Raw genomic sequence first — 54,763 nt, 5'->3', positions numbered from 1 at the left:
GCTGTGGAGGGGGACTTGGCGCACCGCATCGAGCACGAGCCGTTCGACGGCGTCGAGAAGCCGCGGCGGCGCTTCGCCGCGGTCCACCGTCCGAAAGAGATCGACGCCCGGATCCCCGTCGTGCACGATGAGGGCGATCCAGTGGTCGGCCCGGACTGCGCCCACCGGCTCAAGGCCGCCCACGGCGACCGCCACGGCCTGCTGCTCACCCGGGGCCGGGCCCCCGCAGGACCGTCACCGAACCCACCGTCATCGACCGAGCCGTCGGCTTCGTGACCGCCGGCCAGGAGAGTGCGATCCGATGGAACTGACAGCGCTGTACGCCCGCTCGGTGGAACTGGCCGCCGAGGTCGTCGACACCGTCACGCCGGAGCACCTGGAGCTGGCGACCCCGTGCGGGGACTGGAACCTGCGCCGGCTGATGGAACACGTGGTCGGGCAGCACCAGGGCTTCGCCGCCGCCGCGCGCGGCGCCGGGCCGGACCTCGCGCTGTGGGCCGACGCCGCGGTCGGCGACGACCCGGCGGGCGCCTTCCGGCGCACGGCGGAGGACCTCAAGGCGGCGTTCGCCGAGGCCGCCGCGGCGGACCGGAAGCTGTGGCTGCCCGAGATCCGCGACGGCGGCCCGTTCCCGCTGGACCTGGCGGTGGGCTTCCAGCTCGTCGACACGCTGGTGCACGGCTGGGACGTCGCGGCCGCCCTCGGCACGCCGTCCGGCCTCGTGGCGGCCGTCGACGCCGACCCGGTGCTGGCCGGGGCGCTGGTGTCGGTGTCCGAGCTGGTCCCGGCCGGGCCGGAGAGCCGCGGGCCGGACCGCGCGTTCCGCGAGCGCCTCCCGCAGGACGGCGCCCGCGGGCCGTTCGAGCGCGCGCTGGCGCTGCTCGGCCGCGACCCGGCCTGGACGCCCTGAGGCCGGCGAGGCCTCGGGAGCGCGCCCGGACGGTCAGCCGCCCGGCCGCTCGGGCCCGCGTGGCTCGTCGGGGAAGCGCGGCCCGCCGATCAGGTACAACAGCGCGGCGGTCGGGAAGCCGAGCCCGGCGGCCAGCAACACGATGAACTGCCAGAACATGTCCCGCTCCTCGTCGATCGGGAGCCGTCGGGGGCGGCGCCGCCGGAACCGTCAGTCCTTGGTGCGGCCCGCCACCCGAAGGTGGACCGCAAACCCGACCGGCCCTGATTGGCCGAATTGTCCACTCGGTATCCGACGGTATGGCCGGATTGCCCCGGCTGCCACCGGACGCCGGCCACCCCGAGCACCCCGGCACGCGCCACACCGGCGCAAGGGTCTGGGCGCGGGCCGGGGGAGGCGGCCACACTGTCGGGATGCAGCTACAGCTCGCAGGGGAAGCACGGCGGCCCGGCCGCGAGAGCGAGGACTTCGCGGCGGCTTCGCCGGAAGCGCTGGTACTGCTGGACGGTGCGAGCTCACCGGCCGGCCTGGAGTCCGGCTGTCGGCACGGGACCGCCTGGTACGTCCGCCGGCTGGGCGTGCACCTGCTCGCCCGGCTCACCGACCGGGTGGACCGCTCGATCGCCGAGTGCCTGGCCGACGCCATCGTCGAGACGGCCGCGCTGCACGGCGGTCGGTGCGACCTGGCCCACCCGAACACGCCCGCCGCGATGGTCGTCGCCGCGCGGCGGCACGGCGAGTCGCTGGAGTACCTGGTGCTCGGCGACTCGCTGCTGGTGCTGGAGTTCAAGGACGGCCCGCCGCGGGTGATCGGGGACAACCAGCGCTTCCCCGGCGGCGAGGGCCTGCGCCGCCAGATCTGGCAGACCGTGCCCGGCTCCACCGAGCGGGCCGCGCTGCACCTGGAGTACGCACTCGCCGTCCGCGCCGCGCGCAACACCGGGAACGGCCCGTGGATCGCCGCAGCCAGCCCGCGCGCGGCCGGGCACGCCGAGACGGGCTTCGTCCGGCTGGAGCGCCTGCGGGCGCTGGCAGCGCTGACCGACGGCGCCTCGCGCTACACCGAGCGCTTCGGTCTGGGCAGCTGGGCGGACGCGCTGCGGCTGCTCGCCGAGTCGGGCCCGGGGGAGCTGATCGCCCAGGTCCGCGAGGTCGAGCGGGCGGACGCCGCGTGCGAGCGGTGGCCGCGCGGCAAGGCGCAGGACGACGCCTCGGCCGTCTACGCGCTGCTGTAGGCGACCGAGGCGTCCGGGTCCGCGGGGCCGGTCAGTCGACCGGGTGGCCGAACGAGCCGGACTGGTAGTCCCGCATGGCCTGCTCCAGTTCGCGGTGGCTGTTCATCACGAACGGCCCGTACCAGGCGACCGGCTCCCGGATCGGCTGCCCGCCCAGGACGATGACGTCCAGGGTGGGGTGCCGGGAGTCCTGCTTGGCGTCGGCGGCGATGGTGATCGTGTCGCCCTCGCCGAACACCGCGGCCTGTCCGCTGCGGATCGGCCGGCGCTCGGCGCCGATCGTGCCGTCGCCGTTCAGGACGTACGCCAGCGCGTTGAAGTCCTGCTTCCACGGCAGGGTGACCTGCGCGCCCGGGGTGACGGTGGCGTGCAGCAGGGTGATCGGGGTGTGGGTGACGCCCGGGCCCCGGTACCCGCCCAGCTCGCCCGCGATCAGCCGCAGGATCGAGCCGCCGTCCGGAGTGGAGAGCAGCTTGACGTGGCCGCCGTGGATGTCCTGGTAGCGCGGGGCGGTCATCTTGTCGGACGCCGGGAGGTTGACCCACAGCTGGATGCCGTGGAACAGGCCGCCGGACAGCACCAGCGACTCCGGCGGGGTCTCGATGTGCAGGATGCCGGAGCCGGCCGTCATCCACTGGGTGTCACCGCCGCCGAGGTGGCCGCCGCCGCCGTGCGAGTCCTTGTGGATGAACTCGCCGTCGATCAGGTAGGTGACCGTCTCGAAGCCGCGGTGCGGGTGCCAGGGCGTGCCCTTGGGCTCGCCCGCGGCGTACTCCACCTCGCCCATCTGGTCCATCATGATGAACGGGTCGAGGTACTTGGTGTTGATCTTGGCGAAGGCGCGGCGCACCGGGAAGCCCTCGCCCTCGAAGCCCTCGGGTGCGGTGACCACGGTGAGGACGGGCCGCGCAGTCGTGGCGGCGGGGTCGGGGGTGGCGACGCGCGGGAGGGTCAGCGGGTTCTCGACGGTCACGGCGGGCATGTCGGCCTCCTTCGGGGGGTTCCTCTGGCCTACGTCCACGAGAGTAGTTCAATTCTCAACAAGTAGCAAGTTGAAAATTGAACTATGAGAGTGCGGAAGGGCTCGTCTCCTCCTCCGGGCGTCTCGCCGCAGTCGCCCCGGCCGTCTGTGGAGCGATGGCTGCCGGCGGTCGCGCAGCGGCCGTCAGCCGTACATGCGGCGCATGGTGAAGTCCACCATCTGCTCCACGGCCTTCGCGTCGAAGACCATCCGGTGCTCGCCCTCCATGTCCAGCGCGAAGCCGTAGCCGGTCGGCAGGAGGTCCAGGACCTCGGCGCCGGTCACGGTGAAGTGCTTGGAGTCCTTGCCGGCGTAGCGGCGCAGCTCCTTGAGCGAGCTGAACATCGGGATCACCGGCGTGGGCGTGTTGTGCAGCGCCAGGAAGCCGGGGCGGTCGCCGCGCGGGCAGTGCACCTTGGAGGTGATGAAGATGGCCTGGAAGTCCTCGACGGCCATCGATCCGGTGGTGAAGGCCCGGACGGCGTCCGCGAGGGACGGCGGGGAGGGTTCCGGGTAGAGCGACTGCTGCGACGCCTGGGACTGCGCGCCGTAGGCGTCGGCGCCGGGCATGCCGTTCATGCCCGGCTGCGGACCCGCCTGCTGCTGGTAGGGGTCGCCCGGGTATGCGTTCTGGTCATATCCGTACACACGGACAGGCTAGCGGGAGCGCACCCGCGCGCGCTGGCGTCGATCCTGACAAGGAGTCGTCGTCCCGCCTTGTGGGACGTGACCACGTTCATAGCGGATTCACCGTCGGGGGCTTGCCCAAGTTACCGCTGGGTAGCATCATGATGCCTACTGGTGGGTACGGGGCGCCGGAACGCGGCGGTCTCCCGGAAGCGACGAACCGGAGAAAACGGCCATGGGTCACTACAAGTCCAACCTGCGGGACGTGGAGTTCAACCTCTTCGAGGTGTTCGGCCGCGACCAGGTGTACGGCACCGGACCGTTCGCCGACATGGACGTCGAGACCGCGAAGAACATCCTGAGCGAGATCTCGCGCCTCGCCGAGAACGACCTCGCCGCGTCCTTCGTCGACGCCGACCGCAACCCGCCGGTCTTCGACCCGGAGACCAACACCGCCCCGATCCCGGCCTCGTTCAAGAAGAGCTACCAGACCTTCATGGACGCCGAGTGGTGGCGCCTGGGCATCCCGGAGTCCATCGGCGGCCAGGTCACCCCGAACTCGCTGATCTGGGCCTTCGCCGAGCAGATCCTGGGCTCGAACCCGGCCATCTGGATGTACTCCTCCGGCCCGGCCTTCGCCGGCGTCATCGCCGAGGAGGGCACCGAGGAGCAGCTGGAGATCGCCAAGCGGATGACCGACCGCCTGTGGGGCTCCACCATGGTCCTCACCGAGCCCGACGCGGGCTCCGACGTGGGTGCCGGCCGCACGAAGGCGATCCAGCAGGAGGACGGCTCCTGGCACATCGAGGGCGTCAAGCGCTTCATCACCTCGGGCGAGCACGACATGTCCGAGAACATCATCCACATGGTGCTGGCCCGCCCCGAGGGCGGTAAGCCGGGCACCAAGGGCCTCGGTCTGTTCATCGTCCCGAAGTTCGACTTCGACTGGGAGACCGGCGAGCTCGGCGAGCGCAACGGCGTCTACGCCACCAACGTCGAGCACAAGATGGGCCTCAAGGCCTCGAACACCTGCGAGATGACCTTCGGTGCCAAGCACCCGGCCAAGGGCTGGCTGCTCGGCGAGAAGGTCGACGGCATCCGCCAGATGTTCAAGATCATCGAGTTCGCCCGCATGATGGTCGGCACGAAGGCCATCGCCACCCTCTCCACCGGCTACCTGAACGCCCTGGAGTACGCCAAGGAGCGCGTGCAGGGCGCCGACATCTCGCAGTTCCTGGACAAGACCGCCCCGCGCGTCACCATCACCCACCACCCGGACGTGCGCCGCTCGCTGCTGACCCAGAAGGCCTACGCCGAGGGCATGCGCGCGCTGGTCCTGTTCACCGCGTCCACCCAGGACGACATGATGGCCGCCAAGCTGCGCGGCGAGCGCGACGAGGCCGCCGAGCGCCTGAACGACCTGCTCCTGCCGATCGTCAAGGGCTACGGCTCGGAGAAGTCCTACGAGCAGCTCGCCCAGTCCCTGCAGACCTTCGGTGGCTCCGGCTACCTGCAGGAGTACCCGATCGAGCAGTACATCCGCGACGCCAAGATCGACACCCTCTACGAGGGCACCACGGCGATCCAGGGCCAGGACTTCTTCTTCCGCAAGATCGTCAAGGACGGCGGCCAGGCCCTCACCGCGCTGTCCGAGCAGATCCAGAAGTTCCTCGCCTCGGCGGAGGGCGGCGACGCCCTGGCCGCCGAGCGCGAGCTGCTCGCCAAGGCCGCCGGCGACCTGGAGGGCATCGTCGGCAAGCTGCTGGCCGACCTCTCCTCGGTCGAGCAGGACGTCAAGAACATGTACAAGGTGGGCCTCAACACCACCCGCCTGCTGATGGTCTCCGGCGACGTCGTGGTCGGCTGGCTGCTGCTGCGCCAGGCCGCGGTGGCCCTGGCCAAGCTGGAGGCCGGCGCTTCGGAGAAGGACGTCCCGTTCTACCAGGGCAAGGTCGCGGCGGCCCGCTTCTTCGCCAAGAACGTCCTGCCGACCGTCGCCCCGCAGCGTCTGATCGCCGAGGGCATCGACAACGAGATCATGGACCTGGCGGAGGAGGCCTTCTAGGCCCTCGCCCTTTCCGGACTGCCTGACGGAACCCTCATGCCGAAGGGCCCGACCCACCCGGTCGGGTCCTTCGGCATTCGCCGCTCACCCGCTCCGCAGGGCCTTCAGCGGGTCCGTGCGGGCCGCCCGGAGCGCGGGCAGGAACGGCACGTGGGCGGCGGGCACCATCGGGCCGTTCACCGTCCTGGCCTTCCCGAGTGCGGCCCGGTCGGAGGCCAACTGCGTCCTGGCGGCGGCTGGTTGCTGGTCGATGTCGGTGCCGGGCCCCGGTGCCGAGGGGGCTGGGGCGTGGCGGGCGCGGCGGTCGGAGCGGGTGCCTGAGTGGCGCCGGCCCGTTGCTGCGCGGTGAGGCCGTCCGCCGTCTGCCGGTCGGTGTCCCGCCTTCGGTGCCGCGTCCATCGCCTTCCGTGCCGCGTCCACCGCCTGCTGGGTGGTGGCGCCGGTGGTCGGCACCGGGTAGCCGAGTCCGCCCTGGAACGCCGTCACGGCCGCCGCCGTCCCCGGGCCGAACGTCCCCTTGTCGTCGTCGCCGACCGGGTGCCCCAACCCCGGCAGCGCGTCCTGGAGTTCGGCGACGTCCGGGCCGGTGGCGCCCGGCTTGACGTCCCGGTACGCGGGCACCGGCCCCGGCGGTGCGAACAGCGGCTGCCCGGACACCTCCGCGAGGAGCCGCCCCGCCGTCGCGGTGTCCCCGGTCCCGACCCCGCGCTTCGACACGAACAGCCGGGTGACCTCCGGCGACTCGGCCGACGGCACCACGTCCTGATGCTCCGGCGGGTACACCACCGCCCGCGCCGTCACCGACCTCGTCAGCACCTGGCTCACCACGGGCGCGGTGAGCAGGCTGTCCGGCGGCGGTGCCGTCCGCTCCGCGCGCTCGGCCGGCGACTTCACGAACGCCGCGGCTCCCAGCCCGCCGACCCCCACCAGCACCCGCTTGCGCCGGGCACCCCGTGACGGCCCGGCCGGCGGATCGGCGGCGTCGTCGTCGGCGCCCCCGGCGGCCATCGTCGGTGTGGTCAACGCACCCCTCGCAACGGTGACTTCACCGCACCGAAGTATCGTCGACCGGACGCCGCCGCGGTCCGGAACCGGCCGCCCGGCCCGTGCGTCGCGCCGCCGCCGGCGACCGCAGTCCCCGGCGGCCGGATGACCGTCCGCGACCAGGGGCGTTCGTTGGGTGAACGGTGGTGGGGGCGACGGCACTTCACGGTTGTGTCTGCGTTTCGCATCCGTTGCGACGTTGCGAGTGCCCTGTCCGTGTACGGGCATATGCTCAGGGTGCGAAGCCGACCCCCATCCGGCTCCGGCCCTCCCTCGACTCAGGAGCAGTATGTCGCCCGCCGCCCGACAGGCGTTCTTCGACCGGACGCACACCGATGATCTGATCGCGTTCCTCGGAACCTCGCCTTCCCCGTACCACGCGGTTGCGAGCGCCGCCGAGCGGCTGGAGAAGGCGGGCTTCCGGCAGGTCGCCGAGACGGACGCGTGGGACGCTGCGGCCGGTGGGCGCTACGTCATCCGCGGCGGCGCGCTCATCGCCTGGTACCTGCCCGAGGGCGCCGGGCCCGAGACGCCGTTCCGCGTGGTCGGGACGCACACCGACTCGCCGAACCTGCGGGTCAAGCCGGTGCCGGACACCGGCTCGGCAGGCTGGCGGCAGGTCGCGGTGGAGATCTACGGCGGCGTCCCGCTGAACACCTGGCTCGACCGGGACCTCGGGCTGTCGGGTCGGCTGGCCCTGAAGGACGGCAGCTGGCGCCTGGTGCAGCTGGACGAGCCGCTGCTGCGCGTGCCGCAGTTGGCGATCCACCTGGACCGCCAGGTCAACGACGGCATGAAGCTCGACAAGCAGCGCCACCTCACCCCGATCTGGGGCCTCGGCCCGGTCGACGAGGGCGGCCTGATCTCCTACGTCGCCCAGCGGGCCGGCCTGGAGCCGGCCGACGTGGTCGGCTGGGACCTCATGACGCACGACGTCCAGCCCGCCTCCTACCTCGGCCGCGACCGCGAGCTGCTGGCCGGCCCGCGCCTGGACAACCTGCTGTCCGTGCACGCGGCCACCGCCGCGCTCGCCGCCGTCGCCACCGCCGAGGGCGCCGCGGACCTGCCGTACATCCCGGTGCTGGCCGCCTTCGACCACGAGGAGACCGGCAGCGAGTCGGACACCGGCGCGCAGAGCCCGCTGCTCGGCAACGTCCTGGACCGCACCGTCTTCGCGCGCGGCGGCTCCCCGGAGGACCGTGCCCGGGCGCTGGCCGGCACGGTCTGCCTCTCCTCGGACATGGGTCACGCGATCCACCCGAACTACACCGAGCGGCACGAGCCGGGCCACCACCCGATGCCGAACGGCGGCCCGATCCTCAAGGTCAACGTCAACAACCGCTACGCGACCGACGGCGTCGGCCGGGCCGTCTTCGCGGCGGCCTGCGAGCGGGCCGGCGTGCCGTGGCAGTCCTTCGTCTCCAACAACGCCATGCCCTGCGGCACGACGATCGGCCCGATCACCGCGGCCCGCCTGGGCATCAGGACGGTCGACTGCGGCATCGCGGCGCTGTCCATGCACTCGGCGCGCGAGCTGTGCGGCGCGGACGATCCGTTCCTGCTGGCCGGCGCGATCAAGGCCTTCCTGGAGGGCTGAGAGGCCCGAACGTGCGAAGGGCCCGGCGGGACTCCGTAGAACCGGAGGAGTCCGCCGGGCCCTTCGCACGTCCTGCGGGCTACTCCAGGCCGGCGAGCACCAGCGGCAGGCGGCGGGCGCCGTCGGCGACCAGCTTCACCGGCACGCCCCAGTCCTGCTGGTGCACGTGGCAGGCCGGGTACTCGATCTCCGGGTCGTCGTCGCAGGAGGCGGCCATCGCCGACACGTGCAGCACGCCCTCGGCGACCTCGCCGGACAGGACCAGCTCGCGCGAGAGGTCGGAGTCCGCGCCCGCGCCGGAGACCAGCAGCTCCGGCGGCGTGGAGCTGACCAGCAGCCGGGTGGACGGGCCGTAGCGCTCGTCCAGCTTCTGGCCGCTCGGCGCGGAGAAGACCACGTCCAGCCGGAACGGGCCCGGCGCGACCTCGGTGGCCGCGCGCTGGGTGCGGTGCGCGACCGACTCGACCCGCACCGCCTCCTCGGGCAGCCGCAGCCTGGTCAGCCGGTGCCGGGCCGACTCGACCACGACGATGTCCTCGTCCACCAGGACGGCCCCGGACGGCTCGCGCAGGTCGGTGGCCAGCGTGCTGACCTCGCCGGTCGCCGGGTCGAAGCGGCGCAGCGCGTGGTTGTAGGTGTCGGCGACGGCCACCGAGCCGTCGGGCAGGACGGTGACGCCCAGCGGGTGCTGGAACAGGGCCTGGTCGGCGGCGCCGTCGCGGTGGCCGAAGTCGAACAGGCCGGTGCCGACGGCCGTGTGGACCTCGTTGGTTCCACGTGAAACCCAGCGCAGGGCGGACGTCTCGGAGTCGGCGACCCAGAGCTTCTCGCCGTCCGCGGAGACCGCGAGGCCGGACGGCTGGGCGAACCAGGCCTCGCCGGCGGGGCCGTCGACCAGGCCCTCGTTGGTCGTGCCGGCCGCGACGGCGACCGTGCCGGCCGCAGGGTCGTACGCCCACAGCTGGTGCACGCCGGCCATGGCGATCCACACCCGGCCGTCGAACCAGGCGACGTCCCACGGCGAGGAGAGGTCCACCTCGCGGGCCGGGCCCTCGGTGGCCGAGCCCTGCCACCACTGGCGGCCGGTGCCGGCCAGCGTGGTGACGTGGCCGTCGGCCAGCCGGACGCCGCGCAGGGCGTGGTTGACGGTGTCGGCGACGACGACGTCGTAGTCGTACGGGTGCCCCTCGGGCAGCAGCACGAGGCCCTGCGGCTCGCTGAACCGCGGGTCGGTGCCGTCCACCAGGCCGCGCTGCCCGTCGCCGATCCGGCGCACCACCGTCTCGCCGTCCTCGGCCAGCTCGACCAGCGAGTGGTGGCCGGAGTCGGCGACCAGGAAGTGGCCGTTGCCCAGGCGCACCGCCTTGCCCGGGAACTTGAGGTCCCCGGCGGTCGGCTCCGGCGCCACGTACGGGCCGTCGCCGCGGCGCAGCGTGCCCTTGGCGGCGTGTTCCTCCTCCAGCTCCTCCACCAGCCGCGCGATCGCGTGCGCGTGGCCCTCGCCGGCGTGCTGGGCGACGACGTACCCCTCGGGGTCGATCACCACGAGCGTCGGCCAGGCGCGCACCGCGTACTGCTTCCAGGTGACGAGCGCCGGGTCGTCCAGGACCGGGTGGTGCACCTCGTACCGGGCGACGGCGTCGACGACGGCCTGGTGGTCGGCCTCGTGCACGAACTTGGGCGAGTGCACGCCGACGATCACCACGGTGTCGCGGTGCTTCTCCTCCAGCTCGCGCAGTTCGTCGAGGACGTGGAGGCAGTTGATGCAGCAGAAGGTCCAGAAGTCCAGAACGGTGATCTTGCCCCGGAAGTCGGCGAGGGTGAGCTCCTTGCCGCCGGTGTTGAGCCAACCGCCTGCGCCGACCAGCTCGGGGGCGCGTACTCGTGCACGAGATGCCATGGCTGTATCCAACCCCATCGGGTGGGGACGGCATTCCGGGGAGGGTGGGGCGCGTGGGGTGGGTGGGGCGCAGGGGTGGCGGTGGGGTCAGGTGGACCGGCCGAGACGCCTCTGCCAGCGGGTTTCGCCGTCCTGCCGTTCGGCGGTCGGGGCGAGGCCGAGGGCGCGGGCCACGGCGGCGGAGGCGTGGTGGTCGGGGTGGATGTGGGCCGTCACGGTGGTGATGCCGGCGGCGGCGAGGTGGGCGAGCAGGGTGCGGGCGGCCTCGGCGGCGAGGCCGTGGCCCTGCCAGGGCGTGCCGACCACCCAGGCGAGCTCGGCGCCGTCCCCGCGGACCGTGGCCTGGACGTAGCCCGCGAGGCGGCCGTCGGGGTGGAGGCGCAGCGCCCAGTTGCCCCAGGTCTCGGCGGGGTCGGGGGAGCCGGCGGCGAGCCGGGCGTAGCGGGTGCGCAGGGCGTCGGCGCCGTCCGGGGTGCCGCCGGTGAAGGCGTGCAGAGCCGGGTCGGCCAGGGCGGCGGCCATCTCCTCGGCGTGTCCGGGCCGCAGGGGGACGAGGTCGAGGCGTTCGCCGTGCAGGGTCGTGGTGGTGTCCGGGTGCATGGGTCCGTTCGGGGCCTTTCAGTGCGGGTGCGGGCTCGTGCCGAGGACGTGGTCCCGTCCCCACGCGCCGAGTGGCGCCAGTGCCGCGTTGAGACGCGTGCCGGCGTCGGTCAGCGTGTACTCGACCCGGGGCGGTACCTCGTCGTGCGCCTCGCGGTGCACGATGCCGTCCGCCTCCAGTTCGCGCAGGTGGGCGGCGAGCACCTTCTCGGTGATGCCCGGCACCAGGCGGCGCAGCTCGCCGAAGCGGCAGCCCGGGCGGGCGTCCAGCGCCCAGAGGATCAGCACCTTCCACTTGCCGCCGATCACGTCCATCGCGGCGTCGATCCCGCAGACGTACGCCCCCGGCCTCGGCACGGTCGCCATCCCCCACCCCTTCCGACCTCGTCGCTCACCCCAGGGTAACCACCCACTTCCATGTGCGTACTTGATCGCCGGCGGTGCCGCGAAGAGGCTGATTCCCATGGGAAACACCGAAGTTGAGAAGACCCCCGTCACCCTGCTCGGGCTCGGCGCCATGGGCACCGCCCTGGCCCGTGCCTGGCTCGCCGCCGGGCACCCGCTGACCGTCTGGAACCGCAGCCCGGCCAGGGCCGGGGCGCTCGCCGCCGAGGGCGCGGTCGTCGCCGCCAGTGCCGCGGAGGCCGTCGCGGCCAACCGGCTGGTCGTGGTGTGCCTGCTCGACGACGCCTCCGTGGCGGAGGCGCTGGCCGACGCGGACCTCGCCGGGAAGGACGTGGTCAACCTGGTCACCGGCACCCCCGCCCAGGCCCGGGTCCGCGCCGGGTGGGCCGGCGGGCGCGGCGCGCGCTACCTGGACGGCGGGATCATGGCCGTCCCGCCGATGATCGGCGTCCCGGCGGCCGGGCCGTACGTGTTCTACAGCGGCTCGTCCGCGCTGTTCGAGGAGCACGCGGAGGTGCTCGCCGTGCCGGCCGGCACGCGGTACGTCGGGGCGGACCCGGGGCACGCGGCGCTGCACGACGTGGCGCTGCTCAGCGCGATGTACGGGATGTTCGCCGGGGTCGCGCACGCGTTCGCGCTGGTCAGGGAGGAGGCCGCGGTCGCGCCCGGCGACCTCGCGCCGCTGCTGGCCGGGTGGCTGACGGCGATGACCGGGTCGATCGCGAGGACGGCGGAGCAGTTGGCGAGCGGCGACTACGCCAAGGACGTGGCGTCGAACCTGGCGATGCAGGTGGCCGGGCGCCGGACGCTGCTGGGCACGGCCGAGGAGCAGGGTGTGAGCGACGAACTCCTGGCGCCGTACTTCCGGTTGATGGAGCGCAGACTCGCGCTCGGCGGCGGTGAGGAGGACCTGGCGGGGGTGGTCGACCTGCTGCGGGCCTGAGGCCCGGCCGGTAACGTACCGGCATGGCTGACCTTGAAGAACGCGCCAACGTCGTCGCGTCCGGTTCCCGGCAGGCCGGGGCGGGGGTGCCGGTCCGCCGGCGCCGCGTTCCGGACCTCGCCGAATGCGTCCGGCTGCTGGGCGACGTCCACGCCACCGACGGCTACCCGTCCGACTGGCCCGACCGCCCCGCCGCCTGGCTCACCCCCGAGGGGCTCCTCGCCGCGTGGGTGGCCGAGGCGGACGGCCGCATCCTCGGGCACGTCGCCCTCTCCCGCAGCGCCCCGGGGGACGCCGCCCCGGTGCTGTGGAGCCGCCGCACCGGGGCCCGGCCCGAGCTCACCGCCGTGGTGAACCGGCTCTACGTCGCCCCCGCCGCGCGCGGGCGGGGCGTCGGGGCGCGCCTGCTGGCGAACGCGCTGACCCACGCGCGGGCGCTCGGCCTGCACCCGGTCCTCGACGTCCTCGCCACCGACGCGGCGGCGGTGGCCTGCTACCGGCGTCTCGGCTGGACCTGGCTGGGCAGCGCCGACCAGCAGTGGGGCGGCGGACGGACCGTCGTCGTGCACTGTTTCGCGGCGCCCCGGGAGCGGTGAGGGCGGCGGGGGAACCGGCGTCACCGGCTCCCCCGCAGAGGCCCGTCAGCCCGCGGAGCGGTCCGCGGCCGGGCGGCGGCGCAGCGCGGGAGTGGTGAGCGCGGGCGGCTGCCAGGCGCCGTCCGCCTGGTAGAGGTTGGTGCCGGGCGGGACGATCGCGTCGATGCGGTCGAGGGTGGCGTCGTCGAGGACGAGGTCGGCGCCCTTGAGCGCGGATTCGAGCTGTTCCATCGTGCGCGGGCCGAGGATGACCGAGGTGACGGCCGGGTGGGCCAGCGGGAAGGCGACGGCCAGCTCGGGGAGCGTGCGGCCGAGGTCCTCGGCGAGCGCGGTGAAGCCCTCGACGGCGTCCAGCTTGGCCTGGGTGAGCGGCAGTTCCGGGTCGAAGCGGCCCGGGTTGATGGCGGCGCGGCCCCGCGAGAGGTCGATCGCCCGGCCCTTGCGGTACCGGCCGGTCAGGAAGCCGCCGGCCAGCGGGCCCCAGGTCAGCGCGCCCATGCCGAGCTGCTGGACGGTGGGCAGCACGTTCGCCTCGATGCCGCGGGCGAGCAGCGAGTACGGCGGCTGCTCGGTGCGGAAGCGCGGCAGGCCGCGGCGTTCGGCGACGTGGTACGCGTCGACGATCTGCTCGGCGGGGAAGGTCGAGCAGCCGAAGGCACGGATCTTGCCGGCCCGGACGAGGTCGTCGAGCGCGGAGAGGGTCTCCTCGACGTCGGTGGTGTGGTCCGGCCGGTGCACCTGGTACAGGTCGATCCGGTCGGTGCGCAGTCGCCGCAGGCTGTCCTCGACCTCCCGGACGATCCAGCGCCGGGAGTTGCCGCCCCGGTTGCGGCCCTCGCCCATCGGGAAGTGCACCTTGGTGGCGAGCACGATGTCGTCCCGGTCGCCGCGGGCGGCCAGCGCCTTGCCGACGATCTCCTCGGACTCGCCGGCCGAGTAGATGTCGGCGGTGTCGACGAAGTTGATGCCGCGGTCGAGCGCGGTGTGGATGATCCGGACGCAGTCGTCGTGGTCGGGGTTGCCGATCGCGCCGAACATCATGGTGCCGAGGCAGTAGGCACTGACTTCGATGCCGGTGCCGCCGAGGACGCGGTAGCGCATGGTGGTTCTCCCCCGAAGGTCTTGGGTGTCCCGTTCGTTGCGTCAGAGGCTAGGAGTTGGAGTGCACTCCAAGGCAAGCGTCCGTTCCCGGCCCGGCGCGCGGGATCCCCCGGCGGGGGGAGCGGATTCGTCGGAGCGGAGGAGGCCGGGGCGGGGCGCGCGGGCGAGCGTGGGGGCATGACGAGGAACGCGTGGGGTGTGGCCGGCTGGGGCGTCGCCTGTGCCGGGTTCGGGACGGGCTGCGCGCTGAGCGGGACGGACCTGCTCGGGGCCGTCTGGCCGGGCTGGGCGGTCGCCGGGGCGGGGGTGCTCGCGGTGCCGGCCGGGGTGGCGGCGGCCCGGGGGCGGCCGGGGCCGGCGCTGCGGGCGGTGCTGTGGGCGCTGGTCGGGGCGGCGGCGGTGGCGGCCTGGGGGCTGCTGATGGACGTGCTGATGCTGCTGACCGGCGCGGCCGTGGACAGCGGACCGGGGGCGGTGCTGCACGTGCTGTCGGCGGTCGGCGTCGTGCTGCTGGCGGGGGCTGCGCGCGTGCGTCCGCCCGCCGGGACCCGGGCGCCGGCCCCGGCTCCGTCCGAGGCCCCGGCGGTCGTCCAACTCGCCGCGTGGGCTGGCACGTTGGCCTTCGTCCCGTACGTCGTGATGAAGCTCAACTGGGCCTTCGGCGGCAGCTTCGCGGGGATCGACGGCGCCCGGATGCGGGTGACCGACGAGCGCAACGGCGCCTCCGGGCTCTGGCTCACCCTGGAGGACTGGGGGATCGACCCCACCGCGCTGATGGCCGCGCTCGGGGTGTTCCTGCTGTGGGGCCTGGTCCGGCCGTGGGGACAGGTCTTCCCGCGGTGGACCCTGGTGCTGAGCGGCCGCCGGGTGCCGCGCTGGCTGCCGCTCGCCCCCGCGCTGATCGGGGCCGGCACGCTGGCGCCGTACGGGCTGATGGGGGTCGGGTACCTCTCGCTGTGCACGGTCGGCGTGACGACGATCCGGACGGGCGACCTGCCGGCGCCGGACGACGCGCTGATGGTGGGCTGGGTCGGGATGAGCGCGTTCGCCGTGTACGGGGTGGCGCTGGCGGTCGCGGTCCGGTCGTACTGGCGGCGCACGGGTGGCTGAGCGCGGGTTCGCGGCTGGGCTTGATTTGCAGGAATGGCAACAAAGCTTGCCGTTCCTGTAGGAGCGGCCGCAGCCTGGCGGTGGAGGTGACCGCGATGAGCGAGAACAGCGTCAGGACGACGACCGTGGATCCCCCCGAGGACGGCTACGACGTGGTCGTGATCGGCGGGGGCGCGGCGGCGGCCTTCGCGCTCGGCCACGAGCTCACCGCGGAGGACGTCGAACGGGTGGTCGCCCGGTTCCGCGTGTCCGGGGAGCACCGCGCGTCCGCCGCCGCCCTGCCCGCCTGAGCGGGAGGCTCCCTCCCGTACGCCGCATCACCGCACTGACGACCACGACGATCGGAGACCCCGGATGTCCGGCCACCACCATCACCACCCCACCGAGGCCCGGGGCCACGAGCACGGCCACGACCACGTCCCCGCCGCCGACTTCGACTGGGACGCACTCGCCGCCCACCTGGAGCGCGAGGCCGAGCTGAAGGCCCCCGCCGTCACCGCCGCCGCCCACTGGCTGCGCGACCTGACCGCCGGCGGCGAGGTCCGGCGGGTGCTCGACGTCGGCAGCGGCCCGGGCGTGCTCGCCGGGCTGCTCGCCGAGGTCTTCCCGGCTGCCGAGGTGGTCGCGGTCGACCAGTCGGCGGCGCTGCTGGAGCGCGCCCGGACCCGCTCCGGCGGCCGCCTGACGATCCAGCAGGCCGATCTGCCCGAGGAGTTCGGCAAGCTCGGCGGGGCCGACCTGATCTGGTCCGCGAACGCGATCCACCACCTCGGCGACCAGCAGACCGCGCTCACCGGCCTGGCCGGCCTCCTGCGCCCCGGCGGGCTGCTGGCCGTCGCCGAGCGAGGACTGCCGCTGCGCTACCTGCCGCGCGACTTCGGCCTCGGCAAGGCCGGTTTCCAGGCCCGCCTGGACGCGGCCCACGAGGCGGGCTTCAGCACGATGCGCGCCGAACTGCCGGACGCCACCGAGGAGATCGAGGACTGGCCGGCCATGCTCGGCCGGGCCGGCCTGACCCCGACCGGCACCAGGACCTTCCTGATCGACCACCCGGCCCCGCTCGCCGCCCCCGCCCGCGAGCACCTGCACGCCCAGCTCGCCCGCCTGCACGACCAGCTCGCCGACCACCTGGACCCGCAGGACGCGGCCACGCTGGCGGCCCTGCTGGAGGAGGACGCCCCGACCGGGATCCTGCACCGGCCGGACGCCTTCTACCTGTCCGCGATGACGGTCCACACCGCCCGCGCGGCCCGGTAGCCGCGGAGCCCCCTGGGGCGCCCCCGGGATGCCGGTGGCACCCCGGGGGCCGATGCGTCCGGGGACCGGTACCGTCGCCCCATGACTGCCGACGAGCACGAGAACGAGCACCGGACCGAGCCCGGCTTCGTCGTCGTGACGACCACCCACGAGACCGAGGACCTGGCCCGGACCCTGGCCTCCGAGGCCGTCCGCGAGCGGCTGGCCGCGTGCGCGCAGGTGTACCCGGTCCGGTCCGTCTACTGGTGGGAGGGCGAGGTCCAGGACGCCGGGGAGTGGCGGATCGACCTCAAGACCAGGGCCGGACTCGCCGACCGGCTGGGCGCGTTCCTCACCGAGCGCCACGCGTACGAGACGCCCGAGGTGATCGCCGTCCCGGTGGTCGCGGGCAGCCCCGGCTACCTCGCGTGGGTCACCGCCGAGACGGCCGCTCCCTGACGCCCAGCGCTCCCGGGGGAATCCGCCCGCGAGCCCCTACTCGCCGCCGAAGCGCGCCGTCCAGGCCGCCAGGTCGTCGTCGGTGATCTTGGCGAACAGCACCGGCGGCACGGTGAACCCCGTCCCGGCCGGTACCAGGTCGAGCGACCGCGCCTCCTCCGGGGCGATCCAGCGCCGGGACGCCGCCGGGGAGTCGTCGGCCAGCGCGAACGCGCCGCGCATCGCCGCCGCGGTGGCCGGGACGAACGGCTCCGACACCACCGCGTACAGGTGGATCAGGTTCATCGCCGTGCGCAGCGTCAGCGCCGCCGCCTCCGGGTCGGTCTTCACCTGGAGCCAGGGCGCCTTCTCGTCCAGGTACGCGTTGCCGGCGCTCCACAGGGCGCGCAGGGCCTGCGCCGCCTTGCGGAAGTTGAGCGCGTCGAGCTGCGCCTCGTACTCGGCGAGCAGGCCGGCGATCTGCGCCCCGAGCCGCTCCTCCGCCTCGCCGGCGGCGTGCCCGCCGGGGACGTCGTCGCCGAAGCGCTTGCGGCTGAAGGTCAGCACCCGGTTGACGAAGTTGCCGAGGGTGTCGGCGAGGTCCTTGTTGACGACGGCGGCGAAGAGGTCCCAGGTGAAGCTGGAGTCGTCCGACTCGGGCGCGTGCGCCATCAGGAAGTAGCGCCAGTAGTCGGCCGGCAGCAGCTCCAGGGCGACGTCGGTGAAGATGCCGCGCCTCTGGCTGGTGGAGAACTTCCCGCCGTAGTAGGTCAGCCAGTTGAAGGCCTTGACCTGGTCGACCTTCTTCCACGGGCGGCGCGAGCCGAGGATCGTCGCGGGGAACATCACCGTGTGGAACGGGACGTTGTCCTTGGCCATGAACTCGGTGTAGCGGACGGTGCCGTCGGCCTCGTACCACCAGGACTTCCAGTCCCGCAGCTGCCCGGCCGGGGCCGCGTCCGCCCACTCCTTGGTGGCGCCGATGTACTCGATCGGGGCGTCGAACCAGACGTAGAACACCTTGCCCTCGGCGGCCAGCTCGGGCCACACGTCGGCCGGCACCGGGACGCCCCACTCCAGGTCACGGGTGATCGAGCGGTCCTGCAGGCCCTCGGTGAGCCACTTGCGGGCGATGGACGAGGCGAGTACCGGCCAGTCGTCGGCGTGGGCCGAGATCCACTCCTCGACCTCCTCCGTCAGCTTCGACTGGAGCAGGAACAGGTGCCTGGTCTCCCGCACCTCCAGGTCGGCGCTGCCGCTGATGGCCGAGCGCGGCTCCAGCAGGTCGGTCGGGTCCAGCACGCGCGTGCAGTTCTCGCACTGGTCGCCGCGCGCCTTGTCGTAGCCGCAGTGCGGGCAGGTGCCGACGATGTAGCGGTCCGGCAGGAAGCGGCCGTCGGCGTTGGAGTACACCTGGCGGATCGCGCGCTCCTCGATGAAGCCGTTGCGCTGGAGCTCGCGGGCGATCTCCTGGGTGATCTCCCGGTTCTGCGGCGAGGAGCTGCGGCCGAAGTGGTCGAAGGAGAGGCCGAAGCCGTCGTAGACCGCGCGCTGCGCGTCGTGCGCCCGGGCACAGAACTCGGCGACCGGCAGCCCGGCCTCCTGCGCGGCGAGTTCGGCGGGCGTGCCGTGCTCGTCCGTCGCGCAGATGTACAGCACCTCGTGGCCACGCTGGCGCAGGTAGCGGGAGTAGACGTCCGCCGGGAGCATCGACCCGACCATGTTGCCCAGGTGCTTGATCCCGTTGATGTACGGAAGGGCGCTGGTGATCAGGTGCCGAGCCATCCTGGGATGCTCCGATTTCTCCCGCACGCGCACCCCGCCCGGGGTGCCGTGCCAGGCGCAGGGTTCCACTGTGGGTGCCAAAGCCTACCGTCGTGGGTGCGGCCGGACCGTGGATTAACGGCGCGCCCCGGCGCTCAGGGTGCGCCCGGCGACTGGAGCCCGCCGAAGTCGCCGTGGCGGTCGAACTCCCCGGCCTTCACCCCGCGCACGAAGGCCGCCCACTTGCGCGGGGTGGTGCGCACGACGACTTCGGCGCTCTCCGACTCGCGGATCTCGACCAGCCCGTCGGCGGTGCGGATCTCGACGCACTCGTTGGCCTCGGCGCTGGCCGAGGACTTCTGCCAGTCGCTCATACGGGCGCTGTCTTCAGTATGGTCCGGATGAACTCCCGCGAGTCGTCGGCTCCGAGGGCGATCGCCTCGGTCTCCGTCCTGATCTCGCGGTAGGTCCGCAGGTCGGCCTCGGTGTGCACGAACTTCGGCCCCTGCGAGAGGTCGATCTGGACGGTGTCCAGCTCGGGAACGGGCCCGCAGGCGAGGTACATGCTCTCCCCGGAACCGGGGAACGTGTCCACGGTGAACGGGATCGCGCGGATCTCCACCCCGGGGCGCTCGGAGTCCTCCAGCAGGCTGCGCAGTTGGTCGCGCAGCACGAACGGACCGCCGAACTGCATGCGCAGCGCGGATTCGTGGATGAAGGCGGTGTACGGCTTCGGCCGTTCGACCAGGACGCGCTGGCGCTGGATCCGGAACGCCGTGCGCACGTCGGTCTCCTGCCGGGGCAGCGGCGGGCGCAGGCGCGCGAACACGGCGTTGGCGTAGGCGGAGGTCTGCAGGAGCCCGGGGATGAAACTGGTGTGCAGGATGGTGAGCGACTCGGCGTGGTGCTCCATCTCCGCGATGTCGATGATCCCGCTCGGGATGCGCCCGCGGTAGCCGTCCCACCAGTACTTGCGGCGGTCCTGGGTCATCGCGAGCAGCGCGTCGAGGTAGCGGCCCTCGGTGAGGCCGCAGGCGCGTGCCCAGGCCCGGAGCCGGTCGGCGCTGATGCCGGACTTCCCGTTCTCCATCTGGGAGATCTTGGGCAGGTCGGTGCCCAGGGTGGCGGCCAGGGTCTTGGGCGTCACGCCGACGCGTTCGCGCATCTTGCGCAGCTCGATGCCAAGGCGTTGCTGGCGCACGGTCGGCGACAAGCGGGGTGGCATGAGTCTCTTCTCCGGGTCGCGGTGTCCGTCGATGCTTCCGGTGAAGTGTGCCGTGCAAACCGGACCCTAGCTACCGAAACGGGGGATACCCCACGATGGAGTGAACGTCCACTCTCTCGGTAGCAAGTCTTGTACTTCGACCCTAGGGTCGAAGCCGAGTCACCCGCCGACCGGTTGTCGCCCACGGCCCATCAAGCGGCCCTGAATTCCGACCTGATGAACGGCCGGCAGGCTCGCCATCCCCGACCGGAGACACCCATGCCGCTTCCGTCGCCCCTCCGTCGTCCCCGACGCGTCCCGGTGAGCCGGTGAACGCTCTGGTCGTCGCCGGCCTGTCCCTCCTGCTGCTCGCCGTGCTGTTCGTCGGCTGGCTGGTCTGGCTGGTCAACCTCCAGCCCAGGGAGCCCCGTTCGGCGAAGCCGGAGTTCGCCGCCCGGAACTCGCGCTCCGTCGACGAGAACTAGGGCGCGTCTTCCGGCTCAGGCCGGCGCCTCCGGGGCACCGCCCGCCCCACCCCACCGGCCGTCGTCGTACCGTCAGACGTCGGCCACGAAGTGGTCGAACTCCCCGGCCTGGACGCCGAGGAGGAAGGCCTCCCACTTCTCCGGTGTGGTGCGGACGACGACGCCGCTCCCGTCCGACTCGCGGATCTCGACGACGCCGTCGACGAACCGCACCTCCAGGCACGTTCCGGACGGGTCGCCGGTGGAAGGCCGCTGCCAGTCGCTCATGGTGGCTCCTCGGTGAAGGCTCGGTTCTCCGCCCCAGCTTGCCACCGCGAGCCGGGGCGGCCGTCAGCCGCGCGGCGGCTCGTCGTGGGGCGGTCAGCCGCGGGCGAGCCGTTCGACCAGCCGGGCCTCGGCGGCGGGCCACTCGTCGGCGAGCATCGAGAAGTAGGCGGTGTCCCGCCAGACGCCGTCGGCGCGCAGGCGGTCGCGCCGGAAGGTGCCCTCGTACTGGGCGCCGAGCCGCAGGATCGCGTTGCGGGAGCGGTCGTTGAGCGCGTCGGTCTTCCACATCACCCGGCCCATGCCCAGCTCGCCGAAGGCGTACCGCAGGAGCAGCAGCTTCGACTCGGAGTTCACGGCCGAGCGCCACACCGAGCGGGCGTACCAGGTGCCGCCGATCTCGACGAGCTCGTGCGTCGCGCTGAAGTCGTAGAAGCCGGTGATGCCGACGGCCCGGCCGCTCGCCAGGTCGACCACGGCGAACTTCACCGCCGCGCCGGCCGCCATCTCCCCGATCCGGTGCTCGATGATCCCGCCCAGCTCCTCCTCGCTCTGCGGCGGGAGGAAGGGGATCCAGCGCCAGACGTCCGGGTCGGGGCCGACGGCGGCCCAGAGCTCGGGGACGTGGTGGCGCCCGAGGGGCTCCAGGCGGACGTGACGGCCGGTCAGGGTGACGGGCTCGGGCAGCTTCGCGGTCATGACCCGAACGTACTGGCGAACTGCACTAGATGCAACGTATTTATGCTCTAGTGCAAAATTGGCGGGCAAACGGAAGGGGCCCTGCGGGATCTCTCCCGCAGGGCCCCTTCGGACCGACGTCCGGACGGCGGTCCGGAACCGGATCAGATGAACGAGTTGATCTGGATCGTCTCGTCACGGCCCGGGCCGACGCCGATGGCGGAGATCGGCGCGCCCGACATCTCCTCCAGCGCCTTCACGTAGGCCTGCGCGTTCTTCGGCAGCTCGGCGAAGGTCTTCGCCTTGCTGATGTCCTCGGTCCAGCCCGGCAGCGTCTCGTAGATCGGCTTGGCGTGGTGGAAGTCCGACTGGTTGTAGGGGAGCTCCTCGACCCGGCGGCCGTCGATCTCGTACGCGACGCAGACCGGGATCTGCTCCCAGCCGGTCAGGACGTCGAGCTTGGTGAGGAAGAAGTCGGTGAGGCCGTTGACCCGGGTCGCGTAGCGCGCGATGACGGCGTCGAACCAGCCGCAGCGGCGGTCACGGCCGGTGGTCACGCCGCGCTCGCCGCCGATGCGGCGCAGCGCCTCGCCGTCCGCGTCGAGCAGCTCGGTCGGGAACGGGCCGGAGCCGACGCGGGTGGTGTAGGCCTTGAGGATGCCGATGACCCGGTCGATCTTGGTGGGGCCGATGCCGGCGCCGGTGCAGGCGCCGCCCGAGGTCGGGTTCGACGAGGTCACGAAGGGGTACGTGCCGTGGTCGACGTCGAGCAGGGTGCCCTGACCGCCCTCCAGCAGGACGACCTTGTTCGCCTTGAGGGCCTCGTCCAGGACGAGGGTGGTGTCGGCGAGGAAGGGCTTGATCTTGTCCGCGTAGCCCAGGTACTCCTCGACGACCAGCTCGGCCGGGACGGCGCGGCGGTTGTAGAGCTTGACCAGGATCTGGTTCTTGTCGTGCAGCGCCGCCTCGATCTTCTGGCGCAGGATCGACTCGTCGAACAGGTCCTGGACCCGGATGCCGACGCGGTTGATCTTGTCCGCGTAGGTCGGGCCGATGCCGCGGCCGGTGGTGCCGATCCGGCGCTTGCCGAGGAAGCGCTCGGTGACCTTGTCCAGGGTGCGGTGGTACGGCGTGATCAGGTGGGCGTTGCCCGAGATCAGCAGCTTGGAGGTGTCGATGCCGCGCTCGTTGAGGCCGGTCAGCTCGGAGAGCAGCACGCCCGGGTCGATCACGACGCCGTTGCCGATCACCGGCGTCACGTTCGGGCTGAGGATGCCGGAGGGGAGCAGGTGCAGGGCATACTTCTGGTCGCCGATGACCACCGTGTGACCGGCGTTGTTGCCGCCCTGGTAGCGGACGACGTAGTCGACGGAGCCGCCGAGGAGGTCGGTCGCCTTCCCCTTGCCCTCGTCCCCCCACTGAGCGCCAACGAGCACGAGTGCCGGCACAGGCGTACACCCCTTCCGGTTGGGGCATCCTGCGTAGGCCGCAGTCTGCCCCGAGATAGACGAAGCCCCTGGCGCAGTAGCGCAAGGGGCTCTTGCACCGAGAGATTACCTGAGGAAGGACCGGTCGTGTCGTCCCTGTCCACGCCTGCAACCGGCGGCTCCGAGCCGCTCCTGCTGCTCCTCGACCCGGTGGCCCGGCAGACCGACGGGGAGTCGGTGCGGATCGCGAAGGACGTGCTCTGCGGAGGTGCGGACGTCAAGGTGGCGTATCCGGAGAGCTCTTCCGAACTCGATCGGGTGCTTTCGCACCGGGGTCGGCGGCGACCGGTGGTGATCGGGTCCGATCTCGCCCTGCAACGGGTGCTCCAGGCCCTGCACCGGCACCGTGAGCTGGGCACGGATCCGGTGGGCATGGTTCCGGTCGGCCGCTCGGAGGAGCTGGCGGCGGCCCGCGCGCTCGGGGTCCCGGGCGAGCCGGTGCCGGCCGCGCGGGCGGTGTTGTCGGGGGCGCCGCGGAAGCTGGACCTGCTGGTCGACGACGGCGGCGGGGTCGCGCTGGGCGGGGTGCGGATCGCGGGTGCGGGAGCCCGGCGGCTGATCGGCCGTCCGGGTGGCTGGCGTTCGCTATGGGCGAAACTGGCTGCGGCCGAGCAGGGGAACGCACTCACCGTCGAGGCCGCCGAGCAGAGCTCCCGGATCCGGGTCGAGGCCGACGGTCGGCTCCTCGCGGACGTCCACCGGCCGGTCCGGCTGGTGCAGGTCTCCCTCCCCTCCGGCGCGTCGGACGGTTCGGGCGTCATGGAGGTCGTCGTCCGCGCGCCCGGTGCCCTGGTGCGCGCCCGCGCCGCGAGCGTCTCGGTGGTCGGCCGCGGCTTCGGCTACGAGGTCGACGGCCGCCCGGTCGGCCCGGTCCGCGCCCGCACCTGGACGGTCCACCCGGGCGCGTGGGGCCTGCTGCTCCCGGCCGCGTGAGGGTGCCCGGTGACGCCCCCGTGAACTCCGGGTGAGCAGGCTCACGTTCGCTGCGGCCCCGAGGGCCGGCGCTTCGCACCCGGAATGCCCCAACAGGCGCGAACCACAAGGCCATCACCCGCCCGCGGGAATTCCCCCGGGCCGAAATGCCCACTCGGTAAGGGGTTTTGTCTACGCGCGTTGCCGAACGATCGCCCAACAATCCCGGCGTCCCGGGTTCCGGAAGCCTGTGCCAACTGCCCTAGACTCGAAGGCGTGCCACGTGGTGACGGAAGACTCAACCACGATCTTCTTCCCGGCGAGAAAGGCCCCCAGGACGCTTGCGGCGTCTTCGGTGTCTGGGCTCCCGGCGAGGAGGTCGCCAAGCTCACGTTCTTCGGCCTTTACGCCCTGCAGCACCGCGGTCAGGAATCCGCGGGCATCGCAGTGAGCAACGGCTCCCAGATTCTCGTCTTCAAGGACATGGGACTCGTCTCCCAGGTCTTCGACGAGGCCTCCCTGGGGTCGTTGCACGGGCATATCGCCGTCGGACACGCCCGCTACTCGACCACCGGTTCCTCGGTCTGGGAGAACGCCCAGCCGACCTTCCGGGCGACCGTTCACGGTTCGCTGGCCCTCGGGCACAACGGAAACCTGGTGAACACCGCCGAACTGGCGGCCATGGTCGCCGAACTGCCGGGCGAGGAGCACGTCTCCCGTTCCGGCCGGACCGCCGCGACCAACGACACCGACCTGGTGACCGCGCTGCTCGCCGGCCACCCGGACCTCTCCATCGAGGAGACGGCCAAGGTCGTGCTGCCCAAGGTCAAGGGCGCGTTCTCGCTCGTTTTCATGGACGAGCACACCCTCTACGCCGCCCGCGACCCGCAGGGCATCCGCCCGCTGGTGCTCGGCCGGCTGGAGCGCGGCTGGGTGGTCGCCTCCGAGACGGCGGCGCTGGACATCTGCGGCGCCTCCTTCATCCGCGAGGTCGAGCCCGGCGAGCTCATCGCCATCGACGAGAACGGCATGCGCAGCTCCCGCTTCGCCGAGGCGAAGCCCAAGGGCTGCGTGTTCGAGTACGTCTACCTGGCCCGCCCGGACACCAGCATCGCCGGCCGCAACGTCCACCTCTCCCGGGTGGAGATGGGCCGTCGGCTGGCGAAGGAGGCCCCGGTCGAGGCCGACCTGGTGATAGCGACGCCCGAGTCCGGCACCCCCGCCGCGATCGGCTACGCCGAAGCCAGCGGCATCCCCTACGGCTCCGGTCTGGTGAAGAACGCCTACGTCGGCCGCACCTTCATCCAGCCCAGCCAGACCATCCGCCAGCTGGGCATCCGGCTCAAGCTGAACCCGCTGCGCGAGGTCATCCAGGGCAAGCGCCTGGTGGTCGTGGACGACTCGATCGTCCGCGGCAACACCCAGCGCGCGCTGGTGAAGATGCTGCGCGAGGCCGGCGCCGCCGAGGTCCACATCCGGATCTCCTCGCCGCCGGTGAAGTGGCCCTGCTTCTTCGGCATCGACTTCGCCACCCGGGCGGAGCTGATCGCCAACGGCATGACCATCGAGGAGATCGGCCGCACGCTCGGCGCGGACTCGCTCTCGTACATCTCGATCGACGGCATGATCGAGGCCACCAAGCAGCCCAAGGACAGGCTCTGCCGGGCCTGCTTCGACGGGGAGTACCCGATGGAGCTGCCCGACCCGGCGCTGCTCGGCAAGCTCCTGCTGGAGGCCGAGATCAAGGGCGGCCAGCAGCCGCCCGCCGTCCGCGGCAAGCCGACCGGCAGCGACCTGGACGGCGTCCAGTCCCTGCTCGGCGGAGCGGGCGCGGCCGACGCGCTGCGCCGCCCGTAGTACCCGCGGTGGGGTCCCGGAACCGGGGCCCCACCGCTGTTCCAACCCCACCTCGACCCGAAAGGGCCGCACCGCAGTGACCTCCCACCCGTCGCCCACCGCCACCCCCAACGGAGACGCCATGCGTCACACCTCTGACGGCGCCACCTACGCCGCCGCCGGCGTCGACATCGAGGCGGGCGACCGCGCCGTCGAGCTCATGAAGCAGTGGGTGAAGAAGGCCAACCGCCCCGAGGTGGTCGGCGGCCTCGGCGGCTTCGCCGGCCTCTTCGACGCGTCCGCCTTCAAGAACTACGAGCGGCCGCTGCTGGCCTCGGCCACCGACGGCGTGGGGACCAAGGTGGCCATCGCCGCCGCCATGGACAAGCACGACACCATCGGCCACGACCTCGTCGGCATGGTCGTCGACGACCTCGTCGTGTGCGGCGCCGAGCCGCTGTTCATGACCGACTACATCTGCGTCGGCAAGGTCGTCCCGGAGCGCGTCGCCGCGATCGTCAAGGGCATCGCCGAGGGCTGCGCGCTGGCCGGCTGCGCCCTGGTCGGCGGCGAGACCGCCGAGCACCCGGGCCTGCTCGGCCCGGACGAGTACGACGTGGCGGGCGCCGGCACCGGCGTCGTCGAGGCGGACGCGCTGCTCGGCGCCGAGCGCGTGCGGGCCGGCGACGTGGTGATCGCGATGGCCGCCTCCGGCCTGCACTCCAACGGCTACTCGCTGGTCCGACACGTCCTGCTGAACCAGGCCGGCTGGCAGCTGGACCGCAAGGTCGAGGAGTTCGGCCGCACCCTCGGCGAGGAGCTGCTGGAGCCGACCCGGATCTACTCGCTGGACTGCCTGGCGCTCACCCGCGCCACCGAGGTCCACGCCTTCTCGCACGTCACCGGCGGCGGCCTGGCGGCCAACCTGGCCCGGGTCATCCCGGCCGGCCTGCACGCCCGCCTGGACCGCGGCACCTGGACCCCGCTGCCGGTCTTCCAGACCGTCGCCGAGGTCGGCAAGGTGAGCACCCTGGAGATCGAGAAGACGCTCAACATGGGCGTCGGCATGGTCGCGGTCGTCCCGCCGCACTCGGTGGACGTCGTGCTGTCGGTCCTGGAGGACCGCGGGGTCGAGGCCTGGCTGCTGGGCGACATCGTCGACCGCACCGACGAGCACGACGGTGGCGCGGCGCTCTACAACGCCTACGAGGGCTTCACGGCGGGCTGAGACGGGCCCACGGCGCCTTCCGGGTGCCAGGCGCGTCAGATGTGACGAGAGGGCCCCTCCGGTGCACCGGAGGGGCCCTCTCGCGTCCCCGGACAGCAGGCGGCCGACGGCCTGTCAGGGGAACGCCGAAGACCGGCCCGGCGCCCTGGGGCGTCCGGACCGGTCCGGCGGTACGGCGGTTACGAGCGGCGGGAGGCCTGCGACGGCCCGGTGCCCGGCTCGGTGTCGTCCTCGTCGTCGAGGTCGGCGTAGCGGGCGGCGTACTCCGCGTACGGGTCGTCGTCCTCTTCCTCCTCGATCGGCTCGGGGTCGATCGAAGCGGTGGACGGCGATACGCCCAGCTCGTTGGACAGACGGTTAGCGTCGAACCCGCCGCTGTTGTACTTCAGCTCGCGGGCGACCTTCGTCTGCTTGGCCTTGGCCCGGCCGCGCCCCATGGGTCGACCCCCTCAACGATGGGGCTCACGGCCCCGAGTCTGACACGTGTTCATGATCAGGACCGGCCTGCCCGAATGGGGAGGACCGTCCCTTGGAGCATTAACGGTACCTGTTTCCGCCGCTGGACGGTACGTCGTCGGTGTGACGTGGCGCGCACCGACTGCACCCGCGACCAGGTCTTCCCAGGTCAAGGGAGGTTTTGCGGCGCTTTGCGCGCTGTCCGGAGGTGTCTGAGGTCCGTCGTTCCGGGATCGATTATCCCCCCAAGGGGGACCTCGGATCACCCGTTCGGGCGCAGAAGTGAGAATCCGGTTCCACATCGTGATGCGCGGGGGACTTGGGCCCCTCCCTGCCCGAGGGCGGGCAGGGAGGGGCAGGACCGTCCCCCGCGCACGGGGTGAGCCGGATCGGCTCCGGACGGGGCCGGATCAGGCGCGGCGGGCGCCCGGGAGCAGGACCGTGCGCAGCGCGCTGATCTCGCGCATCCGCTTCTCGGCCAGGCGGTCGGCGGCGACCGCCGGCGGGACGCCGTCGGCGGCGGCCCGGGTGAAGATCTCCAGAGTGGTGTCGAAGATCTTCGTGGCCTTGTTCTTGGCCCGCTCGAAGTTGAAGCCGTCGATCTCGTCGGCGACCTGGATGACGCCGCCGGAGTTCACCAGGTAGTCCGGGGCGTAGAGGATCCCGCGGTCGGCGAGGTCCTTCTCGACGCCCGCGTGGGACAGCTGGTTGTTGGCCGCGCCGCAGACGATCGAGGTGCCGAACTCGCCGAGCGCGGCGACGACGTCGTCGGTCAGGGCGCCGCCGAGCGCGCAGGGGGCGTAGACGTCCAGCTTCGCCTGGAGCAGGGCGGTGGTGTCGGCGACGACCTCCACCTCCGGGTGGGCGGCGCGGACGCGGTTGACCGCGGCCTCGAAGGGGTCGGTGACGACCACGGTGGCGCCGTCCGCGACGAGGTGGCCGACCAGGTAGTGGCCGACCTTGCCGACGCCCGCGACGCCGACCCGCTTGCCGCGCAGGGTCGGCTGGCCCCAGCGGGCCTGGGCGCTGGCGCGCATGCCCTGGAAGACGCCGAAGGCGGTCAGGATGGAGGAGTCCCCGGCGCCGCCGTGCTCGGGCGAGCGGCCCGTCACGAACCCGGTCTCGCGGGCGATGACGTCCATGTCCTGCACGTAGGTGCCCACGTCGCAGGCGGTGATGTAGCGGCCGCGCAGGGACTCGACGAAGCGGCCGTAGGCCCGGAGCATCGCCTCGTTCTTGTCCTTGTTCGGGTCGCCGATGATGACGGCCTTGCCGCCGCCGAGGTCGAGCCCGGCGAGCGCGTTCTTGTAGGACATCCCGCGGGAGAGGTTCAGCGCGTCCTCCAGGGCCGCCTCCTCGGAGGCGTACGGGAAGAAGCGGGTGCCGCCGAGGGCCGGGCCCAGCGCGGTGGAGTGGATGGCGATGATCGCCTTGAGCCCGGAGCTGCGGTCGTGGCAGAGGACGACCTGCTCGTGGCCGTCGCCGGGGGCGCCGTCCTGCTCGGTACGGAAGATCCTGCTGAGCACGCCGGGTGCGGGGTGCGTGGAGGATGTCTGTACGTCGGTCACTGTGGTGACTCCAGTATCCAAGGCCCGCTGCTGTGGTGCGGGCGCCTAAGGCGAAGCGTAGTCGCGTGCCCGTCGACGATCCGCCGTCTTGTCCGAGCTTGTGCCGGTTGTCCGAGGGGTGAGACGGGAGGGCCCCCGGAGTGCGGGCGCGAACGGTTCGGGGGCGCGCCCTCCCGGCGCCGAGCCCCGCGTGCGACCATGCAGGACGTGACCGTCGTCCGTACTTCCGTACAGCCGCCGTACGCCGCCCACCTGCGGGTCTACGAGCCGCTGGCCGCCTATCCGGAGCCCGAGCGGGCGCGCTGGCAGGCGTACGCGGCGCAGCACGGTCCGGACGCCGCGGAGGCCGCCCGGCCGGTGGCCGAGGCGGTGCTGGCGGAGCAGCGCGAGGCGCTCGCCGGGCTGGTCGGGCGCACGCCCCGGGCGCTGCCCGAGCGGGAGAGCGAGCGGGCCTTCGTGCGGCTGGTGGACGGCGTCCTCTACGTCTGCCCGTGGGCGACCAGGCTGCGCAGCTGGCAGGCGCTGGAGGAACTGCGGGCGGGGGCGCCGGTGGCGCTGCTGGACACCGCGCTGCCGCCGGTGGCGCGGGCCGCCGCGGAGGCGGACCGCGAGCGCTGGCGGGCCGAGCACCCGGACGCCCGGCCGTGGATCCTCACCAGCCGGTGGGAGGTGCCGGTGCGGTGGTTCCTGCCGTTCGGGGAGGAGGACCGCTGCTTCGTTCCGGCGGAAGCGGGGGACAAGGGGGAGGGGAGCGGGGGTCGGGCGCCGGCGCTGTTCTACTTGACGCCGATGTCGCAGGCGCGCCGACGGGTGGCCCGGGCCTACCGGGCGTTGCGCGAGACGGTTCCGGAGGGGGAGCTGGTGCGGGGGGCCGAGCAGGTCGGGCGGTGGCTGGAGGAGTTCCATCCGCGCTCGCTGGTGGAGCTGGACTACGGGGGACTGGTGCATCTGCTGGGAGCGGAGCGGTTGCTGGCGGACCGTTCGGCGGGGGAGCTGGAGGACGGCCTGCGGGCGCTGCGGGCCGGGGACGACGCGGAGGCGCTGCGGGTGTACGGGGAGCTGACGGTGCGCTGGCGGCGCGTCCTGGCGCTGCGGTACGCGAACTAGCGGGCGAACTGACGTCCGAGCGCCCGTGTATGACTGGAAGGGTCCTTCGGCCCGGGCCGCATGACGAAGGTCCCGGTTCGGGTCAATACCTGTCGAACGTGACACTACTCACCGTTGACGCGAACTTACCCCTATGTGCAAAAATGGGACAACCAGCCCAACTCCACGTGAGCGTGCCCACTTTTGGGTGGTTCTGGAGTCGATGCGTGCTTTGCGGGGAAACGGAGGGTCTGGTCCCCTCGTAACCGGACGTCACTGGCGAGTGACTGTCCGTTATGGGGTGGTCCATCGCCATCCGTCGGCCTTGAACCCGTGAGGGGTCAATTTTGGCGGTTTGGTCGATAGGGCTGGACGGATGGTGTAGTTGTAGACACCAGGACAAGCCGTTCGTCCTATAACCGACTCGGCCCGTCTATGCCATTTCGGGCATCGCGGGCCAAGGTGCAGAATTTGAAGGATAGAACCGCCCTGGTTCGGTTCTCCCGAGGAGGCCGCTCATGACCGCTCGTACCCCTGATGCTGAGCCGCTGCTGACGCCGGCAGAGGTTGCCACCATGTTCCGCGTGGACCCGAAGACGGTCACCCGCTGGGCCAAGGCGGGCAAGCTGACGTCGATTCGCACGCTCGGCGGTCACCGCCGTTACCGCGAGGCGGAGGTGCGCGCACTGCTGGCCGGGATTCCCGCCCAGCGCACCGAGGCCTGATAGGCCGAAGGCTCTTTAAAGGGGCCGCTTACCGGACTCCGCCGGGTCCGGTAAGCGGCCCCTTTGCCGTGCCCGGGGCCGGCTGCCGATCTGTCGGAATGTTGAACTCCGGATAACGATTTGATGCTCATGGGGCGGGGGGGATTTACAGTGAATAACTGTACAATTTTACATATTAAATTAGTGGCTTCCGAGCAAGGCCGCGGCGCGCCGGTTGTGGGGAAAACGTAAGTGACGACCGTCACGCGCTCCGTCACTTGTGGTCCAGGCCAAGTGTGGGGTATAGGGCGTGCGCCCAAAACGCGAGAGGCCCGGAACCTGAACGGTTCCGGGCCTCTCGCACTGCGGCGATCCCGACGGGACTTGAACCCGCGACCTCCACCTTGACAGGGTGGCGAGCTAACCAACTGCTCCACGGGACCAGAGTTTTCTGATCTCGTTCACTCGCTTGCCGCGCTGCGAACAAGACAGATCGTAGCCCATGGTGGGCCCCCAGGTCGAACTGGCTCCTGAGGGCCCCACCCCCGGCCACCGGCGGGAACTCAGAGCGCGGCCCGCGCCGCCTCCATCGCCTTCATGATCCGCTTCTCCGACACCGGGGTCGGCGTGCCCAGCGACTGGGCGAAGAAGCTGACCCGCAGCTCCTCGATCATCCAGCGGATCGCCCGCACCTCCGCGGACGGCTGCCGCCCGGCCGGGACGGCCGCCAGCAGCTCCCCGTAGGCCTGCTGCACCTGCTGGACCTTCAGCAGTTGCTGGGCGTCCCGCTGCGGGTGGTTGGGCAGCGCCTCCAGCCGGCGGTCCACCGCCAGCAGGTAGCGCTTGAGGTCCGGCAGGCGCTGCCAGCCGGTGTCCGTCACGAAGCCCGGGTGGACGAGCGAGGCCAGGTGCAGCCGGATGTCGTTCACCGCGTTCAGCAGCACCGGACTGCCGACCGTCCGCAGCCGGGTCGAGGCCTTGTGGAAGGCGATCAGCGCGGTGGCCGTCTTCAGCGTGGTGTCCGCGGACAGGTCGTACAGGTCCGCGCGCACCTTGTCGTGCAGCTTGCCGAAGGCCGCCTCGTCCCAGGCCGGGCCGCCGCCCAGGGTCATCAGGCGGTCCGTCGCACAGGCCACCACGTCCTCGAACAGGGCCGTGATCGAGCCGTGCGGGCTGTGCGAGAGCGCCAGCTTGGCCTGGTTGCCCAGGCGCCCCTGGATCGACTTGGCGGGGGAGCTGGTGGTCAGCATCAGCAGCCGCCTGGTGCCCTCCCACATCGCCCGCTCCTGGGCCTCCGGGGTGTCGAACAGCTTCACGCCGACCGACTGCCCCTCGTCCACCAGCGCCGGGTAGGCGCGCAGCGAGTGGCCGCGCGAGCGCTGCTCGAACGTGCGCTGGAGCACCGGCAGGCCGGCCGGCCAGGCGGTGAGCCCGCCCTGCTCGATGCCCTGGCCGGAGGCCGCCGAGGACAGCGTCTCCTTGAGCTTCGGCTTGAGCCGCAGCCGCAGCTCCTCCAGGTCCTTGGACTCGGCGAGCTTGCGGCGGCCGTCCACGACCCGGAAGGTGACCTTGAGGTGGTCCGGCACCCGGTCGTCGTCCCAGGCCTCCGGCGGGACGGTGACGGCCGTCAGACGCTTGAGCGCGTGCTCCAGGGACGGGAGCAGGGGCTCCTGGCGGTCCTTCACCGCGCGCAGCGCGGCCTTGGCGAAGTCCGGAGCGGGCACGAAGTTGCGCCGGACCGCCTTCGGCAGCGATTTGATCCACGCGGTGACGAGCTCCTCGCGCAGGCCCGGGATCTGCCAGTCGAAGCCCTCCGCGGTGACCTGGTTGAGCACCGGCAGCGGGATGTGGACGGTCACGCCGTCCGCGTCGCTGCCCGGCTCGAACTGGTAGGTCAGCTTGAAGCGGAGCTTGCCCTGCTGCCAGTGGTCCGGGTAGTCGGCCTCGGTGACGCCGTCCGCGGCGTCGTTGATCAGCATCGACTTCTCGAAGTTGAGCAGGTCCGGCTGCTCGTGCCGGGCCTTCTTCCACCACGCGTCGAAGTGCCGGGTGGAGACGACGTCCTCGGGCAGCCGGGCGTCGTAGAAGTCGAAGAGGGTCTGGTCGTCGACCAGGATGTCGCGCCTGCGGGCCCGGTTCTCCAGCTCCTCGACCTCGCCGAGCAGCCTGCGGTTCTCCGCGAAGAACTTGTGGTGGGTCTCCCAGTCGCCCTCCACCAGCGCGTTGCGGATGAACAGCTCGCGGCACAGCTCCGGGTCGACCTTCCCGTAGTTGATCTTGCGCTGGGCGACGATCGGCATCCCGTAGAGCGTCACCCGCTCGTAGCCGAGGACGGCGCCGGCCTTCTTCTCCCAGTGCGGCTCGCTGTAGCTGCGCTTGAGCAGGTGGCCGGCCAGCGGCTCGACCCACTCCGGCTCGATCTTCGCGTTGATCCTGGCCCACAGCCGCGACGTCTCGACCAGCTCGGCCGACATCACCCAGCGCGGCGGCTTCTTGAACAGGCCGGAGCCGGGGAAGACCGCGAACCGGGCGCCGCGCGCGCCGCCGTACTCGCGCTTCTCCACGTCGAACAGGCCGATGTGGGAGAGCAGTCCGGCGAGCAGCGACTGGTGGATCCGGTCCGCGTCCGGCTCGGCGTCGGGATGGGGCTCCTCGATCGTCACGCCCAACTGCTTCGCCACCGTGCGCAGCTGGGTGTAGACGTCCTGCCACTCCCGTATGCGCAGGTAGTTGAGGAACTCCGCCTTGCACATGCGGCGGAAGGCCGAGGACGAGAGCTCCTTCTGCTGCTCCCGGACGTAGCGCCACATCGCCAGGTAGGAGAGGAAGTCGGAGGTCTCCGAGGTGAACCGGCGGTGCCGGTCGTCGGCGGCCTGGCGCTTCTCGGTGGGGCGCTCGCGCGGGTCCTGGATGGACAGCGCGGCGGCGATCACCATGACGTCGCGCACGCAGCCGTTCTTGTCCGCCTCCAGCACCATGCGGGCCATCCGCGGGTCCACCGGGAGCTGTGCCAGCTTGCGGCCGAGCGCGGTGAGGCGCTTGCGCGGGTCCTTCTCCTCCGGGTCCAGGGCGCCGAGCTCGTGCAGAAGGTGCACGCCGTCCTTGATGTTGCGCGAGTCCGGCGGGTCCAGGAACGGGAACGCGGCGATGTCGCCGAGGCCGGCGGCGGTCATCTGCAGGATGACCGAGGCCAGGTTGGTGCGCAGGATCTCGGCGTCGGTGAACTCGGGCCGGGAGAGGAAGTCCTCCTCCGAGTACAGCCGGATGCAGATGCCGTCCGAGGTGCGCCCGCAGCGGCCCTTGCGCTGGTTGGCGCTGGCCTGGCTGATCGCCTCGATCGGCAGCCGCTGCACCTTGGTGCGGTGGCTGTAGCGGGAGATGCGCGCGGTGCCCGGGTCGATCACGTACTTGATGCCGGGGACGGTCAGCGAGGTCTCGGCGACGTTGGTGGCCAGCACGATCCGGCGGCTGCCGGAGCGCTGGAACACCCGGTGCTGCTCGGCCGAGCTCAGCCGGGCGTAGAGCGGCAGGATCTCGGTGGACTTCAGCTTCAGGCGGGTGAGCGCGTCGGCGGTGTCGCGGATCTCGCGCTCGCCGGAGAGGAAGACCAGGATGTCGCCCGGCCCCTCGGCCTGGAGCTCCTGGGCGGCCTCGCAGATCGCCTGGATCTGGTCCCGGTCGCGGTCGGCGGCGTCCTCTTCGGCCTCCTCGACGGCGTCGTCGACGAGCGGCCGGTAGCGGACCTCCACGGGGTAGGTCCGGCCGGAGACCTCGATGATCGGGGCGTCGTTGAAGTGCCGGGCGAAGCGCTCGGGGTCGATGGTCGCGGAGGTGATCACGACCTTGAGGTCCGGGCGGCGCGGCAGCAGCTGCTTGACGTAGCCGAGGATGAAGTCGATGTTGAGGCTGCGTTCGTGCGCCTCGTCGATGATCAGGGTGTCGTACTGGCGCAGGTCCCGGTCGGTCTGGATCTCCGCGAGCAGGATGCCGTCCGTCATCAGCTTGACCAGGGTGTCCTGGCCGACCTGGTCGGTGAAGCGGACCTTCCAGCCGACGGCCTCGCCGAGCGGGCTGTGCAGCTCCTCGGCGACGCGCTCGGCCACCGTGCGGGCGGCGATCCGGCGGGGCTGGGTGTGGCCCACCAGGCCGCGCACCCCCCGGCCGAGCTCCAGACAGATCTTCGGGATCTGGGTGGTCTTGCCGGAGCCGGTCTCGCCCGCGACGATCACCACCTGGTGGTCCCGGATCGCCTCCAGGATCTCGTCCTTCTTCTGGCTGACCGGGAGCTCGGCGGGATAGGTGATCTTCGGGACGGCGCCCCGGCGCTGCTCGACCAGCAGCTCGGCGCGTTCGATGTCGGCGGCGATCTCGGTGGCGATCTTCTGCCGGGCCTCGGGTCTGCGGACCCGGCGGGCCCCCTCCAGCCGGCGTCCGATCCGCACCTCGTCGCGCAGGGTCAGCTCGGGCAGGCGGGCGGCCAGCTCGCCGATACCGGGGCCCTCCGCGGGAGCGGCGGCGGACTGGACTGCGGGAGAACTCACTGCGGGCATCCCTCTAGGTTCGCAAGGAGGCACGGCGGCGCGCACCTCGGTTTTCGAGCCCCTCCAGTGTCACAGTCGCCGGTGGCGATCCGCGAACGGCGGGTGGCCGGGTCGGTGCGGAAACGCCGCGGCGGGCCCGGAGGATTCCGGGCGGGTGCGGCAACGGTTTCCGGGCGTCCCGGACTCAGGTGGGGTGAGGAGGTGCTCATGGGAGCCCAGAACGCCGCGCGGGACGACGAGTTCCGCGCGTTCACCGGCGGCGCGTGGGCGCGGCTGCTGCGCACGGCGTACTTGCTGGCGGGGGACCGGCACGGGGCCGAGGACCTGGTCCAGCAAGCGCTGGAGCGCGCGTACGTCCACTGGAACAAGGTCCGTGCGGCGGACGACCCGAACGCGTACGTGCGCCGGATCCTGGTCAACGAGCACGCCCGGCGGTGGCGGCGGCGCAGACCGGCCGAGTACCTGGTCGAGGCCCCGCCCGACCGGCCCGCCCGGGCCGGGGCCGACCCGGACGACCGGGCCGTGCTGCTCGCCGCGCTCGCCGACCTGCCGGCGCGCCAGCGCGAGGCCGTGGTGCTGCGGTACTGGGAGGACCTCAGCGAGTCCCAGACCGCCGCGGCGATGGGCTGCTCGGTCGGGAACGTGAAGAGCCAGGCGGCCAGGGGGCTGGCCAAGCTCCGGGAGTCCTCCTCGCTGGACGGACTGACCACCATCGGAGGTAGCAGATGAGCACGGAGTCCACGCCCGGGAACGAGCGCATGCCGGCGGCGGAAGCGGAAGCGGAGGCCGCGGCCGCGCGGGCGCTGAGCGACCTGGCCGGGAGCATCGAGGCCGGGGCGGTGCCGTACGACCGGCTGGTCGGCAGGGGACGGCGCCGACTGCGGCGCAGGCGGCTGCTGACCGTGGCGGCGGCCGGGGCGGTGGCCGTCGCGGTGGCCGGGGCGGCCTCGGCGTTTGGCGGGTACGGAGCGGGGACCGGCGGCGCCGCGGTGGTGGCGGCTCCCACCGTGGCCGCTGCTCCGTCGACTCCGCCCGCCGCTTCGGGAGCGCCCTCCGCGGCTTCCGGGCCCTCCCCTTCGGGCGGTCCGTCCGGGGCCGCGCGGGACCCGTTCACCCCGATCCGCGTCAAGATCGGCGAGGGCAGCCTGAACGGCCGCACCTGGCAGGCATGGGTCGCCGAGTGGCCGAGCCCGACCACCGAGCGGGACGCCCTGCGGCAGGCCGAGACGATCCGGGCGGAACGCGGTGGCGTCGGCCCGGACGCCCGCTCGCTGCTCCCGCGGAACTCCGCCGGCAAGTGGCTGCCGGACTACGACCTGGCGAACCTCTACTACACCGTCGACGGCAAGCGGCAGGCGGAGGACGTGGTGCAGTCGGTCCGCGCGCCGGGCGGGCCGTCCGGGGGAGGGCTCGGCGGCGCGGCCGCGTCGCTGGGCCTCAAGGACACCGCGAAGTCCGGCCTCCCGCCGGTGCTGGTCGGCAGCGCCGCGCCCGACGTGGCGAAGATCGTGATCACCTGGGAGACCGGCGGCTCGACCGAGGTGGTGCCGGTCACGGCCGCGGATTCGACGATGCGCTGGTACGGCCTCATGGCGAAGCCGGGGTCCGGCGTCAGGAACTACACCGACTACGCGGCGGACGGCTCGGTGCTGCGCAGTTCCGACCACTGGCTCCGCACGAACTGAGAAGCGGCCCCCGTTCCTGCCAGGGAATGTCGGTGCCGTGCGCCATCGTGGTTCCGGACACGTTGGTCGACGGGCCGTCAGCGGTCCGGGAGGGCGGTGGACGATGAGCGGGCTGTCGAAGGAACGGCTGGAGCGCCTGCACCGGGTGCTGGCCGGGCACGTCGAACGGGGTGCCGTGCCGGGCCTGGTGGCGGCCGTCGCCCGGGACGGCGACGAGCACGTCGAGGTCCTCGGCAGCCACGCGGCCGAGGGCGGCGCGCCGGTGCGGCGCGACACGATCTTCCGCATCGCGTCCATGAGCAAGCCCGTCACCGCGGTGGCCGCGCTCACCCTGGTCGAGGAGTGCGTCCTGCGCCTCGACGACCCGCTGGACGACCTGCTGCCCGAACTCGCCGGCCGGCGCGTGCTGCGCCGGCCGGACGGCCCGCTCGACGACACCGAGCCCGCCGTCCGCCCGATCAGCCTGCGCGACCTGCTCACCTTCCGGCTCGGCTACGGACTCACCATGATCCCGCCGACCGCCCCGATCGCCGCCGCCATGGCCGAGCGCGGCGTCAACGTCCTGCCGCCGCGCGCCGACTACCCCGGGCCGGACGAATTCCTGCGCCGGCTCGGCGAGTTGCCTCTCCTGCACCAGCCCGGGGCCGGCTGGCACTACCACACCGGATCGGTCGTCCTCGGCATCCTGCTCGCCCGCGCCTGCGGCAGGCCCCTCGGCGACGTGCTGCGCGAGCGCGTCCTCGGCCCCCTCGGCATGCGGGACACCGGCTTCACCGTCCCGGCCGACCAGCTCCACCGGCTGCCCGTCGAGTACTGGCACGACCCCGTCCGCGGCCTCGTCACCTACGACGACCCCGCCGACAGCGCCTGGTCCCGGCCCGCGGCCCTCGACGACGGCGGCGCCGACCTCGTCTCGACCGTCGACGACTACCTCGCCTTCGCCCGGATGCTCCTCGGCGGCGGCACCCACGCAGACGTCCGGATCCTCTCCCGCCCCACCGTCGAGCTGATGACCACCAACCAGCTCACCCCTGCCCAACTCACCGCCTCCGCGCCACTGCTGGGCCGCGGCGAGCTCACCGGCTGGGGCTTCGGGGTCTCCGTCACCACCACCCGCGACGGCCTCCCCGCCCTCGGCCGCTACGGCTGGGACGGCGGCCTCGGCACCACGTGGTTCAACGACCCGGCGGAGCGGCTGACGGGCATCCTGCTCACCCAGCGCATGTTCGACGGCCCCACCCCGCCGGCGGTGGCACGGGACTTCGAGGTGCTCGCGTACCAGGCGGTGGCGTGACGGGGCCGTGGGGTCCTACGGGTCCTACGGGTTGAGAGCGGCCTCGTCCGGGCCCGGCAGCCAGTCGCGGGCCGGGTCGTACTCCAGCCACCTGCTGCGCCGCGCCTCCTCGGCGAACGCCCGCAGCAGCGGCTGGAGCCGGGGGTGCTGGTCGGCGGCCGCGCCGTCACCCGGGCCGCTCTCGGTGCGCCAGAGCAGCGACCACGCGTACAGCGGCGTCGGCTCGACCAGCGGGACGGTCCGCACGCCCGGACGGTCCGGGAGCGGGACGTCGGCGGGGACGAGGGAGAAGCAGCCCGGGGCGGCGCGGACCTGCTCGACGAAGTGCTCCAGCCCCAGGTTGGTCGAGCCGGCCCGCTCCTCGATGCCGAAGCGGTCCGCGAACCTGGTCAGGAAGTCCAGCCGGTCCACCGCCGCCGGGTAGCGCAGCACGCTGCCGCGCAGGTCGGCCGGGCGCAGCACGTCCCGGCCGGCCAGCGGGTGGCCGGCCGACAGCAGCACGTCCACCGGCTCCAGCCGCACCAGCCGGTGCGTCAGCCCCGCGTCCCGGCCGTCCGGCAGCGGGTGCACCCGGCCGAAACCCGCGTCCGACTCCCCGCGCAGCAGCGCCGCCGCGACCGACGGCAGGTCACGGCCCGGCACCGGATCCACCTCCAGCCCCGGCGCGCCGTCCAGCGCCTGCGCGACCGTCCGCATCGGTGCGAACAGGTGCCCCCAGACGTCGATCCGCAGCGGCCGGGCGGCGCACGTCACCGCCGCCACCGCCCGGTCCCCCTGGTCGAGCACCCGCCGGGCCGGCTCCAGGAACCGCCGGCCCCCCTCGGTGAGGCCCACGCCCCGGGCGTCCCGGTCCAGCAGCCGCACCCCGAGGGCGCCCTCCAACCGGGCCACCCGCTTCGACAGCGCCTGCTGGCTGACCCCGAGCCGCCCCGCCGCCCGCCCGAAGTGCGCCTCCTCGGCGGCGGCCACGAACGCCCGCACCTGCGCGAGATCAAGATCCATGGGGCGTCAGCCTACCGCCGTGGCACCGGGCGGCCCCGGGCGTCGGACGACAACCGCTCCTCGGACGACAACCGCTCCTCGGACGACAACCGACCGCTGTCGGCGGCGCCCGGCGGTTGTTGGACCGGCGCCGGGCGGGCGCGGTGGGCTGGGCCCGTCAACGGGACGCACGCCGAGAGGGGCGAACGGGATGAAGGCGCTGGTACCGACCGGCCGGGCGGAGGCACCGGTCGGGTTCGCGGAGGTCGCACAGCCGGAGCCGGGACCGGGGGAGGCCCTGGTCAAGGTCGAGGCGTTCTCGGTCAACCGGGGCGAGACCTTCAAGCTGGAGGCCCCCGAGCCCGGCTGGCGGCCGGGCAAGGACGTCGCGGGCCTGGTCGTCCAGGCCGCCGCCGACGGCTCCGGACCGGGCGTGTGCCGCCGCGTGGTCGGCCACCCGTCCGCGGGCGGCTGGGCCGAGTACGTGCGCGTCCCGACGAGCTCGCTCGCCGAGCTCCCCGACTCCATCGACGCCGTGCGCGCCGCCGCCCTCCCGCTGGCCGGCCTCACCGCGCTGCGCCTGCTCCGCACGGCGGGCGCGCTGGCCGGCCGCCGGGTGCTGCTGACCGGTGCCTCCGGCGGCGTCGGGCACTACTTCACCGAGCTGGCCTCCGCCGCCGGGGCCGAACTGACCGTCGTCACCGCCTCCCCCGAGCGCGGCCGGCGGCTCACCGAGCTCGGCGCGGCCGAGGTGGTCCACGAGGTCGGCGCGGCGCGCGGCCCGTACGACCTGGTGCTGGAGTCCACCGGCGGCGAAGCCCTGCCGCTCGCCCTCGCCCGGCTGGCCCGGCGCGGCACCCTGATCTGGTTCGGCCAGGCCTCCCGGCGGCCCGCCACCCTCGACTTCTTCGACTTCTTCACCGGCCCGGAGTCCGCGACCCTGCGGCACTTCCACTACGCCGACTCCGACGTGCCCGACGGCCGCGACCTCGCCACCCTGGTCCGCCTGGTCGCGGAGGGCCGACTGACCCCCGAGCTCGGCCGGGTCGCGCCGTGGACCGAGACCGCCGCCACCCTCACCGACCTGCGCGACCGCCGCATCCGCGGCAAGGCCGTCCTCACCATCAGCTGATCCGCGCCGAAAGGGAAACGACGATGTCCGACGCCTCCTTCCTCTCCTTCCTCGACGACCCCGGTTTCCTCGCCGCCTTCGTCGAGGTCAGCCGCCCCCGCGCCCACGGCGCCGGCCTCGACCCGTACGACTACGACCGGGTGACCGCCCCGCTCGCCTCCGCGCACGACTGGCCCGCCGCGTGCGCCGCCGCCGGGCAGCGGTACGCGGAGGCCGCCGGGCGCGCCGCCGCCGAGGGCCGGGGCGTCACCGCCGGCGAGGCGTACCGGACGGCCGCCCGCTGGTACCACGTCGCCGGGTGGCTCCCGCACCCCGACCGCGAGGCCGCCGCCCGGACCGCGGCCGACGCGGACGAGGCCATGCGGCGGGCGCTGGCCCACCTCGACCCGGCGGCGGAACGCGTCGAGGGCGACGGCTTCGCTGGCTGGCTGCGCCGCCCGTCCGGGGGCCCGGCGGCGTCCCGTCCGGTCGTGCTGGTCGTGCCGGGGATGGACTCCGGCAAGGAGGAGTTCCACACCGTCGTCGAGGCCTTGCTGGCCCGCGGCTCGGCCGTCCTCGCGATCGACGGCCCCGGCCAGGGCGTCCTCACCGCCGGCAGCGCCCCCGAACCGGACTACCACCGCGTCGTCGGCCGTGCGATCGACGCCCTCGCCGACCGCGACGGCCTGGACCCCGACCGGATCGCGGTCGTCGGCCTGAGCCTCGGCGGCTACTACGCGGCCACGGCCGCCGCCCACGAGCCGCGCGTCCGGGCCGCCGCACTGGTCAGCGGCCCCTACCGGCTGGCGTGGGACGAGCTCCCCCCGTTCGTCCGCGCGACCCTCGTCCAGCGCTGCGGCGGCTCCGAGGCCGCCCGGGCGTTCGCCGCCCGGCTGGACATGACGGCCCTCGTGCCCGCGCTCACCGTGCCCGTCCTCGTCGTCGAGGGCGGCGAGGACGTGATCCCGGGCGTCACCAACGCGACCCCTCTCGCCGCCGAGGCCCCCGCCGCCGAGCTCCTTCTCGTCCCCCACGGCAACCACCTCCTGGGCACCGCGCTCCCGGACTGGCTCCCCACCGCCGCCGACTGGCTCACGGGCCACCTGACGGCGCAGCGGTAACCGCCGACGGGGCAGGTGCCCCGGAGGCCACGTCAGCCGTCGACCACGAGTCGCCACGGGTCGAGCACGGCCGCTCTGGCCAGGTGGGTCAGGAGGTCCGTGCGCCCGGTCGCAACGACCGCCATGCCCTGGTCCCCCGGTTCGGCACCGGTGGGGCGGGAGAGCGTGTACACCTTCGCCGACAGGGAACCGGGGATCCCCGTGACCGGGAGGAAGGGCTCCACCGGGACGGTCTCCGTGCCCGTGGGGGTCCCGGTGAGCGCGGTGCCGACGGGCTGTCGTCCGAGGATCCCCAGGTGCGTGAGGGAGACCTCACCACCCGGCTGGGGGGCGCGGATCCCCGGTGCGTCCGGGAGCAGCAGACGGACGCCGTCACCGGTGACGGTGTAGGCGCCGAACTCGGTCTCGGTGTACGGGTGGGCGTGCGCCAGGCCGGCGAGGGCCGCCGCGCACGCGCCCAGGGCGAGGAGGCCGCGCAGGGGGGTCCGGGCGCCGCTCGCGCGGTAGGCGCGGAACACCCGGACCGCGGCGTGGAGGGCCAGCGCGGCGAGGAGGCACAGCCAGGACAGCGCCCCCATCGGCCCGAAGCCGATCAGGGCCGCCCGCCCGGCGATCAGCAGGTTGCCGAGCAGCAGCCAGGGGAAGAGCAGGCACACGGCCCCGTACACGGCCCAGCCGTCGGCCAGGGTGCGGGCGGGCCGGGGGCCGCCGAAGGCCACCCAGCCGGCGAGGGCACGGACGTCGGCCATGCTCTTCTCCCGCAGGTTCGGGATGTCCACCCACGCCATGAGGGCGATGTAGCCGTCGAGTTTGATGAACGGCAGCAGGTTGAACAGCCCCGCGAACGTGGTCATCGTCGCGCACACGCCGAGCAGGTCGGAGGCGGCGCCGGCGGTGACCGCCGAGCCCAGCGCGAGCACGCCCGCGCAGCCGAGCTGACAGGTGACCCCGGCCAGCGCGACCATGACCCGCTGGCGGCGGTCGCGCAGCCGCCACACGTCGGTGACGTCGCAGAACATCGCCGGCGTCAGGTACAGCAGCATGACGCCGATCCGGCGGGCGTGCCCGCCGTACCGGGCGAGGCAGGCGCCGTGGGCGAGTTCGTGCAGGCCGTTGACCGCGATCACGACGCCCAGGGCGATCGCCCAGTACTGCCAGGGCTGGGGCCGCCAGGCGGCCTCGGAGATCCGGACGGCGCCGGAGAGGACCACCGCCAGCCCGGCGAACACGGCGGCACCGCACACCGCGGTGCTCACCCGGTTGGCCATCAGCCGGGGCAGCGGGCGGCCCGGAGCGAGGAAGCCCGGGCGCCGGAGCACCGTGAACTGCAGTGCGGCGGGGCGGCGGTACTGGAAGCGGCCGTTCCCCTGGCTCTCGGGGGCGGTGCCCGTCAGCAGCCCGAGGTCGGTGAACCGGCGGAGCGCGGTGTCGAGGACCTCCGCCGGGACGGTCGGGGCCAGGTCGGCCCGGAGCCGGTCCAGGTCACGGGTGCCGTCGAGGTCCTGGAGGAGGGTGGCGGCGCCGGCGCCGAGGCGGGTGAACCGGCCCGAGTCGTGGTCGGCGGCCGTCCAGGCCCGCTCGCCGTTCTCCGGTGCGATGAGCTCGATCCCGGGCCGCACCTGCGGCCTGGTGGGGACGTCTCGGACGGGTGCGGCAGTGGCGGTCCCCATGTCAGTTCGGCTCCGCCGTGCGCTCCCGGAACACCGCGCCGAGCAGGGCCGCCGCGATGTAGGCGAGCAGCAGGGCCAGCGCGGCCCAGCCGGGCAGCGGCGCGGTCAGCTCGGGGTCGTGCAGCAGGGACAGCTGGGTGCCGCCGGGCAGGAAGCGGCCGAAGTCGGGGAGCGCGACGATCACGACCGCCTCGATGCCGCTGGTGTAGGCGACGACGGCGAGCACGGTGGCGACCTGGTTGCGGATCAGGTAGCCGAGGGCCACCCCCCAGGGACCGGCGAGGGTGCTGACCAGCACGATCGTCAGCAACAGCCGCCACACCGCCCAGGTGTTGACGGGGGCGTGGCCGAAGCCCGTCGCGACGGCGGTGCTCACGAGGGCGGACAGCACGCCGACCGGGAGGCCGATGGCCACCGAGGCCGCCGCCTTGGCGGCAAGCACCCGTGTCCGGTCCGGCGTGACCAGGTAGGTGCGGGTCCACGTGCGGTGCCGGTACTCACCGGTGACCAGGAGCGAGCCGGTGATGGTGGCGAACAGCAGGCCGGCGAAGCCCTGGCGGATGACGGCCAGTGCCGCCTCCTCGGCCGGCACGGCCGCCTCGGTGGCGTGCCGGGCCGAGCCGACGGCGGCCAGGGCGATCAGGGCGAGGCCGGTGCCGACGGTGTAGAGCAGACCGCGGCCGGCGCGCAGCTTGCGCAGCTCGGTGCGCAGGACGGTGGTGAACCGGGCGGGGCAGGTGAGTTCGGCGTTCACGCGGCAGCCCCCTCGTGGTGGTGGGCGCCGTCCAGGAGGTGGTGGAACGCGTCGTCCAGGCTGGCGTGGGCGTCGTCGAGCAGGCCGTCCAGCGGGCCCGCGTACCGGACCGTCCGGTCGAGCACGACCACGTGGTCAGCGGTGCGCTGGACCTCGTCCAGGCTGTGGCTGGAGACGAGCACGGCGCCGCCCCCGTCGGCGAAGGAGCGGAGGAAGCGGCGCAGCCAGCGGATCCCGTCCGGGTCCAGGCCGTTGGCGGGCTCGTCCAGGACCAGGATCCGGGGCGAGCCCACCAGGGCGCAGCCGAGCGAGAGCCGCTGGCGCATGCCGAGGGACAGCACGTCGATCCGGCGGTACTCGGCCTCCTCGAGGTCGATCGTCCGCAGGACCTCGTCGACGGCCCCGGGCCGGGCGCCGACGGCTTCGGCGACCAGGCTCAGCTGGGCCCGCACGGTCAGCGCGGGATGCCCGGGGACGTCGGTGATCGCCGCGCCCACCACCCGTGCGGGACAGGGGAGTTCGCGGTACGGGACCCCGTCGATCAGCGCGCTGCCGGCGGTGGGGGCGGTCAGCCCGAGCAGCATCCGGAGCGTGGTGGACTTGCCGCACCCGTTGCGCCCGAGGAGGGCGGTGACGCTGCCGGCGGTGACCTCGAAGGAGACCCGGTCCACGGCGCGGAATCCGCCGTATTCCTTGGTCAGATCTGTGCAGACGATCAGAGACTTCACAATGTGGCTCCAGATGGAGCCCGGGCGGTCAGTTCCTGCGGGCCATGACGGCCAACGCGGCCACGCACTCGACGCCGACGAGCACCCAGAGGCCGATCTGAAGCGGGCCGTCGGTGTGCCGGGCGAGAAGACTGGTGAGGAGTATGGCCAGGCTGACGATGCCCAGGCTTACGTAAAAGCTTCGCATGGTCGGTTCGGAGGTGCGCCGCCATGGTTGGAACCGGAGCACCCCCAGCTCCTTTCGGACTTGAGGTGGCGGTGCATCCGTCTCGCAGCACCTGCTGTGGCGGCGGGCGCAGGGTCGCCCCCGTCGCCCGCCCCCACAGCCTACGGTGGATCAGGTGATGCTCAGGCCGATGACGAAGGCCGCGCCACCGAGGGCGGTGATCTGCGTGACGTCATGGGCGGTGTCCAGCCATCCCGGGGCGGCGAGGGTGTCGAGCTCCTCGACCGCGAAGTCCGCGGGCTCCGGCTGGGCGGTGATGTCCTGGTTCATTGGTTCTCCTTGACCGGTTGACCGGTCGCTCGGTGGAATTCGGGTGTCGACCGCGGTCAGGTCAGCGCGATGACGCCGGCCGCTTCGAGGATGGCGGCGCCGCCGCCGACGATGGTGATGCCGGTCCCGAGGCCGTCCATGAAGCCGGGGGCGTCCAGCTCCTCGAGGGGCTCGACCGCGAAGTCGGGGCGGGTGGCCAGGTCCTGCTCCGGGTTCTGCTGCATGTGATTCTCCAATTGGCAGTCGTTTATCGGGTGCCGTCTATCCGGCTTCGCTTATCAGGTCGCGAGGATTCCCGCGCTGATGCCGGCGCCGACCGCGAAGCCGGCCCAGGTCTCCTTGTCCCAGCCGAGGAAACCCGGCGCGTCGAGCATCTCCAGCTCTTCGACGTCGAATTCCGGCAGGTTCTCAAAGTCAACAGCAGACATTCGGTGCCTCCAGTCCGGTTGCGGTGTTGGTCCCAATCCTGGCTCCTGGTCCGGCCGGTGGGAACCACTTGCGGTTTTTGCTTCGGGTATCGCTACGTGTCCGACGGCTCTTTGCTGCGGAGGAGCGGACAAATACCTGTGGTCGACTCCGGGGTCGTTCAACGGTGTTCCCGGCGGGCTTTCCGGCCGTACGTTCGTCCTGATCGGGCGCGCCGGGAAAAGGCGGCGCCGGCGGCAATCGGAGAGGGAGAACAGCGGTGGAGGAAAAGCTCCGCGAGGGCGTGGACCGGCTCTGTGGATGGTTCGTCGGTGACACGGCGCCGGGCCGGGATCCGGGGGACGTGCTGGTCGAGCCGGGGGGCGACGTGGACCCGGTGCTCGCCGCCGGCCTGGTCGCTCCCGGATCCTGGCTGTTCGCGGAGGACACCGACGGCGGCGGTGGCTCCGGGGTGCCCCGGATCTCCGTCGGCGGCGGCCTGGCGCACCCGGGTGACGAGCTGTCGGTGGCCGACGAGGTCTACGTGCAGACCTTCGACTACTGCTCGCTGCCGTACCTGTCGATCGCGGGCCCGACGGTCGTGCGGATCACCGGCGAGGCGGACCACGCGGCGTTCCTCGCCGACGCGGACCGGGCGGCGCACGGCGGCGTCTGGGCCGCCGCGCTCGGCCACTCCTCCGTCCACCTGGCCGACATCGGCGCCCTGGCGGCGCCCGCGCGCCGCCCGGGAACCGGGCGGCTGTTCGTCACGACGGACGGAACGGTCCGCACCGGGATCGGCGGGAGCGACCTCGCCCGGGTGGAGGACGGCGCGGAGGCGGTGGCCATGGCCCTGGCCGCGCACGGTGGCGACCCCACCCTCGACGGCGTGCTGGAGCGGTCCGTCCTGCTGGCCGGGGCGGCCTCCCGGCCCTGGCTCGGCCGCTACCTCCGGGCGCTCGACGTCCGCCGGCGGCTGGCCGGCCGGTTCGGCGGCGAGCCGACGGTGTCCGGCTTCGGCGTGCGCCTCACCCCGGGGCTGCCGACGGCGCCGGTCGAGGCCGTGGACGCGCCGCTGATCGCCGAACACGACGGCACCTGCTACGCCGTGCCGGCCGACGGTTCCCGGCTGTTCCGGCTCGGCCGGGACTCCGCCCGGCTGCTGGAGGTCTTCGCGGTGCTGGACGAGGCGGAGCGGGCCGCCGCGGAGGCCGCGCGGCTGTTCCACGTGACCCCGTCCCGGGCGGCGGAGCTGCACGCCGACCTGGCCGCCCGCCTCGGCGGCAGCGGCCCGGCGGCCCGTGAGGAGGGCGCCCGATGAGCACCGGCATCATCGAACCGGCGGCGCTGCCCGGCCTGGCCGGCCGGATCGCCGCCGCCCTCGGCACCTCGCTCACCGTCACCGACATGTACGGACCCCTGGGCGGGCCGGTGTACCACCAGCTCACCGTGCACGACACCAGTGAGATCCCCGATCTGCTCACCCGGCTGCGCGGTGTCTGCGGCCCGGTCCTCGAACTCGCCTGCGGCTCGGGCCGGCTGACCATCCCGATGCTCGCCGCAGGGCACCGGGTCACCGCGCTGGACCTGTCCGGCTCCCTGCTCGCCGAGCTGACCCGCCGCCTCGCCGACCCCGCCGCCCGGCACCTGGCGCAGCGGCTGGAGACCGTCGAGGCCGACATGTTCGAGCTGGACCTGGGCCGGACCTTCCGGGCCGCGGTCCTCGGCACCACCACCATCGGACTGGTGCCGCCCGAGGTGCGACCGGCGTTCCTGCGCCGCGTCCACGACCACCTGGAGCCCGGGGGCGAGTTCGTCCTCAGCCTCCACCCCCCGGCGGCCGCGGCCACCGAGGCCGTGCACCCCATGACCACCGCCGACGCCGTGGACTTCCTCGTCGAGTACCAGGAACCGCACCTGCAGCGCCGCCGGGTGGCCGTCCTGCACCTCGGGCGCGAGGGCAGGCCCCTGCTGCTGACCTCCACCGTCCACACGCCCGACCTGGACACGCTCCGGCAGGAGCTGTCCGACGCCGGGTTCTCGGTCGACGCGGTCGACCCCGTGCGCCGGACGGCCGAGGGCTCGCCCCTGTTCGTGCTGACCGCCAGGAGGCCCGCGTGACCACCGTGAACACCTATCCGCTCTGGGAGTTCCTGCTCCCGCCCAGCGAGTTCGGCCGGGTCGACCGCCGGGCCACCGGCGCCCGCGGCACCCGGCTGCGGTTCGCCGACGGCACCGAGGTGCTGGACGCCACCAGCGGCCTGTGGAACGTCAACCTCGGTTACGGCAACGACGCCATCGGCGACGCGATCGCCGCCACCGGCCGGGACGCCTCCTACCTCAGCCTGTTCCGCTACTCGCACGACTACGCGGTCAGGGCCGCCGAGGACCTGGTGGCCGCCGCCGGAACGGCCTACCGGCGCGCCGTGTTCTCCACCTCCGGCGGGGCGGCGAACGACCTCGCGATGAAGCTCGCCCGGCAGTACGCCGTGCTCCGGGGCCAGCCGGAGCGCAAGCTCGTCGTCGGCCTGCGCGGCAGCTACCACGGGCTGACGTACGGGGCCCACTCGCTCACCGGGGAGGCGCTCGACCAACAGCTCTACGGCGTCGACCTGCGCAACGTCCGGCACGTCGACCCCGCGGACCCGGAGGAACTCGAACGGTTCATGGCCCGCCACGGCTCCCGCGTCGCCTCGCTGGTGTGCGAGCCGGTCCTCGGATCCGGGGCACACCCGCTGTCCGACGCCTTCGTCGAGGCCGTGATCAGGCTGCGGCGCGAGCACGGGTTCCTGCTGGTCGCTGACGAGGTGGCGACCGGCTTCGGCCGGACCGGCCCGCTGTTCGCCAGTTCGCGCTGGGCCGAGGCACCGGACCTGCTCCTCACCTCCAAGGGCCTGACCAACGGCAGCTGTGCCGCGTCGGCCGTGCTCGTCTCCCACGCCGTCGCCGAGGGGTTCGAGCGGCGCGACGCGATCCTGGTCCACGCCGAGACCCAGGCCGGCAGCCCCGCCAGCTGCGCCGCCGTCTCGGCCACGCTCCGGCAGTTCGACGAGCTCGACGCCCTGTCCGCCGGCGCGCGGACCGCCGCCGCCCTGGACACGCTCCTCGGCGAACTGACCGACCGGCTGCCGCTGGTGGCCCGGACCACCGGCGCCGGCTGCTTCCGCGCCCTGCACCTGCGCGACGCCGACGGCGACCCGCTGGACGGCCGGGCCGTCCAGGGCGCGATCGCGGCGATCCGCTCGCACGGCGCCCTGGTCTACCCCGGCCCCGGTGCCGTCCAGCTCATCCCGGTCCTCACCAGCACGGAGCAGGACCACGCCGACCTGGCCGAGGCGGTGGCCGAGGGGCTCGCCGAGACCTCCCGACGGGCGGGGCACCGGTGACCGGACGGACCGACCGCCCCGGGCCTCCGGCGGTCTGGCGCCAGCGCACGCAGATCCACTTCGGCGAGGGCGCGCTCACCGAGGTGTGGCGGAGGGTCCGCTCCCGCCGGACGGTCCTCGTCGTGGACGCGAACCAGCCCGGTCTCGTGGATCCGCTCCCCCACGACGGGGAGGTGATCCGCGTCGACCCGTCGGCCGGCGACCTGGACGGCGCCGTCGCCCTCGCCGGGCAGCTGCGCGAGTTCGAGCGTGCGGTCGTGGTCGGCGGCGGCGCGGTGCTGGACCAGGCCGCACTGGCCCGACTGTTCGCCGCCGCCCCCGGCACGCCGACGCGGATCCGCCTCGGCGGCTCCCGTCCCGGCCTGGTGCACGGCGGCCCGACCGAACCGATCGCCGGACCGTACCCGGAGCTCGTCGCGGTCCCGACCACCGTCGGCACCGCCGCCGAGGTGAGCTGCGCCGCCACGGTGCTGGTCGAGGGCCGCCGCAAGCTCGTCATGCATCCGCTGCTGTCCGCCGACACGGCGGTGCTGGACCCGGTCGCGACCGCCTCCCTCCCGGGCCGCCTCCTGCGGGAGGGGACGCTGGAGGCGATGATGCGCATGGCCAACGCCTACCTGATGCCCCCCGGAAGGCGCTGCCCGGCGGCGGCCGAGACCGAGGCCCGCGACCTGCTGCGGGAACTCGCGGCGGCCGGGAGCACCGGACGGCCGGCGACCGAGGTCGCCGTGCTGAGCGCGCGGACCGTCCTCGGGCTGAGCATGGTCGGCCGCGACCCCTTCGCCGCGAAGACCTGGTTCCTGGCCAACGAGCTGTCCGCGAGCGCGGGCGTGCGCAAGATGGCCGCCACCGCCGCCGTCCTGCCCGTGGTGTGGCGCCGGATCATGGCCGGTGACGAGAGGCTCGGCGACCGGGAACGGCTCCGGCAGGCCTGGGACGCCATCAGGGCCGGAGCGCCCGAGCTGGCGGACGACCCCGTCCACGGCATCAGGACGCTGGCGGCCGACTGGGGCGTCGACGCGTTCGCCGGCCCCGCGCCCGCGCCCGCCGACCTGGCCAGGGCGGCCGCCCGTGCCTGGGGCGGCGGCCTGCCCATGCTGGCCGGCTTCACCGTCCACGAGCTCACCGAACTGTACGCCGAGGTCCTCGAGGCAGCCCCGTGATCGACTTCATCGCCACGCTCGACCCGCACAACGGCCTTGCCGCGGCCAGCGCGCTCCGCCCGCCCCGGCAGCCGGACGAGCCGCTCTGGCAAGGCCTGGTGGAACTGCACCCGGCGCGCACCGGGGCCGCCCCCCACCAGGGCGGCGCGCTCGCCCGCGAGGTGGTCGGGGCCTACGGCGGTTCGCGCGGCGACACCCTGGTGCGCGCCGCGGGCGAGGCGGTGGAGCGCTTCGCCCTGTACCCGGCCGGCGACCCGGCGACGGTCGCCCTGGCGGCCGAACTGGCGGGAGCCGCCCTGGACTTCACCCGGGAGGGCGCCGAGCTGGCGGACCCGGCCGCGGCCCGCCGGGAACTGCGCTGGTACCAGGGCCGGTCGCTCGTCGACGGCGACCGGGTGCACGTTCCGGCAGGCATGGTCGACTACCCGGCCCACCCGGACGACGCGGCGGGCTTCGACCCGTCCCCGTCGGGAGCAGCCTCCGGAGCGACCCGCGAGCAGGCCCTGCTGTCGGCACTGCTCGAAGTGATCGAGCGGGACGCGCTCATCACCGCCTGGCACTGCCGGCTACCGCTGCCCGTGGCCGACCCGGAAGCCGTCCTGCGGCAGAGCCCGGCGACCCCCGGCCGGCAGCGGCTCCAGCTCGCCCACCGGGCGGCGTCCGCCGCCGGACTGCGACCGGTGCTGGCCTGGATCCCCACCGGCCTGCCCGGCGTCCACTGCGCGACCGCCGTGATCGTCGACACGGACGGCCCGGGGCCGCTCGCGGCGGTCGGTGCCTGCGCGTCCGGGGACCCCTGCACCGCTCTGGGCAAGGCCCTGCAGGAAGCCATGCAGATCCGTTCCGCGCTCCGCCTGGTCAACCGCCACGACCCCGCGGACGCGCCGACCGCGCAGCCGCGCACCGAGCTCGAACGCGCGCAGTACTTCGCCTCCGAGCACGGCGCGGCGGCGGTGGCGGCCTGGGCCGCCGGGTTCGTCCCGGAGGACGGGCGGCCGGTCGACGCCGGACCGGGTGCGGCACCGGGTGCCGCACCGGACGGGCTCACCGTCGACGGGCTGGTCCGGGCACTCGCGGAGCAGGGCGTGCGGCCGGTGGCGATCGACCTCACCCACCGGCTGCCCGAGGTGCTCGTCCGCATGGGCTGGCACGCGGTCAAGATCGTGCCCGAGGGCCTGCAACCCCTGCGACTGGACGAGTCCTGCGCCTTCAACTGGCACCGCGGCCGGCTCGCGTCCGCAGCTGCCAGGACCGGCCTCACGCCCCTCGCGCCCGAGGGCCGCCGGGAACCGCATCCGCTGATCTGACGCCGTGTCCCGGCGTGCCCAGGGCACGCCGGGACACGGCCTAGGCTGCTTCCCCGAACAGCGCGGTGCGCAGGCCGACCCGTCCGTCGATGCACAACTTCCGGTACACGTGCGTCAGATGGAACTCCACCGTGCGGCGGGTGACGTAGAGCCGGGCCGCGATGTCCTCGTTGCTCAGCCCCTCGGCGGCCAGCCGGGCGATCCGCTGCTGGCTCGGGGTCAGCGATTCCGGCCCGACCTGCGGAAGCCGCCGCGGGCGGGCGCCGGTGGCCAGCAGCTCGTTGTGCACGCGGCCCGCCAGCGCGGTGGCCCCGGCTGCCTGGGTGAGCGCGAGGGCCTGGCGCAACCGGGCCCGTCCGGCGTCCGTGTGCCCGGTGGCGGCGAGCAGGGTGCCGAGCGCCGTCACCGAACGGGCGAGCTCCAGCGGATCGGACGCGTTCTCCAACAGCGCCACCGACTCCTCCAGGCCCGTCCGGGCCAGCGTCCTGGGACCGACCAGCGCGGCCACCCGCAGGGCCCGGGCCAGCACCACCGGGGCACCCCAGGCCTGCGCCTGGTCCACCTCCTGGGCGGCGAACTCCTGGGCCGCCTCCGGGCGGTTCAGCCGGTGCTCGATGACCGCGGCCCGGGAGCGCCAGGCGATCCGGCCCGGATTGTCCCCCCAGAGCTCTTCCATGAGCCGTCCGCACTCCAGGAGGTCCCGCAGCGCCGCCGCGGCCTGCCCCTGGGCCATGCGCAGGCGCGCGCGGGCCTCCAGGAAGTACGGCCACGTCCAGCCGGCGTGGCCGGCGGTCCCGGTGACCCGTTCGACGAGCTCCGCCGCGGCCTCGACCCGGTCGGTCTCCAGCAGGACCTGCACGGCGGCCGCGACGACGTGCGGCAGGTACGGGTGCGGCTCGTCCGACAGGGCCAGGGCGTGCTCGGCCTCGGCCAGGGCCGCGGCCAGGTCACCGGTCCGGTAGCGCAGCCGTGCCCGGACCGCGGCCGTCACCGCCCGGGTGGCCGGCGGCCAGTGCGCGAGGTCGGACGCCCGGATCTCCGAGGCGCCGCGACGGGCGGTCTCGATCCGGTCGGCGTCGAGCAGGGCGGTCACGGCCAGCACGGCGGTCTGGGCCTGGTCCTGCGCCGGGTGGAACCCGCGCAGGGCGTTCCCGGCGAGTTCCCCGGCGCGGTCGGCGCCGTCCAGGGCGATCACGGACCGCATCGCGAGCGCCGCCAGCAGCCCGCGCTCGTCCGGCGTCCGGCCGGTGGGCTCCGCCCGCGGGCCGCGCGTGGTCAGGGACCCCCAGCAGGCGGGCCGTCCCCCGTCGGGAATGACGGCGCGCAGGCTCAGGATCGGCAGCAGCAGCCGGTTCGTGTCGGAGAGTTCCGCCGCCGTGCGGTCGAGCAGGTCGATCGCCGGGCGGGGCAGCCCCGACTGGACCAGGGCGCGGGCGAGCAACGGCACGAACTCCGCCCGCTGCTCGGGATCGGTGCTCAGGGTCTCGGCCTCGCCGAGGTGCCGCACGCAGTCGTTCAGGTCGCTGTGGGCCTCGGCGGTGCCCAGCTCCACGAGGAGCCGGTGCCGGACCTCCGTCGAGGCGGTCTCGGTGAGCGCGTGCCGGAGGAAGCGGACGGCCGCGGCCGTGTCTCCCCGCTCGCCCGCGGACCGTGCGGCGCGGCGCAGCACCTCCACCCGCCACGGCTCGCCGGTGCTCGCGCCGGCCACGACGTGGGCGGCGATCCGTTCCGCGGCCGCCCGGGTCCGGAACAGCACCCGCGCGGTGTCGGCGTGGGCGATGGCCCGGTCGGTGGCCGCGAGCAGGCCGGCGAGCGACTCCGAGACCTGTGGGTGGCAGAACCGCCCGGCCGGGCCGGCGGCGAGCAGCCCGCTGCCCTCCAGGGCGGTCACCGCATGGTCGAGCAGCGGCTGTTCCAGGCCGGTGACGGTCCGCAGGACGTCGGTCCCGGTGTCGACGCCCAGTTCGGCCAGCAGGCCGGCCACCCGCAGCACCACGGGCGGTTCCCGGCGGAGCAGGGCCCGCAACGCGGTCGGCAGCACCCGCTCACCGACCGCGCCGGGGCGGACCCGCCCGGTGGTCTCCGGCGGCGCTCCCGTCCTGGCCAGCTCGCGGACCAGGGCGGTGACCAGGGCGGGGTTGCCCCCGGTCATCGCGTGGAGCTCCGGGCCGAACACCTCGGCGGACCCGGGACCGACGCCCTCGGCGACGACCCGGCCGGCGCCCTCCACGGTCAGCAGCGCGGGCTGCACCACCCGGCACGCCGGATGCCGCATCAGCTCGTGGACCAGCTCACCGCCGGCGTTGGGCAGCGAACCCCGGGACACGACGGCGATCTGCACCGGGACGTCGTCCAGCCGGCGCGCCAGGAACGCCAGCCACTGGGACGAGTACTCGTCGGCCCAGCAGACGTCGTCCACGGCCAGGACCACCGGCCGCTCCTCGGCCAGCTGCAGGACGGGTGCGCACAGCGACGCCAGCCGGTCGAAGTCGGCGGCCGGCGAACCGGGCTCGGGCACCCGGTAGGGCATCCCGTCCAGCACCGCCTCCGCCTTCTGCGCGGCGGCCGGGCGCCGCGCGGCCGGTGCGCCGAGCACGGGAGCCAGGAGCTGGCGGACGGCGCCGAAGTGGAAGTCGCGCTCGACGATGCTGCAGCGGGCTCTCAGCACCGTCATCTCCTGGGCCCGCGCCTCCCGGCCCAGGGCGTCGAGGAGAGCGGTCTTCCCCAGACCCGAGGGGCCGTCGATCACGGTGACGGCCGCGCGCCCGGACCGGACCTCGGAGAGCGCGTCGAGCAGTTCCCGGAACTCGTTGCCCCGGTCGGCGAGAAAGGTCCTTGATTGCGCCAATGCATTCCCCCGAAATTGCATTCATGGCTGCGCCGTCGCGGCGCGATGCGACAGGGATCGCGACCTCGGCGTAGCCGTTCCACGGTTTTCTGGGAGATCCCCGCACCGATGTCGGCCACGCTGCGAATTCAGTGGAACCATAGCCCGTTCCACTGACAACCGCGCGCATCCCCCCAGACGAGCGGAACTATACCGCACCAGGTCACAGGGGTGACCGGGCGTCAGGGCGGCTGCACATGACATTCCATCCGCGGGGTCTGCATATCTATGCGGCGCTGCGGAAAATTCGAATCAGGGCCGCATAATTCGACCGATGCGGACGTATAAACCGTCCTTTGAAAACGGTGCTGCACGCACGGTCCGGGGGTCACATATCCCGGTGCCGGACGAAGGCGGCCGTTGGCGCTCGAAGTGGCCGGCCGGGCATCCCGCCGGCGCGCTCCGGGGGTCGGGAGGCTCCGCCCGGTCCCTCCGGTCCCTCCGGACCCTCCGGCGTCCGCCTGGCCCCTCCGGCCCCCTCTGGCCCCCTGTGGCTCGAAGGGCGCGCTCGGCCCGCCCCCGGGGCTGTGGTGGCGGGTGTGGCGGACGGGGTGAGTCGGGAGGTGGGGATCATGGTCCGCGTCACACGGTCCACCTGCTGACGGCGCGTGCAAACGGCGAAGGCCCCGGAGAGCGATCCTTGAGTTCTAGGGATCGTTGCAACACCCCACTTCAAGGGGTGCGATGTTCGAGATCCGGAAGAACCGGACGGTGGCTCAAGGGTCGAGGACCCT

Annotated in this window: 53 protein-coding genes and 1 tRNA gene; 27 read left to right on the top strand and 27 right to left on the bottom strand. The window is 73.3% G+C overall.

Annotated features, from left to right (window positions below):
• Window positions 1-15: 15 nt before the first annotated feature.
• Window positions 16-276: a hypothetical protein gene (locus AB0C76_RS23380; RefSeq protein ID WP_359968650.1), complete on the top strand. Its 261-nt coding sequence runs from the start codon at window positions 16-18 to the stop codon at window positions 274-276.
• Between the two features lie 25 nt (window positions 277-301).
• A complete protein-coding gene (locus AB0C76_RS23375) occupies window positions 302-910 on the top strand; it encodes a TIGR03086 family metal-binding protein (protein ID WP_359968648.1) in 609 nt (202 codons plus the stop codon).
• 33 nt (window positions 911-943) lie between these two features.
• Here AB0C76_RS23375 and AB0C76_RS23370 read toward each other — a convergent pair whose 3' ends face one another.
• The gene (locus AB0C76_RS23370) at window positions 944-1,069 is read right to left on the bottom strand and encodes a hypothetical protein (RefSeq protein WP_359968645.1); all 126 of its coding nucleotides are present in this window, start codon (window positions 1,067-1,069) and stop codon (window positions 944-946) included.
• Between the two features lie 254 nt (window positions 1,070-1,323).
• Here AB0C76_RS23370 and AB0C76_RS23365 point away from each other — a divergent pair, with 254 nt between their 5' ends.
• A complete protein-coding gene (locus tag AB0C76_RS23365) occupies window positions 1,324-2,145 on the top strand; it encodes an integrase (protein ID WP_329928928.1) in 822 nt (273 codons plus the stop codon).
• 31 nt (window positions 2,146-2,176) lie between these two features.
• Here AB0C76_RS23365 and AB0C76_RS23360 read toward each other — a convergent pair whose 3' ends face one another.
• Together AB0C76_RS23360 and AB0C76_RS23355 are read right to left on the bottom strand one after the other, a co-directional pair.
• Complete coding sequence (locus AB0C76_RS23360) at window positions 2,177-3,127, bottom strand: pirin family protein (protein WP_359968642.1); 951 nt, start codon at window positions 3,125-3,127, stop codon at window positions 2,177-2,179.
• Window positions 3,128-3,310: 183 nt separating this feature from the next.
• The gene (locus tag AB0C76_RS23355) at window positions 3,311-3,745 is read right to left on the bottom strand and encodes an SseB family protein (protein ID WP_359968765.1); all 435 of its coding nucleotides are present in this window, start codon (window positions 3,743-3,745) and stop codon (window positions 3,311-3,313) included.
• 283 nt (window positions 3,746-4,028) lie between these two features.
• Between AB0C76_RS23355 and AB0C76_RS23350 the strand changes: the two genes are divergently transcribed.
• Entirely contained in the window at window positions 4,029-5,858 is a 1,830-nt protein-coding gene (locus AB0C76_RS23350; protein ID WP_359968640.1) for an acyl-CoA dehydrogenase, read from the top strand.
• Between the two features lie 84 nt (window positions 5,859-5,942).
• On the opposite strand, the gene AB0C76_RS23345 is transcribed toward AB0C76_RS23350, so the two are convergent.
• The gene (locus AB0C76_RS23345) at window positions 5,943-6,881 is read right to left on the bottom strand and encodes a peptidoglycan-binding domain-containing protein (RefSeq protein ID WP_359968637.1); all 939 of its coding nucleotides are present in this window, start codon (window positions 6,879-6,881) and stop codon (window positions 5,943-5,945) included.
• Between the two features lie 310 nt (window positions 6,882-7,191).
• Here AB0C76_RS23345 and AB0C76_RS23340 point away from each other — a divergent pair, with 310 nt between their 5' ends.
• Entirely contained in the window at window positions 7,192-8,499 is a 1,308-nt protein-coding gene (locus AB0C76_RS23340; protein WP_359968634.1) for a M18 family aminopeptidase, read from the top strand.
• Between the two features lie 79 nt (window positions 8,500-8,578).
• Here AB0C76_RS23340 and AB0C76_RS23335 read toward each other — a convergent pair whose 3' ends face one another.
• The 3 genes from AB0C76_RS23335 to AB0C76_RS23325 all read right to left on the bottom strand — a co-directional run bounded on the left by AB0C76_RS23335 (window position 8,579) and on the right by AB0C76_RS23325 (window position 11,365).
• On the bottom strand, window positions 8,579-10,399 hold the full coding sequence (locus AB0C76_RS23335) for an NHL domain-containing thioredoxin family protein (RefSeq protein WP_359968631.1): 1,821 nt from the start codon (window positions 10,397-10,399) through the stop codon (window positions 8,579-8,581).
• Between the two features lie 87 nt (window positions 10,400-10,486).
• On the bottom strand, window positions 10,487-10,999 hold the full coding sequence (locus AB0C76_RS23330; protein WP_359968628.1) for a GNAT family N-acetyltransferase: 513 nt from the start codon (window positions 10,997-10,999) through the stop codon (window positions 10,487-10,489).
• 18 nt (window positions 11,000-11,017) lie between these two features.
• Complete coding sequence (locus AB0C76_RS23325) at window positions 11,018-11,365, bottom strand: helix-turn-helix domain-containing protein (protein WP_359968625.1); 348 nt, start codon at window positions 11,363-11,365, stop codon at window positions 11,018-11,020.
• A 97-nt stretch (window positions 11,366-11,462) separates the two neighbouring features.
• On the opposite strand from AB0C76_RS23325, the gene AB0C76_RS23320 reads away from it, so the two are divergent.
• Together AB0C76_RS23320 and AB0C76_RS23315 are read left to right on the top strand one after the other, a co-directional pair.
• Window positions 11,463-12,347, top strand: coding sequence for an NAD(P)-binding domain-containing protein (locus AB0C76_RS23320; protein WP_359968622.1), 885 nt, complete (start codon window positions 11,463-11,465; stop codon window positions 12,345-12,347).
• A gap of 23 nt (window positions 12,348-12,370) precedes the next feature.
• The gene (locus AB0C76_RS23315; protein WP_359968619.1) at window positions 12,371-12,943 is read left to right on the top strand and encodes a GNAT family N-acetyltransferase; all 573 of its coding nucleotides are present in this window, start codon (window positions 12,371-12,373) and stop codon (window positions 12,941-12,943) included.
• Between the two features lie 45 nt (window positions 12,944-12,988).
• Here the strand turns inward: AB0C76_RS23315 and AB0C76_RS23310 are convergent, their stop codons facing one another.
• Window positions 12,989-14,044 carry an aldo/keto reductase gene (locus AB0C76_RS23310; RefSeq protein ID WP_359968616.1) on the bottom strand — a complete coding sequence of 352 codons (1,056 nt, stop codon included), beginning with the start codon at window positions 14,042-14,044 and terminating at the stop codon, window positions 12,989-12,991.
• Between the two features lie 177 nt (window positions 14,045-14,221).
• On the opposite strand from AB0C76_RS23310, the gene AB0C76_RS23305 reads away from it, so the two are divergent.
• The 4 genes from AB0C76_RS23305 to cutA all read left to right on the top strand — a co-directional run bounded on the left by AB0C76_RS23305 (window position 14,222) and on the right by cutA (window position 16,849).
• Window positions 14,222-15,154, top strand: coding sequence for a hypothetical protein (locus AB0C76_RS23305; protein WP_359968614.1), 933 nt, complete (start codon window positions 14,222-14,224; stop codon window positions 15,152-15,154).
• A gap of 95 nt (window positions 15,155-15,249) precedes the next feature.
• A complete protein-coding gene (locus AB0C76_RS23300) occupies window positions 15,250-15,444 on the top strand; it encodes a hypothetical protein (RefSeq protein ID WP_359968611.1) in 195 nt (64 codons plus the stop codon).
• Between the two features lie 64 nt (window positions 15,445-15,508).
• Complete coding sequence (locus tag AB0C76_RS23295; RefSeq protein WP_359968608.1) at window positions 15,509-16,411, top strand: class I SAM-dependent methyltransferase; 903 nt, start codon at window positions 15,509-15,511, stop codon at window positions 16,409-16,411.
• 81 nt (window positions 16,412-16,492) lie between these two features.
• Window positions 16,493-16,849 carry a divalent-cation tolerance protein CutA gene (gene cutA, locus AB0C76_RS23290; RefSeq protein WP_359968605.1) on the top strand — a complete coding sequence of 119 codons (357 nt, stop codon included), beginning with the start codon at window positions 16,493-16,495 and terminating at the stop codon, window positions 16,847-16,849.
• A gap of 36 nt (window positions 16,850-16,885) precedes the next feature.
• Here cutA and metG read toward each other — a convergent pair whose 3' ends face one another.
• The 3 genes from metG to AB0C76_RS23275 form a co-directional block, all read right to left on the bottom strand.
• Window positions 16,886-18,613, bottom strand: a complete 1,728-nt coding sequence (gene metG, locus AB0C76_RS23285) for a methionine--tRNA ligase (RefSeq protein WP_359968602.1) — start codon at window positions 18,611-18,613, stop codon at window positions 16,886-16,888.
• Window positions 18,614-18,747: 134 nt separating this feature from the next.
• Window positions 18,748-18,966, bottom strand: a complete 219-nt coding sequence (locus AB0C76_RS23280) for a DUF397 domain-containing protein (protein WP_359968599.1) — start codon at window positions 18,964-18,966, stop codon at window positions 18,748-18,750.
• Complete coding sequence (locus tag AB0C76_RS23275; protein WP_359968596.1) at window positions 18,963-19,817, bottom strand: helix-turn-helix transcriptional regulator; 855 nt, start codon at window positions 19,815-19,817, stop codon at window positions 18,963-18,965. The genes AB0C76_RS23280 and AB0C76_RS23275 overlap by 4 nt, the downstream gene beginning before the upstream one ends.
• Before the next feature lie 308 nt (window positions 19,818-20,125).
• Here AB0C76_RS23275 and AB0C76_RS23270 point away from each other — a divergent pair, with 308 nt between their 5' ends.
• Entirely contained in the window at window positions 20,126-20,281 is a 156-nt protein-coding gene (locus AB0C76_RS23270; RefSeq protein WP_359968594.1) for a hypothetical protein, read from the top strand.
• Window positions 20,282-20,353: 72 nt separating this feature from the next.
• Here the strand turns inward: AB0C76_RS23270 and AB0C76_RS23265 are convergent, their stop codons facing one another.
• The 3 genes from AB0C76_RS23265 to AB0C76_RS23255 form a co-directional block, all read right to left on the bottom strand.
• Complete coding sequence (locus AB0C76_RS23265; RefSeq protein ID WP_359968591.1) at window positions 20,354-20,548, bottom strand: DUF397 domain-containing protein; 195 nt, start codon at window positions 20,546-20,548, stop codon at window positions 20,354-20,356.
• Window positions 20,549-20,641: 93 nt separating this feature from the next.
• Entirely contained in the window at window positions 20,642-21,244 is a 603-nt protein-coding gene (locus AB0C76_RS23260) for a GNAT family protein (protein WP_359968588.1), read from the bottom strand.
• Window positions 21,245-21,387: 143 nt separating this feature from the next.
• The gene (locus AB0C76_RS23255; protein ID WP_359968585.1) at window positions 21,388-22,671 is read right to left on the bottom strand and encodes an adenylosuccinate synthase; all 1,284 of its coding nucleotides are present in this window, start codon (window positions 22,669-22,671) and stop codon (window positions 21,388-21,390) included.
• A 126-nt stretch (window positions 22,672-22,797) separates the two neighbouring features.
• On the opposite strand from AB0C76_RS23255, the gene AB0C76_RS23250 reads away from it, so the two are divergent.
• From AB0C76_RS23250 to purM, 3 genes are all read left to right on the top strand, one after another.
• Window positions 22,798-23,643: a diacylglycerol kinase gene (locus AB0C76_RS23250; RefSeq protein WP_359968583.1), complete on the top strand. Its 846-nt coding sequence runs from the start codon at window positions 22,798-22,800 to the stop codon at window positions 23,641-23,643.
• Between the two features lie 255 nt (window positions 23,644-23,898).
• Window positions 23,899-25,479, top strand: a complete 1,581-nt coding sequence (gene purF, locus AB0C76_RS23245) for an amidophosphoribosyltransferase (RefSeq protein ID WP_359968580.1) — start codon at window positions 23,899-23,901, stop codon at window positions 25,477-25,479.
• A 121-nt stretch (window positions 25,480-25,600) separates the two neighbouring features.
• A complete protein-coding gene (gene purM / locus AB0C76_RS23240) occupies window positions 25,601-26,686 on the top strand; it encodes a phosphoribosylformylglycinamidine cyclo-ligase (protein WP_359968577.1) in 1,086 nt (361 codons plus the stop codon).
• Window positions 26,687-26,865: 179 nt separating this feature from the next.
• Here purM and AB0C76_RS23235 read toward each other — a convergent pair whose 3' ends face one another.
• A complete protein-coding gene (locus AB0C76_RS23235) occupies window positions 26,866-27,123 on the bottom strand; it encodes a DUF3073 domain-containing protein (RefSeq protein ID WP_280674041.1) in 258 nt (85 codons plus the stop codon).
• 429 nt (window positions 27,124-27,552) lie between these two features.
• Window positions 27,553-28,710 (bottom strand): Glu/Leu/Phe/Val dehydrogenase dimerization domain-containing protein, encoded by a 1,158-nt coding sequence (locus AB0C76_RS23230; RefSeq protein WP_359968574.1) that lies wholly within the window; start codon window positions 28,708-28,710, stop codon window positions 27,553-27,555.
• A 207-nt stretch (window positions 28,711-28,917) separates the two neighbouring features.
• Here AB0C76_RS23230 and AB0C76_RS23225 point away from each other — a divergent pair, with 207 nt between their 5' ends.
• Together AB0C76_RS23225 and bldC are read left to right on the top strand one after the other, a co-directional pair.
• Window positions 28,918-29,817: a hypothetical protein gene (locus AB0C76_RS23225; protein WP_359968571.1), complete on the top strand. Its 900-nt coding sequence runs from the start codon at window positions 28,918-28,920 to the stop codon at window positions 29,815-29,817.
• 497 nt (window positions 29,818-30,314) lie between these two features.
• On the top strand, window positions 30,315-30,521 hold the full coding sequence (gene bldC / locus AB0C76_RS23220) for a developmental transcriptional regulator BldC (RefSeq protein WP_014137253.1): 207 nt from the start codon (window positions 30,315-30,317) through the stop codon (window positions 30,519-30,521).
• A 348-nt stretch (window positions 30,522-30,869) separates the two neighbouring features.
• On the opposite strand, the gene AB0C76_RS23215 is transcribed toward bldC, so the two are convergent.
• Both AB0C76_RS23215 and hrpA read right to left on the bottom strand, forming a co-directional pair.
• Window positions 30,870-30,943: transfer RNA gene (locus tag AB0C76_RS23215), tRNA-Asp, on the bottom strand.
• A 120-nt stretch (window positions 30,944-31,063) separates the two neighbouring features.
• Window positions 31,064-35,050, bottom strand: coding sequence for an ATP-dependent RNA helicase HrpA (gene hrpA, locus AB0C76_RS23210; RefSeq protein WP_359968568.1), 3,987 nt, complete (start codon window positions 35,048-35,050; stop codon window positions 31,064-31,066).
• A 198-nt stretch (window positions 35,051-35,248) separates the two neighbouring features.
• Between hrpA and AB0C76_RS23205 the strand changes: the two genes are divergently transcribed.
• The 3 genes from AB0C76_RS23205 (at window position 35,249) to AB0C76_RS23195 (ending at window position 38,020) form a co-directional block, all read left to right on the top strand.
• The gene (locus AB0C76_RS23205) at window positions 35,249-35,770 is read left to right on the top strand and encodes a SigE family RNA polymerase sigma factor (protein ID WP_359968565.1); all 522 of its coding nucleotides are present in this window, start codon (window positions 35,249-35,251) and stop codon (window positions 35,768-35,770) included.
• On the top strand, window positions 35,767-36,726 hold the full coding sequence (locus AB0C76_RS23200) for a hypothetical protein (RefSeq protein WP_359968562.1): 960 nt from the start codon (window positions 35,767-35,769) through the stop codon (window positions 36,724-36,726). The genes AB0C76_RS23205 and AB0C76_RS23200 overlap by 4 nt, the downstream gene beginning before the upstream one ends.
• 103 nt (window positions 36,727-36,829) lie before the next feature.
• Window positions 36,830-38,020: a serine hydrolase domain-containing protein gene (locus tag AB0C76_RS23195; RefSeq protein ID WP_359968559.1), complete on the top strand. Its 1,191-nt coding sequence runs from the start codon at window positions 36,830-36,832 to the stop codon at window positions 38,018-38,020.
• A gap of 24 nt (window positions 38,021-38,044) precedes the next feature.
• Here AB0C76_RS23195 and AB0C76_RS23190 read toward each other — a convergent pair whose 3' ends face one another.
• Entirely contained in the window at window positions 38,045-39,022 is a 978-nt protein-coding gene (locus AB0C76_RS23190; RefSeq protein WP_359968556.1) for a LysR family transcriptional regulator, read from the bottom strand.
• A gap of 190 nt (window positions 39,023-39,212) precedes the next feature.
• Here AB0C76_RS23190 and AB0C76_RS23185 point away from each other — a divergent pair, with 190 nt between their 5' ends.
• Together AB0C76_RS23185 and AB0C76_RS23180 are read left to right on the top strand one after the other, a co-directional pair.
• A complete protein-coding gene (locus AB0C76_RS23185; protein WP_359968553.1) occupies window positions 39,213-40,133 on the top strand; it encodes a zinc-binding dehydrogenase in 921 nt (306 codons plus the stop codon).
• A gap of 23 nt (window positions 40,134-40,156) precedes the next feature.
• Entirely contained in the window at window positions 40,157-41,233 is a 1,077-nt protein-coding gene (locus AB0C76_RS23180; RefSeq protein WP_359968550.1) for an alpha/beta fold hydrolase, read from the top strand.
• A 32-nt stretch (window positions 41,234-41,265) separates the two neighbouring features.
• On the opposite strand, the gene mpaP is transcribed toward AB0C76_RS23180, so the two are convergent.
• The 7 genes from mpaP to AB0C76_RS23145 all read right to left on the bottom strand — a co-directional run bounded on the left by mpaP (window position 41,266) and on the right by AB0C76_RS23145 (window position 45,309).
• The gene (gene mpaP / locus AB0C76_RS23175) at window positions 41,266-42,903 is read right to left on the bottom strand and encodes a daptide biosynthesis intramembrane metalloprotease (protein ID WP_359968547.1); all 1,638 of its coding nucleotides are present in this window, start codon (window positions 42,901-42,903) and stop codon (window positions 41,266-41,268) included.
• A gap of 1 nt (window position 42,904) precedes the next feature.
• On the bottom strand, window positions 42,905-43,657 hold the full coding sequence (locus tag AB0C76_RS23170) for an ABC transporter permease (RefSeq protein WP_359968544.1): 753 nt from the start codon (window positions 43,655-43,657) through the stop codon (window positions 42,905-42,907).
• Window positions 43,654-44,385, bottom strand: coding sequence for an ATP-binding cassette domain-containing protein (locus AB0C76_RS23165; RefSeq protein WP_359968541.1), 732 nt, complete (start codon window positions 44,383-44,385; stop codon window positions 43,654-43,656). The genes AB0C76_RS23170 and AB0C76_RS23165 overlap by 4 nt, the downstream gene beginning before the upstream one ends.
• A gap of 28 nt (window positions 44,386-44,413) precedes the next feature.
• Window positions 44,414-44,572, bottom strand: a complete 159-nt coding sequence (locus AB0C76_RS23160) for a hypothetical protein (RefSeq protein ID WP_359968538.1) — start codon at window positions 44,570-44,572, stop codon at window positions 44,414-44,416.
• 150 nt (window positions 44,573-44,722) lie between these two features.
• Window positions 44,723-44,881, bottom strand: coding sequence for a hypothetical protein (locus AB0C76_RS23155; protein WP_359968535.1), 159 nt, complete (start codon window positions 44,879-44,881; stop codon window positions 44,723-44,725).
• 56 nt (window positions 44,882-44,937) lie between these two features.
• Window positions 44,938-45,105, bottom strand: a complete 168-nt coding sequence (locus AB0C76_RS23150) for a hypothetical protein (protein WP_359968532.1) — start codon at window positions 45,103-45,105, stop codon at window positions 44,938-44,940.
• A gap of 54 nt (window positions 45,106-45,159) precedes the next feature.
• Complete coding sequence (locus AB0C76_RS23145; RefSeq protein WP_359968529.1) at window positions 45,160-45,309, bottom strand: hypothetical protein; 150 nt, start codon at window positions 45,307-45,309, stop codon at window positions 45,160-45,162.
• A gap of 257 nt (window positions 45,310-45,566) precedes the next feature.
• Here AB0C76_RS23145 and mpaB point away from each other — a divergent pair, with 257 nt between their 5' ends.
• From mpaB to AB0C76_RS23120, 5 genes are read left to right on the top strand one after another with little or no spacing between them, the layout of a single operon-like run.
• Complete coding sequence (mpaB, locus tag AB0C76_RS23140) at window positions 45,567-46,607, top strand: daptide biosynthesis RiPP recognition protein (RefSeq protein WP_359968526.1); 1,041 nt, start codon at window positions 45,567-45,569, stop codon at window positions 46,605-46,607.
• Window positions 46,604-47,407, top strand: coding sequence for a daptide-type RiPP biosynthesis methyltransferase (mpaM, locus tag AB0C76_RS23135; RefSeq protein ID WP_359968524.1), 804 nt, complete (start codon window positions 46,604-46,606; stop codon window positions 47,405-47,407). Before mpaB ends, mpaM begins: the two co-directional genes overlap by 4 nt.
• On the top strand, window positions 47,404-48,672 hold the full coding sequence (gene mpaD, locus AB0C76_RS23130; protein WP_359968521.1) for a daptide-type RiPP biosynthesis aminotransferase: 1,269 nt from the start codon (window positions 47,404-47,406) through the stop codon (window positions 48,670-48,672). The genes mpaM and mpaD overlap by 4 nt, the downstream gene beginning before the upstream one ends.
• Window positions 48,669-49,835, top strand: a complete 1,167-nt coding sequence (locus AB0C76_RS23125; RefSeq protein WP_359968518.1) for an iron-containing alcohol dehydrogenase — start codon at window positions 48,669-48,671, stop codon at window positions 49,833-49,835. Before mpaD ends, AB0C76_RS23125 begins: the two co-directional genes overlap by 4 nt.
• Window positions 49,832-51,142, top strand: a complete 1,311-nt coding sequence (locus AB0C76_RS23120) for a YcaO-like family protein (protein ID WP_359968515.1) — start codon at window positions 49,832-49,834, stop codon at window positions 51,140-51,142. Before AB0C76_RS23125 ends, AB0C76_RS23120 begins: the two co-directional genes overlap by 4 nt.
• A 40-nt stretch (window positions 51,143-51,182) precedes the next feature.
• On the opposite strand, the gene AB0C76_RS23115 is transcribed toward AB0C76_RS23120, so the two are convergent.
• Complete coding sequence (locus AB0C76_RS23115; RefSeq protein WP_359968512.1) at window positions 51,183-53,990, bottom strand: AAA family ATPase; 2,808 nt, start codon at window positions 53,988-53,990, stop codon at window positions 51,183-51,185.
• Window positions 53,991-54,763: the final 773 nt, after the last annotated feature.

This window comes from Kitasatospora sp. NPDC048722 (genome assembly GCF_040650235.1).
GTDB lineage: Bacteria > Actinomycetota > Actinomycetes > Streptomycetales > Streptomycetaceae > Kitasatospora.
This window is presented reverse-complemented; position numbering and strand designations above follow the sequence as displayed.

Coding starts and splice junctions, on each gene's coding strand:
- AB0C76_RS23145 (WP_359968529.1), bottom strand. CDS start 45,309: ATGTCTGCTGTTGACTTTGAGAACCTGCCGGAATTCGACGTCGAAGAG.
- AB0C76_RS23155 (WP_359968535.1), bottom strand. CDS start 44,881: ATGAACCAGGACATCACCGCCCAGCCGGAGCCCGCGGACTTCGCGGTC.
- mpaM (WP_359968524.1), top strand. CDS start 46,604: ATGAGCACCGGCATCATCGAACCGGCGGCGCTGCCCGGCCTGGCCGGC.
- mpaP (WP_359968547.1), bottom strand. CDS start 42,903: ATGGGGACCGCCACTGCCGCACCCGTCCGAGACGTCCCCACCAGGCCG.
- AB0C76_RS23305 (WP_359968614.1), top strand. CDS start 14,222: ATGACGAGGAACGCGTGGGGTGTGGCCGGCTGGGGCGTCGCCTGTGCC.
- AB0C76_RS23160 (WP_359968538.1), bottom strand. CDS start 44,572: ATGCGAAGCTTTTACGTAAGCCTGGGCATCGTCAGCCTGGCCATACTC.
- AB0C76_RS23280 (WP_359968599.1), bottom strand. CDS start 18,966: ATGAGCGACTGGCAGAAGTCCTCGGCCAGCGCCGAGGCCAACGAGTGC.
- AB0C76_RS23180 (WP_359968550.1), top strand. CDS start 40,157: ATGTCCGACGCCTCCTTCCTCTCCTTCCTCGACGACCCCGGTTTCCTC.
- AB0C76_RS23150 (WP_359968532.1), bottom strand. CDS start 45,105: ATGCAGCAGAACCCGGAGCAGGACCTGGCCACCCGCCCCGACTTCGCG.
- AB0C76_RS23370 (WP_359968645.1), bottom strand. CDS start 1,069: ATGTTCTGGCAGTTCATCGTGTTGCTGGCCGCCGGGCTCGGCTTCCCG.
- AB0C76_RS23360 (WP_359968642.1), bottom strand. CDS start 3,127: ATGCCCGCCGTGACCGTCGAGAACCCGCTGACCCTCCCGCGCGTCGCC.
- AB0C76_RS23205 (WP_359968565.1), top strand. CDS start 35,249: ATGGGAGCCCAGAACGCCGCGCGGGACGACGAGTTCCGCGCGTTCACC.
- bldC (WP_014137253.1), top strand. CDS start 30,315: ATGACCGCTCGTACCCCTGATGCTGAGCCGCTGCTGACGCCGGCAGAG.
- AB0C76_RS23330 (WP_359968628.1), bottom strand. CDS start 10,999: ATGCACCCGGACACCACCACGACCCTGCACGGCGAACGCCTCGACCTC.
- metG (WP_359968602.1), bottom strand. CDS start 18,613: ATGGCTCGGCACCTGATCACCAGCGCCCTTCCGTACATCAACGGGATC.
- AB0C76_RS23350 (WP_359968640.1), top strand. CDS start 4,029: ATGGGTCACTACAAGTCCAACCTGCGGGACGTGGAGTTCAACCTCTTC.
- AB0C76_RS23275 (WP_359968596.1), bottom strand. CDS start 19,817: ATGCCACCCCGCTTGTCGCCGACCGTGCGCCAGCAACGCCTTGGCATC.
- AB0C76_RS23375 (WP_359968648.1), top strand. CDS start 302: ATGGAACTGACAGCGCTGTACGCCCGCTCGGTGGAACTGGCCGCCGAG.
- AB0C76_RS23355 (WP_359968765.1), bottom strand. CDS start 3,745: ATGAACGGCATGCCCGGCGCCGACGCCTACGGCGCGCAGTCCCAGGCG.
- AB0C76_RS23260 (WP_359968588.1), bottom strand. CDS start 21,244: ATGACCGCGAAGCTGCCCGAGCCCGTCACCCTGACCGGCCGTCACGTC.
- AB0C76_RS23310 (WP_359968616.1), bottom strand. CDS start 14,044: ATGCGCTACCGCGTCCTCGGCGGCACCGGCATCGAAGTCAGTGCCTAC.
- AB0C76_RS23300 (WP_359968611.1), top strand. CDS start 15,250: ATGAGCGAGAACAGCGTCAGGACGACGACCGTGGATCCCCCCGAGGAC.
- cutA (WP_359968605.1), top strand. CDS start 16,493: ATGACTGCCGACGAGCACGAGAACGAGCACCGGACCGAGCCCGGCTTC.
- AB0C76_RS23195 (WP_359968559.1), top strand. CDS start 36,830: ATGAGCGGGCTGTCGAAGGAACGGCTGGAGCGCCTGCACCGGGTGCTG.
- AB0C76_RS23335 (WP_359968631.1), bottom strand. CDS start 10,399: ATGGCATCTCGTGCACGAGTACGCGCCCCCGAGCTGGTCGGCGCAGGC.
- AB0C76_RS23190 (WP_359968556.1), bottom strand. CDS start 39,022: ATGGATCTTGATCTCGCGCAGGTGCGGGCGTTCGTGGCCGCCGCCGAG.
- AB0C76_RS23365 (WP_329928928.1), top strand. CDS start 1,324: ATGCAGCTACAGCTCGCAGGGGAAGCACGGCGGCCCGGCCGCGAGAGC.
- hrpA (WP_359968568.1), bottom strand. CDS start 35,050: ATGCCCGCAGTGAGTTCTCCCGCAGTCCAGTCCGCCGCCGCTCCCGCG.
- purM (WP_359968577.1), top strand. CDS start 25,601: ATGCGTCACACCTCTGACGGCGCCACCTACGCCGCCGCCGGCGTCGAC.
- AB0C76_RS23295 (WP_359968608.1), top strand. CDS start 15,509: ATGTCCGGCCACCACCATCACCACCCCACCGAGGCCCGGGGCCACGAG.
- AB0C76_RS23320 (WP_359968622.1), top strand. CDS start 11,463: ATGGGAAACACCGAAGTTGAGAAGACCCCCGTCACCCTGCTCGGGCTC.
- AB0C76_RS23185 (WP_359968553.1), top strand. CDS start 39,213: ATGAAGGCGCTGGTACCGACCGGCCGGGCGGAGGCACCGGTCGGGTTC.
- AB0C76_RS23315 (WP_359968619.1), top strand. CDS start 12,371: ATGGCTGACCTTGAAGAACGCGCCAACGTCGTCGCGTCCGGTTCCCGG.
- AB0C76_RS23235 (WP_280674041.1), bottom strand. CDS start 27,123: ATGGGGCGCGGCCGGGCCAAGGCCAAGCAGACGAAGGTCGCCCGCGAG.
- AB0C76_RS23200 (WP_359968562.1), top strand. CDS start 35,767: ATGAGCACGGAGTCCACGCCCGGGAACGAGCGCATGCCGGCGGCGGAA.
- AB0C76_RS23325 (WP_359968625.1), bottom strand. CDS start 11,365: ATGGCGACCGTGCCGAGGCCGGGGGCGTACGTCTGCGGGATCGACGCC.
- AB0C76_RS23265 (WP_359968591.1), bottom strand. CDS start 20,548: ATGAGCGACTGGCAGCGGCCTTCCACCGGCGACCCGTCCGGAACGTGC.
- AB0C76_RS23340 (WP_359968634.1), top strand. CDS start 7,192: ATGTCGCCCGCCGCCCGACAGGCGTTCTTCGACCGGACGCACACCGAT.